The sequence below is a fragment of the uncultured Merdimmobilis sp. genome, assembly GCF_902471145.1.
GTDB classification, from domain to species: Bacteria; Bacillota; Clostridia; order Oscillospirales; family Ruminococcaceae; genus Merdimmobilis; species Merdimmobilis hominis.
Genome location: NZ_CABRJC010000015.1, coordinates 1 through 51,422 on the forward strand (window position 1 = coordinate 1; position 51,422 = coordinate 51,422).

Below are 51,422 nucleotides of genomic sequence, written 5' to 3' on the forward strand. Positions count from 1 at the left end.
TGGCTGACGGTGGCCACCTCTTCGTCGTCCGACTCCCACAAGACGTCGGTGTTGTCGGCATCGGAGGGCATCACCTCTGCGGAAAGCTGGGCGGTCTTGCCCTTTTGCAGGGTGAGGCTGTTTTTATTGAGGCTCACCCCGGTGACCTCCCCGCCCCCGTCGGAGCTGCTGCCCGAGTTGCCCACCGATGAGACATCGCCGTTTGTCTGGGTGCCGGTCCCCGAGCCAGAGCCCATGGACCGGAGATAGGAATCCACTGCGTCGGCGATGCCGCTGGCGATCTGTGCTTGGTACTCCTCGTCGATCAGCTTGCGGTACTCCCGTTCGTTGGAGAGGAAACCGGTCTCAATCAAAGTAGAGGCAAACTGGGGGTCGCGGGTAACATAGTAATACCCAAACTTGCCGCCCCGGTTGGTGGTGCCCAAGGCGCTGCTCACCGCGTTGGCAGCCTGGGAGGCCAGGTTTTTGGAGTAGGGGTTGAAGTAGTATGCCTCACTCCCCTTGGCATCGCTGGGGGCGGAGTTGCCGTGGATGCTCACCAGCACATGGGCGTTGTAGGAGCGGCCCTGCTCCACCCGGTTGGCCAAGGTGACCTTCTGGCTGGCGCTCTGGATCAGGTAAACCGAAGCACCGCGGGACCGGAGCTCATCCGCCACCAGCTCGCCGATGGCGGCATTGATCACCCTCTCTGGGTAGGCAGGCAGGAACCCGAGTGTCCCGGGGTCGGAGGTGTCATGCCCAGGGTCCACCACAATCCGCGCCCCGGAGAGTCCTCCGGGCGGGTTGTTAAATCGGAAGACCAGGTTGCCGTCGTCGTCATAATAGGCCTTGTAGCCGATGAACCGCCCGTTCTGCTTGAGGGGCAGCTGCAAGGTGGCGCCCGACCAGTTGGCCGCGCTGAACAAGGGGTTTTTGTTCAAATTCATCGACCCCGGCACCGAAGTGGTGTAGTTAAAGGCGATGTTGAAGCTGCTTCCCGTATAGGTAGCCCGGTAGGAGACCTTCTGCTGGGTGGCTAAAATCACCTTGGTGTAATTTCCATCGGCGGTGACGGTGATGCCGTTGATGCTGTTGTTCCCCACCCCTTCGCTCTCGGAGATGGCGGTGATATCCTTGGTGTACACCCGCACACCGGAAGCCAGCTTGTAGTAGGAGAAGGTGCGGTCGCCGTCCTTGTAGATGAGCTCATCTCCCACAGTGTAGTCGATGGTTCCCTGGGGCAAGGGGAAATAGCTGGGGTCGGAGTAGTCGTCGATGACCGAGGTGGGGAAGGTCTCCGCCTGGGTGGCGGTGACCCGCACCGGCTTGCCGTCGGCAATGACCGTCTTTTTGTTGACCTTGACCATGGCGCCTTGCTTGCTCTGGGTCGGCACCCCCTGCCACTCGCCGTAAACCACGATGTTGCCGATGGTCTGCACCGCATTGGTGGCTGCCGGGGCGGTATAGGTGCCTTCAAACCGGGCGTAGGAGGTGTCCTTCTCGGTGGAATCGTCCTCAGTTTGGACTTTGCTCATCCCGATAGTTTGACCACCCACCACCGCATAGACATTGGCGTCCTCATAGGCGATAGCCGAGATGGTGATTTTCATGTTGCCATCCACCGTCAAGGTGCCTTCCGGCTTGACCTCTTTGATGATGACCACCTTGCGGGTGATGTTATAAGTGATGGTCCGGCCCTTGTGGACGATGACAAATTTGTTTTCCCCTGGGGCTAAGTCCCGCTGGACAGTGAAGTAACCGTTTTGATCGGTGGAGATCCGCTCCCCATTGATGGTGACCTCCACATTGGGGTCGGAGGCACCCATAAAGGTGACCGTCTTCTCAAAGGTGCTGTAGGTGGTCTGGGCAGGCTTGGTTACTGCCAGCTCGGTCAGCACATGTTTCAGATTGATCTCCTTGCTGTAATACTCCTTGACTTTGGTGAAGCTCCCCTCCGGGTCCTCCAGCATCCGGCCCAGAGAGTTGTAGATACTCCCGTCAAAGCCGACCACATTGTCTGCGGCCACCAGCTGTTTGACCATCTGGTCGTACTGGCCCCAGCCGGGGTTGTCGGTGACAGCCTTGTCTGCTGCGTGAACCACGTAGAAGGGCAGGTCGTAGTCGGACAGCTGCTCCGCCCACCAGGAGACCACTGTGCCAAAAGGGGCGGCAGGGTCGGTTGTGGCGCCAAACGCCTTGACCGCTACAAAATCAACCAGGCCCTTTTGGGCGTAGGAGAGGTTGTCCGCATTGCCGGTGCCCAAGGCGGTGAAGCTGGCGCTGGTCTGGGAGCCATCGGGCTGGGCGGGCCGGTTTTCCCAAACCGCTTCGGTCAGCATGCCCACCTGGACCTGAGGTGCATTCTCCCGCACAGTGCGGGATGCCGCAGAAAACACCATCTCCGACAGGCCGCGCATGTAATTCTCATACCCTATGCCACCGCCGTGTTTCAAGTACTGGGTGTAACTGTCTTCCCCATAGGGGTTGTAGTAGTCGTCCAGCAAGAGGCCGTCCATCTGGTAGCCGGTCACCAGCCGCTTGATGGAATCCTCCAGCAGGTTGACCGTCTGGTTGTCCACCTCCTGGGCGGGGGCGAAACCGCTCTCCCCCGGAAGGGTCAAAACATCATACCGGACATAGGTGTAAAAGCCCATCTCCTTGGCTTTTTTCAGCAGGTAATCCAGGACGTCAAAATCCGTTTCCACCGCGGGGGCTGTGGTGCCAAAATAGATGGCCTTCCCCCCAGTGGTGAGGTTGACAATCACCGAGTTCATCGACAGATCCTTGGCGTTTTGCAGCGCTTTGTCAATGTCCCCCTGCACCTTGTCGGCGGAGAGGTCTCCGTCCGACAGGAAATCCACCCCGGCGGTGAGGTACACTGCCCGCATCTCGGAGGGGCGGTTGAAGTAGATGGGGGTTTCCTCAGACGGGCTGCCGCCCTCGGTGCGGTCGATGGGGGTCTCTTCCCCATTCCCCGGCGGGGTGAGCACCGTCCCCTCCGGCTGGGAGGAACTCCCCCCCTGGGATGGTGCGGTGACCGACGAAGAGCTCTCCTGCTTTTTGGAAAAACCCTCCGCCCACCGGGACAGCGCCCCGGTGCGGACGGCGGCGAACAAGCCGATGGCCGCCGTCAGCGCCAAGAGGACGCCCAAAAGCAGTTTGAGCATTTTTTTTGTGTCCTTGTAGAAATTTGCCACGGTTTTCCCTCTGCTTTCTGCGTCCTTAGTTTAACACATCCATTAGGTTGGAGAGCTCGGCCTCCACCTGGGCTTTCACCCCTGCTGCCGGCGCAAACACCGAATCGTAACGGTACAAAGCAAACCCTTTGTAATGGCCGTTCTTCCGGGCGCTGCCCACCATCCGGGCCAAGATGTTTTCCCCGTTGATCCATTCGTTTTTGCCTTCCCCGGCCCAAGTGTCCTCGGTGCCGATCTTGTAAGGGGCCAGGCCCACGTACAGATCCACCCCCGGGGCGGTGATCATCCCGTTAAACTTCTGTACGGTGGCGTCGTAGGGGTTGGTGCTGTTCTGGAACCCAAAGTACACCTGGGGGCAGATGTAGTCCACATACCCGCTGGTGGAAATCCACTTGGCCACATCGGAATACTGGACGTTGTAGTTGTTGCTCATATTGCCCTGGGGGCTGATGCCGAATTTGACCGAAGGGTTGATGGACTTGATCGCCGCGTAGGTCTGCCGCACCAGGATGTTGACGTTCTCCCGCCGCCAGTCGGCCAGGGAGAGGGTGCCGCCGGAATTCTGGTAAGCGGCGTAGGTGCCGCTGTCAAAGGAGGCGTCGGTGGTGGGGTAGAAATAATCGTCGAAGTGGATGCCGTCCACATTGTAGTTGGCCACGATCTCCTTCACCCCGTCCACGATCAGCTGGCGGGCCTCCTCGCTGCCGGGGTTGTAATAGATGCCCACCGCGGTTTTCACCACTGAATCGCTGCCGGCACTAAGCCATTTCTGAGCCTGGTTGTCGCTGGAAAGGGCCGCCGTGGTGCCGCTGTGGCGCACCCGGTAGGGGTTGATCCACGCCTCGATGGAAAGGCCGCGGGCGTGGGCCTCCTTGACCATGATCGCCAGGGGGTCGTAGCCTGGGTTGACCCCCTCGGTCCCGGTGATGGTGTGAGACCAGGGGAAATAATCCGAATCATAAAGGGCGTCCCCATAAGGGCGCACCTGGACAAAAACGGTGTTGAGGCCCATCTCTTTGATGTTGTCAAAGGCGCCCTGGATGTTGGCGGTGAACTGGGCCTGGGTCCTCCCCTTTAACAGGCTGTTGAAGTCTAAGTAAGAGATCCAGATGGCCCGCACCTCCCCGGAGACCGCCGTGCTCTGGTAATTATTTTGGGGAGGTTCTTTCTCCGGCTCGCTGGAGGAGACCGCCAGAGAACTGACCGTGCTGGAAGAGCTTTCCACCACAGAAGGCGCGGAAGAGGCTGGTCCGGAGGAACTCTCTGCCGGCTGGCTGGAACTGGACACCTCTGGCTGGGAGGAGCTCGCCGCCAAAGAGGAAGGCGACAAGGGCAGATCCTCATTGGCGCTGGGGCTTTCCGGCTCATAATCGACCTCGGGCTCTTCGCTGGGGGAATTCTCCCGCAGCTCCAGCACCCCGGAGGAGGTGACCATCTCTGGCTCCTTGGGTTTTTGGCCGCATCCGGCCAGCGATACCAGTATGGCGCAGGACAACAGCGCCGCTATCATTCGTTTGCCCATCCACAAAACCGCCGTTTCTCCGCACCCAAAATCAGCGCCTGGGCGGGCCTGGTGCGGCAGGACCATCGGTTGGCGCTGGTGGTTTAAATCCAATCTTCCAAGCCCTCATCCGCAGGGCGGCTGGGGCAGCATAGGCTCCTTGGTTTTCCCATTTTATGCCGCAAAAAAGCTCCCAAAGACCTGGGACATTCAATTTGCGATGCAAAAGGGAGGGTTTCCCATTAAAATTTATCCAAACTGCACAATGGAAACTAGATCAATTTTACACTGATTTGGAAATCGGGTCAATAGCTTAGTGGGGAATTCTGCCGCATTTTGTTGCAAGAGATTTCCCCTTCCCCTTGACAAATTCTGTATTTTCTCTACTATAAAATTAGCGGCGTTTGTACCGCCTTACTGTTGCCGGCCACAGCGCCTGCAAGTTCCCTGTTCTCCCGGCAAGCTGGCAAAACCGCTCCCCCTGCCGGGATGCCTAAGGAGGATATGCGATGGGCTTTTGGGTATTTATGACCTCGATGGAACTCCTTCTCCCCCTCATCATGGTGGGGCTTGGGAACTATTTTCTCAAAGGCGGCCCCAGGCAGGTCAACAGCATGTTTGGCTACCGGACCGCCCGGTCAATGAAAAACGAGGACACTTGGAAATTCGCCCACCGGCACTGCGGCCGGATCTGGCGGCGTTGGGGGATCACCTTGGCCTTCTTTTCCCTGGCGGTGATGCTCTCCACCCTGGACAAAGGGGTCCCCGCCGTGGGCAGGACCGGCGCCATCCTCTCGCTGATGCAGTGCGTCATGTTGGTGGCGTCCATCTTCCCCACCGAATGGGCCCTGCGGCGCACTTTTGACGAAGACGGCCGGCGAAGATAAAATAATCCGGCGCCGGGGCATCTCCCCTGCGCCTTCTTTGAATCAAGGAGGAAACTGCCATGTTTTTTGTGGGTCTTGCCGGAATCGATGGCAAGGTGGATTACTGCGGCATCGCCAAGGGCTGTTCCTGCCCGGGCTGCGGCGGCCAATCCCCCTTCCACGTCAGCAAACAATACAATTGCTTCCACCTGTTCTTCCTGCCGCTGAAGAAGTTTCACATCCACTATGCGGCAGTTTGCCCCCAGTGCGCTTCGATCTATGAACTGGGCCCGGAGAAGGGTGCCCAGGCGGAGGCGGAAGGGGTGGTCACCATCTCCCGGATGGATTTGGCCCCCATCCGCCGGTGAAGGAGGAAATCGTATGCTGAAAAAATACCGCTCCACTGCCCTTGCTGTTTCTGTTATCACCGCCATGGCCTGCCTGAAATACGCCCTCTTCCAGGGCGGGGAGCTGCGCCCTGTCTCCCTGGATCCCCAGAGGGCGGCCGTCAAACAAGACGCCGGGGCGGAGTTGGTGTACGCGGACGATTCCTTCCAGCTGTATTTCTTCCCCACTGAAAACGGTCCCGCCCCGCTGGCCTATGTCAAACGCCTGGGCGTCTGGGTCCAGGATTACCCCGGCAACCGGGGCGTCTCCCCCGCCTGCACGGTGAATGGAACCGTCTATTATTTCGGCTTGCCCGAGAGCCTAGAAGGTGCCGGCCTAGCAGTGCTGGTATCGCCGGATGGCCGGTGGATGGACGGCCTGCCCCTCTCGGTGGAGGGGGAAACCCGGTTCCTCTTCCGTCTCCCCGCCGGTGAGGATGCCTGTTACCGGTTTGCCCCGGTGGTGGGGAATGCCCCTCTTCCCCAGGAGGAGGACCCCTTTGCCGTTGGCACCATCCTGGTAGAGGCCCAAAAGGATGGGGCCTTTGCCCACTCCTTGGAGCTCCCCCTTTCAGAACTTTCCCAGGCGCACCCAGAACTGGAATCGCTCTTGCGGCAGGCCTATGCCTCCGCGGACCGGGAAAGCCCAGTGGAAAACGGCCGGACCTATCCCGGCTCTGTCTTAGAGATGGATTTCTGCAACCTCCATCTGACCGCCAAACTGGGGGACTATCTGAAAATCGAGGAGGGATCCCTGCCCCTCACCTTCACCCATTCAGTTTACCTCAACTTTGAATTAGAGGGGTACCACAAGGCTACCATGTCCCTTTCAGAAACCGATTTGCGGAATAAAACGATCGAGGAATCATTGAGATCTAAGCCAGAAGTATACCCTTTCTCCCTTTCGCCTGGGCTCACCGCCCAAGCCCGTACCATCCTGGAGGAATACCCCGCCCGGCAAGAATCTGGAAGTGATCCCTCTCCCACATCATAAGAAACAGCAAACCCCGGGAAGGCGCTTCCCGGGGTTTTTGATTGATTTGAACCGGTTTTTAACCGCCGAAGGAATCCGACCGGGGAATCCGCACCGTCTTCATGGGGACGGGGTTTTCCAGGGGCTTTTCCCGGCCCAGCTTGAGGAGCAGCGCCGACAGAATCGGGGCGATCAAACTGGCCCCCAGCACCAGCAGCCACTGGTTCAGAGTCAGAGGGATCGTCTGGAAGATGGCCCGCATCCAGGTGTTTTCCGACGCCAGGAAGGCGATCCCTCCGGAGACCATCACCGCGCCGATCAGCTTCTTGTTGTTGAAAAAGGGGACGCCGAACAGGCTGTGGGTCTCTGACTTGCATTCAAACACATGGAAAAGCTGGGCGACAATCAAGGTCATCAGGGCGCCGGTGCGGGCGGCTTCCACCCCGCCGTACAGCCGGTAAAAGGCCACAAACATAGAGAGGGTGGTCAGGCCGATGAGCATCCCCCGGAAGACGATGGTGCCCAATAGGCCGCCGGAGAAGATAGATTCCTCCGAGCTGCGGGGGGAGAGCTCCATCACGTCGTCCTGTGCTGGATCCATGCCCAAGGCCATGGCGGGCAGGCCGTCGGTGACCAGGTTGACCAGCAGGATTTGGATGGGGGTCAAAACCACCGGCATGCCCATGAGCATCCCCACAAACATGGTGACCACCTCGCCGATGTTGCAGGACAAAAGGTACCGGATAAACTTGCGGATGTTTTGATAGATCACCCGGCCCTCTTCAATGGCAGCCACCAGGGTGGCGAAGTTGTTGTCCAACAGGATGATGGAGGACGCCTCCTTGGTGACATCGGTGCCGCCTCCCATGGCCACCCCGATGTTGGCCTCCTTGATGGCGGGGGCGTCGTTGACCCCATCGCCGGTCATGGCCACAATATCCCCCCGCTTTTTCAGGGCGCGGACGATCCGCAGTTTGTGGCCAGGGTTCACCCGGGAGAAAACCGAGACCTTGGCCACCACTCGGTCAAGGGCCTCGTCGCTCATCTCATCCAGCTCTTTGCCGGTGAGGGTCAAATCCCCCTCCCGAAGGATGCCCAAATCCTTGGCGATGGCACAGGCGGTGAGGATGTGGTCCCCGGTGATCATCACCGGCCGGATTTTGGCCCGGCGGCACTTCTCCACCGCGGCTTTTGCCTCAGGGCGGGGCGGATCGATCATCCCGGCCAAGCCCACAAAGATCAGGTCCTCCTCCAAGTTGCCCTGGATGGAAGAGGCATCCCGGTAAGCAAATCCCAACACCCGCAGTGCGGTTTCTGCCATCCGGTTGTTCTCTTTGAGGATGCGGGAGCGCACCCCCTCGTTTAAGGGGTGGACCCCCCGCTCATCCTGGTAGCGGGTACAGCGGCCTAGGAGGATGTCCGGCGCACCTTTGGTAAATACCCGGTGCCGGCTGCCCATGCCGCCCACCACCGTCATCATCTTGCGGTCGGAATCAAAGGGGATTTCCCGCTCCCGGAACCAGCGCAGTTCCTGGGGAATAACCCCTGCCTTGGCCGCCAATACCTGGATGGCCGCCTCGGTGGGTTCCCCAGTGGTCTGCCACCGCTCCTTCAGGCCGAAGCCCCCCTTCTCCCGGGAAGCGGTGGCGTTGTTGCAGAAGGCGGCAATTTCCAAAAGGCTCATCAGCCCTTGGTGAGAGACGGCCTCAAACTTCTTGCCGTCCTCAAAAAAAGCGCTGTCGGCGTAGTTCTCACCAGCTACCGTCAACCGCCGGTCTGGGGTGACCACCTCCCGGACGGTCATTTTGTTTTCGGTGAGGGTGCCGGTCTTGTCGGAGCAGATCACATTGGCACAGCCCAGCGTCTCCACCGCATGGAGCTTGCGCACCAAGGCGTTGCGCTTCAGTATCCGCCGCACTGCCAAGGCCAACGAGATGGTGACGATGGCGGGCAGACCCTCCGGCACCGCGGCCACCGCCAGGGAGATCCCGGTGATAATCATATCAAAGAGGTTTTCTCCCCGCAGGATGCCGGCCACCGACACTGCCGCGCAGATGCCCACGCAGCCGATGGCCACAATTTTGCCCAGCTGGTCCAATTTCAGCTGCAAAGGCGTGGGGTCCTCCTCGATGTCGTCCAGCATGCCGGCGATCTTGCCCATTTCACTCTCCATGCCGGTGGCCGCCGCAATGGCCTTACCCCGGCCTTTGGTGATCACCGTACCCATGTAGACTGCCTCCAGTTTGCCGGGTCCGAAGTCGGTCTCCAAGGTCTTGGCCGGGTGTTTTTCCACCGGTTCCGATTCCCCGCTGAGCAGCGATTCATCGGCGTACAGGTTGGTGGAGGAGAGGATGAGAGCATCCGCCGGAACCCGGTCCCCGGCCTTGAGAAGGAATACATCCCCCACCACCATCTGGGAGGCGGGGACCGAGACCACTTCCCCATCCCGGACCACCTGGGCAGCGGGGGCAGCCATCTCCTTGAGGGCTTCCAGGGTTTTTTCGGTGCGGTATTCCTGTACAAACCCCAATACTGCATTTAAAAGAACAATGGCAATAATGGTGATGGCCTCGGTGATCTCCCCCATCATCACCGACAGCACGGTGGAGATCAGCAGGATGATCACCATTAAATCCCGGAACTGCCCCAAGAATATCTTGAGGGGCCCGCTCTTCTTTTTGGCGGACAGGGTGTTTTCCCCATATTCCAGCAGCCGTTTCTGCGCCTCTTTGGAGGTGAGGCCCTCCTGTTCCAACAGTTTTTGCGGCATCCTAACACTTCCTTTATCCAAAACTTTGTTTAGCAATAGGTATGAAGGAAGTGGACAAATTATACCTGCTTGTCTTTTTCGGGGATGCTTTTTTAGGAGGGAGGAGTCAATCGTTTCAGGGAAGGTGCCAGAAATCCCAAGATAAGGAAATGATCTCACCCAAGAGCAGGGGAATCTTTAAGGGGGCACAGTCAGCTAACGCTGACCGTACTGACTTCAACTGTGCCTCGTGTAGTTCGGCCCCTCTTAAACGTGGTTTTTGTCAATCTTTTTTATAATAAAAAAGATTGCGCGAACGTGGGGGGCGTACCCCCACACACCAATTCCAAGATGGAATCTTGTTGGGGTGCTAGGCGCCCTACAAGGAGAGGCTGGGGGATTCCCCGGTTTGGGCATAAAAAAGGCCGGAATTTCTTCCGGCAGCAGGGGTTTTTATCATCGGGTGCCAAAGGTCTCTTCCATTCTCCCCCAGTCGTATGGAAGCAGCCAGGCGGAGAACTGGCGATAGAGGGGCAGCAGGGATTCCCGCTTCTCGGCGGCGATGTCCAGCCCCCGGTCGTCATAAAGATGGTAGAGGATGTTTTCTCGGGTGTTGAGAAAATAAACCGATGAAGCCAGCGGGGCAAATCCCCCCAGGTCGGCAGCGATAATCTCCCCCAGCAGCACTTCCCACTGGATTGGCTGACAGACCAGATCCCAGCAGTAGGTGACTTTTTGAACGGCCTCCTCCCCCTGGAGAATCTGGAACACCTCCTCCTGGGGCGCCGGTGCTCCGGCCCGGCGGCGAAATGCCCGGAGCTGGCGCGCAGCCTGCCCCTCTTGGGGATAGGTGTCCCACACCAGGCGGTCAAAACGCCCCGGCAGCGCCTCAAATAAGGTTTTGGCCCGCAGAAGTGCCCCGGCTGCATAAACAGACGACAGGCGGCCCCCATCATAGGGGCCGAGGGCCGGATCCCCAATTTCAAATCGCAGGGCGACAGGGCACTGGTAAAAGATGGGCGGGGAAAGTCCCTCAAGCCCTACTGCACGGATACACCGGTTGACGTCGTGCATGGCATGTCCCTCCTTTTAGGGCTGCTGGGCCTCCCCTTCCCGGGGATTCCCCCTTCCGGCTCTGGCCATCAGGCGGTTGTGGGCCCAGATTCCCAGCAGGCTGATGCCGCCGATGACCAAGAAAATCAGGACGGTCATCTCCCAGTTGCCCTCCATCATAGTAGAGCCCGCCCAGGTGGAGGAAAACACCGTTGGAACGCGGGCAAAGGTGGCGATCGCCAAAAACTTAAAGGGGGAGATTGGGGTCAGCCCCGCTACATAGGTCAGCACGTCTTTGGGTGTGCCTGGCAGGAAAAAGAGGATAAAGGTCAGCCGTTCCAGCTTTTTGGCGTTGTGCAAAAAGGAATAGCTGGCCAACTTCTCCTCGGGGATAAAGGCGGTGATCAGCGGGCGGCCAAAGGCCCGGACCGCATAGAAGATGGCCACCGATCCCAGGAGGATGCCCAGTTCACAGGTGAGGAATCCCCCCACCGCCCCATACAGCATGCCGGAGACAATCTCCACCGGCTCGCCGGGGATGAATGCGACGATGATCTGCATCATCTGGATGCCCAAGAGAACAAACCAGCCCCAAAAGCCCAGGGAATCAATCCACAGCTGGAATTGCTGCTGGCCGTTGGGCTGGGAGAGCATCCGCATCAGCGGCAGGACTTGTATCGTGATAATTGCCATCAGCACCAAAGCTGCCGCAATACAGGCGATTTTAATGGTTGCAATTTTGGGGTTGGCAGGGGCTGGTTTCTGTTCCATAGTAGGGGCACCTCATGCTTTAAAACATTTGTATTGTGGGGCAGATTGCCTTCTGTTGGCAGGATCTTCCCGTCCTATTTACTATACCAGGCAGTTGTGGCTAAATTGTGACGGCAACCGTACGGATATCTTTCGTTTCACCCTTTTCATTTCTCCGGATTTCGTGTAAAATAAGGGAGAACCATCAACTTGGAAGGAAGGGGTGAACAGATTGCAGAACAACGCCTTTACCGCTGGGATTGACCCAGGCGGACTGACCAATGACTATGAAATCAAAATTCTGGTATGCTACATCTTGGAAAAGATCAAACGGCACATGACCTTCTCTGAGATCAATTATATCCTGCAGAGCGAGGGCTTGGCAAATTATTTTGAATACGCCGAGGCCATCAGCGAACTCCTCTCCTCCGGCCATATTGTAGACATTTCCCAAGGGGAGGGGGAACAGCGGTTCCGCCTCAGCGACTTGGGGGTGAAAACCGCCCGCACCTTTGAAAAGAACATCCCCCTTTCGGTGCGGGAAAAATCCATGCGCGCCGCGGAGGAATACTACCTGCGCCAGCGGATTGAAAAGGAAAACCAGGTCAAGATTGAAAAGGTCTCCGACGGGTACCGGCTCTCCCTGTGCATTTCCGACATCGGAAGCGACCTGCTGAATCTCTCCCTCTTTGTGCCCACCGAAAAAGAATGCGAACAGATCAAAAAGCGGTTCTTGTGCGACCCCACCATCTTTTACCGGGGGATCATCGCCTTGGTCACCGGGGATGAGCACACCGTCCACACCATATTGCAGGAGACGTTGGAAGAATAGCCGGCCTCTCCCGCCGACGTAAAAAAGGTTCCTCTTGAAGTGCGGCGCTTCAATGGGGATCTTTTTTTCTCGCCCTCACCATAAAAAATGCGACAATGGAGGATTTTCTACCCATGGCAAACCAACACGACATCCTAGGCAGCAAAAACCCGGTCCGCACGGTATTCCTTCTCTCCTGGCCCGCCATCTTAGAACAGATCCTGTTCACCGCTGTCCAATATGTGGACACTGCCATGGTGGGCTCCCTGGGGGCCAATGCCACCGCTGCGGTGGGGATCAACACCTCGTCCATCTGGCTGATCGGCGGCCTGCTCAATGCGGTGAGCACCGGTTTCGCCGTCCAGGTGGCCCAGTACACTGGCGCCCAGGACATGGATTCTGCCCGCAAGGTGGTGCGCCAGGCAGTCCGATTCTGCGCCTTTCTCGGCATCCTTTTAATGGGGGCCACCATGCTCATTGCCCCCCTGATCCCCCGGCTGATGGGCGGCGCGCCAGAAATCCTAGGGGATGCCGGGCTCTACCTGCGGATCTTCTGCATGGCCCTCCCCTTCCAGCTGTTCGGCATGGTGTTCTCCGCCATCCTCCGCTGCACCGGGGATATGAAGACCCCCATGGTCCTCAACGCCCTGTCCAACCTGGTCAACATCCTCTTCAACACCCTGTTCATCTTCCCCACCCGCACCGTCGCCCTTTTTGGGCGCACCTTCACCATTTGGGGCGCGGGCATAGGGGTGGCCGGTGCAGCGGTGGGATCGGTCATCGCTGCCATCTTTGTGGGGGTGCTGATGGTCCTAACCCTACTGCACCGCAAAGGCCCCCTGCAGATCCGCCTGCGGGACTGCCGCCAAGACGACCCTTTTATCCTGCGGCGGATGGCTGGCATAGGCATCCCCGTCTTTTTGGAGCGGGGCATCATCACCATGGGGCAGCTGATCTTCACCCGGGTGGTCACCGGCTTGGGGACAGTGGCGTTGGCTGCCCATACCTTGGCCAACACCGCGGAATCCCTCTCTTACCTGCCCAGCGGCGGGTTCTCCTATGCAGCGACCACTTTGGTCGGGCAGTCGGTGGGGGCAAAAAATGCCTCCCGGGCCCGACAGTACGGTAAAATCGCAACCTTTATGGGGATGGGTATGCTCACTTTGACCGGCCTTCTCCTCTTCTTCTTCCCCGACAAGCTGGTGGGGATTTTTTCCGCCGATGCCGCAGTTATCGCCCTGGGCGCCCTCTGCCTAAAAATCGAGTCCCTGGCACAGCCCCTCTCCGCCGCCGGAACCATTGTGGCCGGGGCGCTTCGGGGATCCGGCGACTCCAAATGGCCGTTCTATATCGGCTTTTTAGGGATGTGGGCCGTGCGTATCCCCCTGGCCTTCCTCCTCACCTATGTCTTTGACATGGGCCTTCCAGGCATTTGGATAGCCATGTGTGTCGACATCAACGTGCGGGGCATCATCAGCCTGCACCGGTTCTTCCGCTCCGATTGGGCGGAGCGGGCCGCAGCATAATAATACAATATGAAAAGACCGCGGCCTGGGTTTGTTCCAAGCCGCGGCTTTTTGTTTAAATTTCGGGGGAATCCTGCGTCCCCGCAGATTTTTTTGCCCGCTTGGCTTCGATGGCACGGCGGGTCCGGCGGGGTTTGGGGTCCTGGATGACCACATATTTTCTCCCCTTGAGCACTAGCACCAGCAGCACCAGGTTGAGGAGGACATCCAGGAAGGTGCCACAGACCATGGTCTCTGCTGCGCTCACCGAAACGGGGATCACTGAGAGGACGACGATATTCCACAGGGTCAGCAGGGTATCCAATCCCAGGACGAAAGCCAGCTTCTGGCGGGTGATGTATTTGGCGAAATACCAGACGGTCACCCCCAGTTCCCCTGCGGCCATAGCTATCGTTGGCAGATAGACCGCATAAGGGAGCGCCACCACCCCATCCAACGCTAGAAAGGCAGCGGCGCCCAAACGGACGGCCGACCGGATAATCAGATAATAAATGACAACTTTTTTCTTCAAATGTGTTCCTCCGCTTTTACGGGCGGCCAGAGTTGCCGCAGTGCCGGAATCTGCCGCCCTATCCGCAGGTTTCCAGCTTTCTATCCGCTTAAAATGATTCTCTTCCAGCTTCCACAGCCTCGTTTAAACGTTTCCCCGCTTCCCGCTGGAAGGGGCCCTTCTCCGGCGGAAGCCCCGCCTGCACTCTGCGGCTCAGTGCCCTCTGAGGGCCCGGCCGGGGTTCTCCCCTAAGCTTTTCTAAAGAACTGCGCCGCCACTGGGTAGCGGGAAGGGGTTCGCCCTGACAGCGATTCTTCGAATGCCACAGTTCGCCACCTGTGGCAATTGACAGGGGATTTCTTCCCAATAATCGCTTCGCGATTATTGTAGCACAACTTCCCCCTCCATGCAAACAAAAGGAAGCAGGCGGGGGGTTCCCCGCCTGCTGTGAACGTTGAATCACTGGACAAACTCGGTTTTCTCAATTGCCTGTTTCATACAGTCGTAGTAAAAGAGGCACAGCCCCGACCCCATTTTGGCGTAGAGGCGGCTCCCTTCCCGACCGCAGAGCTTGGCAAACACCCGGCCCACGGCACAGGCGTCCAGGCCCGGCGCACGGGAGGTGAGCATGTACAGGGAGATAGCCGCCGCGTCGTTGATCTCCCCATAGACCACCGGTTTTTCCTTGATCACATCGTAAAATACGCTGACCGCCGTGTCCGCCAGGATGGAATTGGGGGTGAGCTCGTCAATGGCCCGCCCCGCCACAAAGGAAAACAGGATGCGCCGCTGGGCCAGCACCAAAGGGGATTCGCTGCGGTCATACCCCAGGTTGAGAACCTCGTCGCTGCCGAACAGCTCGGTGGCCAGGGTCCGCCCCAGCTGCCGGGCCCGCTCAATGTTGCCGTTCTCCCGCTCCCGAAGGTATTCCTCCGCAACGGCGGTATCCCCGGCATCCTCTTCCAGCATCGGCTCCTGGCCCGCTATTTTGATGTCGCTGTCATCCTCTTCGGCCTCCCAATACAGGAAGCGTTTGCTATCCTCTTTCATTTTGTCTCATTCCTTTCCTTGCGGCACGGCCTTTGAAGCGTCAGGAATTGGCCAGTGCCTCTTCCAGCGCGTAGGTCAGCTGATCCGGGCAGGATGTCCGCTTGTTGCCGCAGGTCACCCCGCGCAGCAGGTGGATCACATCTTCGGCTTTCTGCCCCTGCACCAATTTGCCGATGCCGATCAGATTGCCGGGACAGCCGTTGATAAAGTCTACCCGTTCAATAATGCCTTGTTCATTCAAATCAACAATAATCTCTTTGGAACACACCCCGTGCGGGCGATAGTGATAGGTCATGTAGTCGTACTCTCCCAATCGGTTATTTTGTGGATTTCTTTTTCCGCTGGAAAATCTGGCCCAAAGCCTCTTCCCCGGTGATGGCCGAGGCGATGGGATTGGGCTGCGGGTGGTAATACCCGTGGAAATCGCTCCCCCCAGTGGTGATCAGCCCATACTTTCTGGCACAGGCGGCAATCCGCTCAAAATCCTCCGGCGATGTGCCGGGGTAATAGAGCTCCACCCCGTCCAGGAGGTTCTTCGCCCCCAGTTCGTCCAACAGATCAAAGGAATCGTAGCTGGCCGGATGGGCCAAAACAGCGAGGCCCCCGGCGTCTTTGACGGTGGCGGCAACCTTCTCTACGTCAGGATATTCAAAAGGGACGCGGCAGGTTCCCCCTTTGCCGAATAGCTCCTGGAACAGGTCGCCGTAAATGCGGTCGGTATAGCCCAAATCCATCAGGGCGTGCAGAATATGGGCTTTGTACACCGCTTTGCTCCCGGAGGAGTACCGCCCCACATGGTCTTGTGCCACAGGGTAATAGCGCATCACCTTTTGGATCATCTCCATGCCGGCCCGGTTGCGCGCCTCGGTCGTCCGGGAACAGATCCCTTCCAATCGGTCCGGCTTCTCCGGCTGGTAGCACAGCAGGTGAACCTTCCGGCCCCGGGACGGGTCAAAACAGGAAAATTCCACACCGGGAATAATTCCAATCCCCATCCGGTTGCCAACGATGGCCGCGCGGGTACAGCCCGCCATGGTATCGTGGTCGGTAATCGCTAGAAAATCTAAGCCTGCCCGTTTGGCGTAGAACACCACGTCGTCGATGTTCATCGACCCGTCGGACAGTCTTGTGTGACAGTGTAAGTCTCCAATCATTTCTGCACCTCCTTTGAACAGATCATTGATGCCACCCCATCCTGTCTTGACAGCGGGAGGGCGGCCTCTTGGACTTTACGCCCAAGGCCGGATGGTTTCCCCACCCCGGTCTCAGGGCCGGCCGGCGCCGCTGGATTGCGGCGGCAATGCCGTGCAAAGTACCCAAAAATTATACCATTGTCTGGCCCATTTGTCCACAGGGGGACAGGGTGTGGACCGGCAACTATTGTTTTATTATACAACACTTTTTCCCCTTTGTTCAATGGTTTTTTGTGGTTCGCCCAGCTTCTATCCATAAATTGGAATATTTTCTAATCAGTGGCCAAGGGCCTGCCTGTCTCCTTTCCTTTTTTCCCTAACGTAGGGCAGCACGGGTGGAAATCCTCTACATTCCCGGCCCAGTTTGTGCTATAATAATCCCAGAGCAATTATTCGTGAAAAAACTCTTCCCGCCGCAAGGCGGAGCCCGGCTTTTTCCAGTTTGTGCAAATGCCACGCCAGGAAAGATTGCAAGGTAATTCTTGGCGCGGATTTTTGTGTTGCCAGAATCGCAGGCAACGCGGATGCGGCCCCCCAGACAGAGGTGTTCCCGGAGGCTGCAAGGAAAAACTTGGACCCCGGCGGGCCCACCCTAGAAAGGGATTCATTTGTTTGACCGAATACAGCAAGGAGGCTATCGGCGTGCATTATCAAATTGACCTTGGCCCTTGGGGCGGAATTTTCGCTGTCCCCACCTGTGTGGTGGACAAGCACCTAAAACTTGCCAGTGGCCTCGCCCTCAAGGTGCTGCTCCTGCTGCTGCGCACCCAGATCCCCCTTTCCGCGGAAGAGATCGCCACCCGCCTGGGACAGTCCCAGGGGGATGTGCGGGACGCCCTCGCCTACTGGGAGCAGGCCGGACTTCTCAGCCCGCAGGAAGCGCCGCCTCTGGAGGGGCAGTTGGCCCCAACTCCAGTTCCCTTGGCATCCTCCCAGACAGCGACTCCGGCAGAGCCCTCCCAGGAAGGCCGCAGCCAGGAGGAGCGGCAAAAGGTCATCCGGGTGGGCTCGAAACAAAAACTGGACCGGCGGGAGGTGTTGTCCATTATCAAGCGGGACGAGCGCCTCTCCGGCCTGATCGACGAGGTACAGCAGATCATGGGCAAGCCTTTGACCTCCGCGGAGATGGAAACCATCGCCTCCCTATATTCTTATTATGGTTTGGCCGCGGATTTTATTCTCATGGTCATCCAGTATTGCTGCTCCATTGGCCGGGCCAACATGCGGTATGTGGAAAAAACCGCCGCCTCCTGGGTGGATCTGGGCATCGATACCCACGAAAAGGCGGAGCAGCACATCCTTAAACTGACCGACCTGCACAGCAAGGAAAACCAGGTCCGATCCGCCTTTGGCATCGGAGAGCGGTCGCTGATCCCCAAGGAGGAGAAATTTATCAACACCTGGTTCAATGACTACGGGTTTGACATCGCCATGATCCGTCTGGCCTATGAGCGGACAGTGGAGAAGATCGGCAAGCTCTCCTTCCCCTATATTGACAGCATATTGTCAAGCTGGTATAAAAAAGGCATCAAGACTCCGCGGCAGGCATCAGAGGAATCACGGCCCCAGCAGGCCCCTGCCGATTCCCCTAAGCACGCCCCCAGCCGGTCCACGTCCTATGACCTGGACCAGATTGAAAAGATGATCTACAGCGACTATTTGAGCAAATAACCGGAGGTGTTTGTGTGGCATACCCCAAAGAATTGATGGACAAAGCCCTGTCCATCCTCTCCCAGCGGCGGGCAGACGCAAGGCGCGCCGCCTCCGCCCACCGGGAGGAAATCGCCCAGAAGCTGCCCCAGGTCATCGCCATTGAGCAGGAGCTGGCCCGCACCAGCGTCCAGGTCTCCCGGGCGATTCTATCCGGGGAGAACCTGGAGAAAAAACTGGCTGCCCTGCGGGATGGGAACCTGGCCCTCCAAGCCAAACGGGCAGACCTTCTGGTGGAGAACGGCTACCCTGCCAACTATCTGGAGGTCAATTACCAGTGCGCCCAATGCGGCGACACCGGCTTCTGTGACAACCACATGTGCGACTGCCTGCGCAGCCTTTTAAAACAGCTGGCCTATGCCCGCATGGGGGAGGTTTCAGACATCGGCAACTGCAAGTTTGAAAACTTCTCCCTGGACTACTACCCCGCCCCTGGCCCCCGCAAGGTGATGGGGGAAATCCTCTCCCTGTGCCGGGAGTACGCCGCTGGGTTCTCCTTAAAATCGGAGAGTCTCCTTATGATGGGGGGCACCGGCTTGGGGAAAACCCACCTCTCCCTGGCCATCGCCCGGGCGGTAATCGACCAAGGGTTCGATGTCTTTTACATCCCGGTGCAGAACCTGATGTCCCAGCTGGAACATGAAAAATTCTCCCGCTCTGGGGATGAGAAGGATAGCCTCTCCTTTGTGCTGGAAGCCGACCTTCTCATCTTGGACGACCTGGGGGCGGAATTCCCCACCCAGTTCACCAGCGCCACCATTTACAACATCATCAATTCCCGGATGATCGAGGGGCGGCCCACCATCATCAACTCCAATCTGGATATGAAAACCATCGAAGCCCGCTACTCGGAGCGGACGGTTTCCCGGCTGATTGGCGGATATAAAATCCTGCCCTTTGCCGGCACCGACATCCGGGTGCTGAAAAAACAACAAAGCCGATAATGAAGGAGGTTTCACCCCATGACCACAGAATACCTGCTCTCCAAAGTAGACCACACCCTGCTCAAGCCAGAGGCGACCTTTGAGCAGATCAAAACCCTCTGCGACGAGGCCGTCGCCTACAAGACCGCTTCGGTCTGCATCAACCCAGGCCATGTAAAAGCCGCCGCCCAGTACCTGGCCGGCCGTATCCCGGTTTGCACCGTGGTCGGCTTCCCCTTGGGGGCCACCACCACCGCAGCCAAGGTTTTTGAGGCCAAGGAAGCCATCGAAAACGGCGCGTCGGAGATCGACATGGTCATCAACATCGGCGCCCTGAAAGCGGGGGACACCGACCTGGTCCTCTCGGACATCAAGGCGGTGAAGGAGGCCTGCGGCAGCCACATCCTCAAGGTCATTATCGAGACCTGCCTGCTCACCGACGACGAGAAGCGCAAGATGTGCCAGATTGTGGAGGCTTCCGGAGCCGACTTTATCAAGACCTCCACCGGGTTTTCCACCGGCGGGGCCACCTTTGAAGATGTCAAGCTGTTCCAGGAGTGCCTAGGCGGCCGTGTGAAGATCAAAGCCGCCGGCGGTATCCGCTCGGTGGAGGATATGGAAAAATTCCTCTCCCTGGGGGCGGACCGGCTGGGCACCAGTTCGGCCATCAAGATCCTAAACGCCGCCCGGCAGTAGGCGTCCCATCCGATGGGATGTTTTTGCCAGCTCCCCCCCAAAAGGACAAAAGCGCGGACAGAAAATCTGTCCGCGCTTTTTGCACAAAAATAGATTTAGGGAAACAAAACGCCAAAATTACCCAGCAATTTTCTCAGCCCAGCAAAATTCCCCCTTGACTGTTCCCTTGGGGCATCCCTTACAATCAAACCCAGGAGGTGTATCCCATGAAAATCAATGAAATCTGCCAAAAAACCGGGCTCACCAAAAAAGCGGTGGCCTATTACCAGGAAAAGGGGTTGATCTCCCCGGCATCCCAGGAAAACGGGTACCGGGAATTCACCCAGGAGGAGGCCGGACGCCTTGGAACCATTGCCTTTTTGCGCCGTTTGGGCCTGCCGGTGCAGGAGATCGCCCTATTGCTGGCCTCCCCCGGGGATGCCGGTGCAACCAAGTTGGTACAAGCGCGACAAGAGGACCGGCTCGCCCTCCAGAAAAAACAGCTGGAGCTGCTGAACCGGTATTTGGATGGGGAATCCCCCGAAGCCCTGGAGCGGCAGCTGGAATTCCTGGAACAGAAGCAGACCATCCGGCAGAAGCTGCTGGGGGCCTTCCCTGGGTACTATGGCCGGTATATCAGCATTCACTTTGGAAGATTCCTCCAATCCCCCATCGAGACCCCGGAACAGCGGGACGCCTATGAACAGATCCTCACCTTCTTGGATGGGGTGGAGTTCCCTCCCCTCACCCCTGGCTGCCAAGCCCTGCTAGAGCAGGCGGAAACCCAGGCCGGCGACCGGGAACTGGCCGCCCAACCCCAGCGGATGGAGGAGACTATGGCCGATTTTGATGCCTTTTGGGAGGAAAACCAAAAACCGGTGCTGGAATACCTCCAATGGAAGCAAAGCGAGGAATTCCAACAGTCTGCCATGGGGGAGTGGATGGCCCTCTTCCGGGAATTTGGCAAATCCAGTGGGTATTACGACGTCTTTCTGCCACAGATGCGTCGGCTCAGCCCAGCCTATGAAGCCTACAGCCGCCGGTTGGAGGAAGCCAATCAAAAACTTCTGGAGAAGCTCCCCCCCGACTTGGCCAAAACCCTGCTGGAGGAATAGCCGCTTTCTTCCACCCCAAAACATATCCGCTCATTGGGCAGCACAAAACCCCCGGGGATGACTCCCCGGGGGCAGTTTTGTTTATAAGGGGATTTCCACCGCCAAGGCCCGGCCCAGCAGATCCCTCCGGTCGTAGCGGAACAACAGGGTCCTCGGCTGAGGATGGGCAAAACGCTCTACATGGACCTGTTTGAGGATCTCCTTCGGATCCATCCCCTCATATCCTGGCAGGTACTGCGCCACCCGCTGAGGGGTGAAAAAGGCGATCAGCTCCTCCCTTCGGGGCTGCACAAGGTCCGGTTTGGCCCAATCCGGCAATTTGCGGGGCCGCTCGTGGTAGAGGTTGTCCAGCCGGGTGCGCTGGATGAGCTGGCCGTCCAGCTGGTGGCCTCCCTCTTCATAAAATTCCTTGAGGATGGTGTAGTACTCTTCCCGCCCATGGGCAGCTAGGTGATACCCCTTTTGATGGTAGAATTCCCCCAGTTGGAGGAAGAACTGGAAGGGGGAATCAAAGTCCTCCATCAGCTGTTCCAGCACATGGGAGAACCGGCCGGAGTTGAGGTACAGTTCCACCATCTCCTCCACCTCCTTTAATTTTAAGGCGTCGGCAAAGGGAAGCCAAGGGGTCTCCAGGATCTCATAGGGGGCTTTCGACCGGTAGACAAGGCCGTATTTTTTCCGGTCCCGGTGGAGCCCGGAGCCCTTAAGCACCTTCAAAAACCCCAATTGCAGCTGCTGGGGCGCCAGGAAATACACGTCGTTAAAGGAGCGCTCAAAGGATTCCAGGCCTTCGTAGGGGAGGCCGGCGATCAAATCCAAATGCTGGTGGATATTGCCTGGAGCGTTGATCCGCCGGATGATGGAAAAAAGCTCTGGCAGATCCGTCCTGCGGTCGATGGCCGCAATAGTCTTAGGGTTGGTGGACTGGATGCCGATTTCAAATTGGAAGAGGCCCTTTCGCACCGTGGACAGGAAGTCCAGCATCTCCTCGTCCAGCAGGTCGGCGGAGAGCTCAAAGTGGAAGTTGGTCACCCCGTTGTCGTGGGCGGCCAGATAGGTCCAGATGGCCATAGCGTGGCTTTTTTTACAGTTGAAGGTGCGGTCCACGAACTTGACCTGCTTCACCTTCGCATCCAAAAACCGCTGAAGGTCCCCTAACACCAGATCCACCCGGCGGAAGCGGACCTTTTTATCCAGGGAGGAGAGACAGTACTGGCAGTTGAACGGGCAGCCCCGGCTGCTTTCGTAATAGAGGATCTTCCCGCTGGACAGTTCCTCCTCCCCATAGGGGAAAGGGAGCAGATCCATGTCAAACAGCGGGGGCAGAGGGGTGGATTTTACCCCGTTTTTATCTGTAAAGGTAAATCCCTTTACATTTGAAAAATCGGCATTCTGAGACCATTTAGAGACCAAATCAGCAAAGGAAGCCTCCCCTTCCCCCATCAGCACCCCATCCAAAAAGGGATGGGCTTCCAACAGTTCTTTGGCGTCAAAAGAGACCTCCGGCCCGCCCAGCACGATGGTGGTAGAGGGGGAAACCTTCTTGAAATTCTCCGCGATCTCCAGCACCAGGTCCACGTTCCACAAGTAGGTGGAAAAGCACAGGAGATCCGGTTTTTGGCGGAACAGCTCCTCCAAAATCAGCTCTGGGCGGTGGTTGATGGTAAATTCGGCGATTTGAGTCTTCTGCTGGTTCACTTGGTTGGAATACCCCGCCAGGTACCGCACCGACAAACTTGTGTGAATATATTTGGCGTTGATCGCCACCAAAAGGCAGTTCATATCCACCCTCCCATTTTTGTTTGCGGGCAATCTTCCCAGCCCACATTCTCGAACTATTGTACTATTGTAACATAAAAACCAGCGGATTTCCACTCTCCCCTCGTTGCCATCCCCCTCATTCTGCGGTATAATAGCCACAGCAAAGCTGTGGCATTCGAAGAATTGCTTGCAGGGCGAGGCCCTTTGCGGCAACAGCCGCACCGCAATTCTTGCCGTTTGTGCAGACATTGAGGTACAATAGCCACAGGCAAAGCTGTGGCATTCGAAGAATTGCTTGCAGGGCGAAGCCCTTTGCGGCAACAGCCGCATCGCAATTCTTGCCGTTTGTGCAGACTTTGTGGTATAATGAACCACAGAAAAAGTCGAACGGAGGCCGCCCTATGGACATTCGCCGCAAAAACAAAAAACACCAGCAGCTTTCCATTTTGCTGATGCTGGCCATTGTCGCCGTGGCAGCCGGATGCCTGGCGCTGTTTTTGAGAAGCCCTTCTTCTCCAGAGGCGGCTGTCACCGCCCAGCCAGTTACCGACCCCCAGGCCCTCGACCCCAACCAGGTGGAGATGCAAGATCCGGACTCCTTCTCCCCCAACCAGGAGGGGGAATTCGTCTACACCCTCAACGCCACCCCCTACTTTGCCGCTGGGGACAAGGCGGGGAACCTCCTTCTCCTCAACCACGGCTCCAACGAATACGACATGCAGGTGGATATTGTGCTACCTGGCGAGACGGTGTACCAATCCGGGGTGATCCCAGCAGGGTGCCAGGTGAGCGAGGGGCTATTGAACCGGCCTCTCCCCAAGGGGAAATACCCAGCCACCGCTTTGTTGCACATCCTCGACCCCATGGACGGCGAAATCCTGGGGGAACTGGAACAGCCGGTAACCCTTTACATCGCTACAAATGGATAAAAAAAGCATCCTCCGGGGCATTTCCCGAAGGATGCTTTTTCTGTGCGCGCTTCTAATCGACCACCACATACTGGGTGCTGGCAGTCTCTTTGGTGGCGTATTCGCTGACCTCCAGCACCTTTACCTTGAGGGGCTTGGAGCCCAGGTTGATCTCCAGCACATCCCCGACCTTGACATCATAGGAGGCGCGGGCAGGTTTGCCATTGACCGAGATCCGGCCGGCGTCGCAGGCCTCGTTGGCAATGGTGCGCCGCTTGATCAGCCGGGTCACCTTCAAATATTTATCCAAACGCATATTGTTCCTTCTTTCTATTGGAGATAGGGAATGGTGCCTAAAAGGGCGCCCTCCCCGTTGCGGACCAGCAGGTTTCCCTGGCCGTCCAGCTGGATATCCGGGCTGTAGGGGTAGTTTTTGGAAACATAAGGCGTCCGGATATCGGTGGGGATGTCCCGGATCACCTGGCCGGAAAGGTCATACACCACCAATGAGACCGGGACGGTCTCCTCCGGGAAGTCGTAGCCTGCCTCCCGGCAGAGGGCCAGTGCCAATTGGTGTTTGGCATCCCCTATGCAGGCGATTGCCCACCGGGCCTTGCCGCTTTGATCTGACGGGATGGGGATGTTCTTCTCAATGGGTTGTGCGGTGGCGGCATCATACAGGGACAGAGATTCCAGGTTGTTGACAAAAACCCGCTCCTCCCCGGCAAAAAAGGCAGAAGAAGCTCCCAGAGAGGGTGCCAGATACTCCACTGTTCCCTTTGCGCTGTCATAGAGGGCGTAATTGCCCCACATGGCATCTCCCATGCCGCCCGTTGAGGGGAGATATACCGCCCTTGCACCGCTGGGGGAAGAGCAGACCGGGCCGATCCCTTGCAGGTCAGCGGGGGTGTAAGAGTATTCCACCTGGGCGGTTTGGGCTTCGAAGTCAAAGGCCATGGCCATCCGAAGCTCCCCGGCTTCCAGGCGGAGACGGGGGACGGAAAGTTCCGCCGCATAGCCGGTGATCCATTCTTTACCCCCCTCATAAGCCCCCAAGCTGGGGTCGATGGCCGAGCCATCAAAGAAGAAGCCCAACGTCTTTTCCCCGGGCCTCTCCAAAAGGGCGAGAGCTTCCCCTCCCACCTCCCCCCGGCAGAGGCGAAGATGGCACTCCTCCCCTTCCCAGCGGAAGAAGGTTCCAAAGTTTTCCCGCAATTCTTTGGTGGAGGGATCCCACAGGGCTCTATCCTCCAAAAGCCAGGCCGGCTCCTCCATGGAGATATACTGCATCTGCCCTAGGGGGAGGTATTGGCAGTCGTTTGTCCGGGTCATCCGTTCATATGGGCCAAACAGGGCGCTTTGGGAGCTCTCCGGCTTGGGGATGTGGGTTCTGCCTGTCTCTTTGCCGGAAAGATCCAGGTGGATCAGGGTGTTGGAGTTGGCATCCACCGTCAGCACCAGGTACCCTCCCTGGGGATCATAGGCGGCATCCACCACGGAGCCCTCCTCCGGCGGGATGGAGTACAGCATCTGGGGCTCTTCCTCCAGATGGCTGATGGAGATCAGCTTCACTTGGAAGGCATCTGCCAGCAACAGCTTATCCTCCCCCGCCGGCAGAAAGCCACAGATGGAAATACGCAAATTCTCCCCTGGATCATCGGGGATATCCCCTGGCTTGTAAATCCCGGAGGCAACGAGGGTCGCTTTTTCCCCTTCGGCATTTTGAATGGTCACTGGGCAACGGTATTCCCTTTGGTTTACAAACTCCCCCCGGCCGGCCTGGGCTGTGATGCCAAAGGCGGAAAGGGCTTCCCAATCGCTGCCAGTGGGAAAGGCTGAAGCGATGTTCTCATCCAGCGCTGTCTCCAAAGGGGTGCGGGGCCCCTCGGACGCAGAACCGGCACTTTCCACCTCAGAAGAAGAGGATGGCGCAGGGCCGCTTCGATCCTGGCACCCCGCCAGCAGCAACGCAGCCAGCAAAAGGGCCAACAGCCGGTATTTCATACAGATTTCCTCCTTGTACTGGGTCTTGTTAAGACCAGCATAACAAAAAATCGGGAATGCGTCAACGCACTCCCGATTTTACAGGGTTTTCTCAAATACTATTTGGAAACAGAATCTTTCAGCGCTTTACCAGCTTTGAAGCAAGGCAGCTTGGAAGCGGCAATGGTGATCTCCTCTTTGGTGCGGGGATTGATGCCTTTTCTCTCGCCGCGCTCTTTGACCTCAAAGGTACCAAAGCCAACCAGAGATACTTTATCGCCAGAAGCCAGGGCTTCGGTGATGGCGTCTACAACAGCGGAAACAGCTTTTTCGCTGTCTTTTTTGGAAAGCTCGGTCTTCTGGGCTACAACATTAATCAATTCTGCTTTTGTCATTTTGGATAAACCTCCGTACTTTTTAAATCGATGGATTTGGGGACTTATGCTGTCTCTTGGCTTCCTCCCACAAGGCGATTATCTCTTGGGGGGATGCCTTTTTCATGTCAACCTTGCGGGAGGCGGCTAGCTCTTCCAGCCTCTCAAACCGGGAAATGAATTTGTCGCAGGAGGTGCCGAGGCACTCTTCCGCATCCACATCCAGATACCGGGATAGATTGGCCGCCGAAAGCAACAGGTCGCCCAATTCCTCACTGGCAGCGGATAGGTCGTTCTGCCGCAGCGCCTCCCGAAGTTCCTCCACCTCGCTGGAAAGGGCCTCCATGGCCCAATTCCCGTCGGGGTAAGCAAAGCCGGATTTTGCCGCGCGCTTCTGCACCTTGGCCGCGCGCATGAGAGAAGGGAACACCTTTGGAACACTCTTGAGAGTATCGGTATAGGTCGTCTGCCCTTTGGTTTTCTTTTTGATTTCATCCCAGTTGTCCAGCACCTCGTCTGTGGTGCCGGCGACAACGTCGCCAAAAATATGGGGATGGCGCTGGATCAGCTTCTGGCAGATGCCGTCGGCCACATCCTCAAAGGAAAATCTGCCGGCTTCCCGCTCCATTTCCGCATGGTAGACCACCTGCAACAGCACGTCGCCCAGTTCCTCTTCCAGAAGGACCGGGTCGCTGTTGTCGATGGCCTCCACCGCTTCGTAGGTCTCCTCGATAAAATTGTTGCGGATGGACTGATGGGTCTGTTCCCGATCCCAGGGGCAGCCATTTTCCCCCCGCAGAATGCGCATGATGGCGAGAAGATCTTCGATGGAATATGTTTCTTTAAACGCGAAATCAACAGACAAAGCGGACACCCCAAGTTTTCCAATTATTCCGGGCAAGCACTAATTATATTACCCCAAAAGAGAGTATTTTTCAAGTATTTTCGAAACTTTTTCTCCCCCTGGCAGCATTAAAACGTCTTCTTTGACAAATCCCTTGGAAAACAGCAAAAACATTAGGTAAAATCCCCCTCCAACCGCCACGGCGGCCAGGGTGGAAAGGCGGCTGGAGAACACCCCGCGGGAGAAAAACCCATAGGCGGCCCAGGCGCAGAGGGCGCAGCCAATCCCGGCAAGGAAGGGCTTGCCAAACGTTTTTCCCCACTCCAAAGCGATGCCGGTTTCCCGGCAGAGGATTCTAAGGCTGACCGAAAGGATCAGCCCATAGCACAAAATAGTCCCCACCGGCGCGCCCTTGATGTTGATTTCCGGCACGGCGATGAGCAGGTAGTTGCAGCCCAGCTTCACAAGGCCCCCGGCCAGGATCATCTTCACCGGCACATCGGCCCGGCCCACCGCCTGGAGCATGCTGTTGACCGGGCTGGCCATGGCCACCAAAATCACCGCCAAGCCCATCCACCGCAGCACTGGGGCGGCGATGGCCGCCTCCGCCGCCCGGGAGGAAAACAAAAGGTTTAAAATCGGCCCGGAAAGGGCGAAAATCCCCAGGCCCGCCGGGATGGCCACCAAGGCGGTGATCCGCAAAATGGACTGGATATTCCGTTTGGTGGCCTGGTAGTTCTTCACCGCCCAAGAGGAGGAGACCGCCGGCAGGGCACTGGTGCCGAAGGTGACGGTCAGTGCCGGCACCAGGTTGAACACCGTCACCGCCAAACCGGTGTAAGAACCATACAGGTAGTTGGGGATCTCAGAAAGGGTCATCCCCTCAGGCAGTAGCCCCCCATACATATTCAAAATTGCCTGGGGGTTTTCTTCTAAGGCAGTGGAAAGCCGGTTCATGATGGAGCCCAGGTCAATGAGAGAGGTCAGATTGACCGCCGCGGAGGCCAGACAAACCGGCAATGCCACCGTGAGGAGCATCCGCCCCAGCTCCCTCCGGGAACGGGCCCTGGGGGAAGAGGCCAGCTGCTCCCGAGTGATGCCATCCCGGCAGAAGAACTGCCGCAGCAGCAAAAAGAGACTCCCGCAGGCGGTGCTCACCGAGATGCCTGCCACCGCCCCTGCCGAAGCCACCGGCAGCACCAACCGCTGGGCGTCCTCCAGGGAAGCTGCCGCCTGGCCGTACACTGTGCCATAGGAGGCATATTCCGCCATGCCGTGATGCAGCAGATAGGTGGCAAAGGCAATGCCGAACACCAGCCGGGCCACCGCTTCCACCACCTGGGAAAGGGCGGTTGGGGTCATGTTGCGAAGGCCCTCATTGTATCCCCGGAAAGCGGAGGTGAAGCACCCGAAGAAGACCGCCGGGCCCATCACCGCCACCGCCAAGGCAGCACCAGGGTTGCCCACCGCCTGGGAGAAGGACCTTGCCCCCAGCACCATGGCGATGCAGCCCAAGGTACCCGTAGCTAGGAAGAGACACAGGGAAAGCCGGAACACCCGTTTGGCGTCCTGGCAGCGGCCCCGTGCCACGCTCTCCGACACCAGTTTGGACACTGCCACCGGCAGGCCCGCCGTAGCTAGGGCATACAGTGGGTTGAACAGGCTGTATGCCGTCATAAAGTACCCCATTCCCCCGCCGCCTAAAATATTGGCCAAGGGGATTTTAAACAGCGCGCCAATCACCTTGACCACCACAGTGGCGGCCATCAAAATCAGCGCTCCCTCCAAGACCGACTGCCGGTTTTGTTTTTTCAGGGCTTTCTCCCCCTTTGTTCCATTCTTCATCCTATCCTATTGGAAAAGCCGCTGGGATAGTACCGTTTTCCCCGGTGAGGGAGCGCATACCGCTCCCTTTCCCCAGCCGAGAAATTCCATAGAATTTAGTATAAAGGAAAAGGTGGCCTATATGCCACCTTTTCCCAAATAATTCATGGAATTTTTACCAGATGCCCGATTTCTCCCCTAGACGTTGAAGAGGATTTCGCTGTAGGTGGGGATGGGCCAGAACCGGCTGTCTACCATCGACTCCAGGCGGTCGGTGACCACCCGCAGGTCGTTCATGGCGGGCAAGATCTCCCCGGCGCAGAAGGCGGCACAGGCTTCGTGGTCCTTCTTCATACCATCCGCCCGTCCGATCTTGTCGGTGAGCAGTACGATGTCCTCATCCATCGAATCCAGGAGGGAGATGAGGCAGTCCAGCTTATCCTGTTGGGAGCGGGAGGCCTTGCCAATATCCCCCAGGGCCTTCACCGCCTGGGCGGCCTCGGTCAGGTACCGGCTGATGGCTGGGTACAGCTGGGTGCGGGCCATCTCCGCCATGGTGCGGGCCTCAATGAGGATGCGGCGGGTGTAGATGTCCAGCATGATGTCATAACGGGCGGCCATCTCCTGGCGGTCATAGACATCGTATTTGTCAAATAACTCTACCACTTCGGGGCGGATCAGCTCCTTGGCGGCCTCCACAGTGTTTTTCAGGTTGGGCAGGCCCCGGCGGGCCGCCTCCTCCATCCACTCCTGGGAGTAGCCGTTGCCGTTGAAGATTACCCGGCTGTGGTTCTCATATACGTCGGCAATGATCCGCTGAATCTCCCCGTCAAAGTCCTCCGCCCCTTCCAGGCGGGTGGCGAACTCATCCAGGGTCTCGGCCACAATAGTGTTGAGGATGGTGTTGGCCCAGGAGATGGTCTGGGAGGAACCCAGCATCCGGAATTCAAACTTATTGCCGGTGAAGGCAAAGGGGCTGGTGCGGTTGCGGTCGCAGGAGTCGGCGTACATCTGGGGCATGGTGGGAACGCCAAAGTCCAGCATCCGCTTGGATTCCTCCCCGTGTTCCGCCTGGCAGGCGATGTTTTTCAGGATGTCGGACAGCGGCTCGCCCAGGCAGATGGAGATCACCGCAGGAGGGGCCTCGTACCCACCCAGCCGGTGGTCGTTGCTGGCACTGGCAGCGGACACCCGCAACAGGCCGGCATGCTTATCGATGGCCTGGATCACCGCGCAGAGGAATACCACGAATTTAGCGTTGTCATAGGGGTTGTCTCCGGGCTCTAACAGATTTTGGCCGTTGTCGGTGGTGATAGACCAGTTGTTGTGCTTGCCTGAGCCGTTGATGTATTCAAAAGGTTTTTCATGGAGAAGGCAGGCCAGGTTGTGTTTGAGGGCTACCCGCTGTAGGGTCTCCATGATTAGCTGGTTCTGGTCAGCAGAGATGTTTTCCACCGAGAAAATGGGGGCCAGCTCATGCTGGCAGGGGGCGGCTTCGTTGTGCTTTGTCTTGGCCGAGACGCCCATCTTCCACAGGGCCTCGTCGATCTCCTTCATAAAGCCGGCCACCTGCTCATTTAAGCCGGCGTAGTAGTGGTCGCTCATCTCCTGGGTCTTGCTGGGCTTGGCGCCGAACAAGGTGCGCCCGGTGAGGACCAAATCCTTGCGCTGGCGGTAGTGGTCCAGGTCGATGAGGAAATACTCCTGCTCCGCGCCCACGGAAGTATGTACCTGTTTGACATCGTGGTCGCCAAACAGCCGGCAGAGGCGCAGCGCATGCTTATTGAGGGCCTTGACCGACCGCAGCAGCGGGGTCTTCTCGTCCAGGGCCTCGCCGCTCCAGGCGCAGAAGGCGGTGGGGATGCACAGGGTTACCCCGGCCCGGTCCTCCTTCAAAAAGGCGGGAGAGGTGGGGTCCCACATGGTATAGCCCCGGGCTTCAAACACCGCCCGCAATCCGCCGGAGGGGAAGCTGGAGGCGTCCGACTCGCCTTTGATCAGCATTTTGCCGGAGAACTCCATAATAGCGCCGCCGTTGTCGATGGGCGAGATAAAGGATTCGTGCTTCTCCGCGGTGAACCCGTTGAGAGGCTGGAACCAATGGGTGTAATGGGTCGCCCCTTTGGAGATGGCCCAATCCTTCATGGCGTTGGCCACCACTTCAGCGATTTTGGCAGTGAGGGGCAGGCCCTCCCCTACGCACTGTTTCAAGGCGCGGTAGGTCTCCTTGGGCAGGCGCTCCCGCATCACCCGGTCGTCAAACACATTTTCGCCGAAATACTCCACAGGGTTTCTGGTTTTTGTCTCAAGACTCATGCTATGCACCTCACAAAAATAGAAAAAAGGGGGCTTTTGCACCCCCTTTTTTTAAAATTACTGGTTGTCCTCCTGGGTACCGGACAGCTCCTCCTCGGTCGCCTTTGCCGGGGAAGCAGGCTCTTTTGCAGCTTCCTCCACAGGTGCCTGCACCGTCACCGGCGAGGTGTACTCCACCTGGTTCAGGGCGCTGCCGCATCTGGCGCAGTAGAGTGACCCCTCCGGGTTCTCCGCGCCACAGCTCATGCATTTGACGGTGTTTTTGGCCTCGTTGATCTTGGCGTTAAGGTCGGAAAGCTCGACCAGCAGGCCGTCAATCTCCGAGACGCACAGGGCGATGAGGTCGTTGTTGTCCGCACCGGTTTTCTCCTGTTCATATACCACGCTGCCCAGGCGCTCATAGGCCTTCTGGATGTCGGAATTGATCTGAACAGCTTCCAGTTTCAGCTTGGACACTTCCACCAGCTCGCCGGTTTTTTTGCCAGCCGCGTTGGCGACTGTCTTTGCCTTGAGTAACAGGTCGTCGAATCTGCTCATGGGATGCTCCTTTCCGCCGGTCAGGCCGGCGCGGCCTTATTGTATCCGCGGCCACCGCGGGTGCATTGCTTTAGCCCCCTAGGGGAGCGGGTCGTGCAGCGGGGATTTCTTCTCCAATCATCGCTCTGCGATTATGATACCCCAAAGTCTGCATAAATGGGAAAAATCCTGATGCCGCTTTGCGGCGGGCCTATGGCCCGAGAAGGATTTCTTCCCCAATAATCGCTCTGCGATTATTGTAGCACGTTTTCCCTCATTTGTAATGGTGGCATTTTGTCAGAAATTCTTAGCCCGCAAACTCGCGGAATAGTGAATCCTGTGGAATCAGGTCGGTATCCAGCTGGGGAAACTGCTCCAACGCCTCACACAGCTCGCTGATGGGCTCGTAGAAGGGGCTGTCGCACCCCACTTCCCGCAAAATGGGAAGCAGGTAGTGGCGGAAAGCAGCAGGTTCATACTCCAGTGCGCTGTCCACAAACCCATCGGCAAACTCCCGATAAGGCTCCAGGCTTTCCCGCTCCTCCGAAAGGACATGGTCCCAGCGGCCCAATGTGTTGAAGATGGAATAGTTGCGGAAGTTCCGGTCCCGCAGCATCCGGCGCATCAGGCGGATGTTCTTTGGAGTCAACAGGGTCTGCCCTTTGTCATCCACAAACTGGGAATCCACATGGACATACAGCCGGAAAAGATTCTCCGATGGCAAGTTGATGGACACCCGGGGATTCATTGTGTGGATGCCCTCCACCACCACGACCCCACCTTCCGGCAAGATGGATTCTTCCTTATTCATTGAGCGGGTTACAGTGACAAAATCGAACTTGGGCAGGCGGGTTTTCCCTTCCCCCAGCAGCTGGGCCATACAATGGTCAAATAGTTCGATATCCAGGGCTTCAAAGGATTCAAAATTCTCGGTTCCGTCGGGGAGCAGCGGGTAATGGCCCAGGTAAAAATCATCCATGGAGACGGTCAGGGCCGGGGTGCCCAGCTCGGTGATCATCTGGGAGAGATCCCGGGCGACAGTAGTCTTGCCAGAGGCCGAGGGACCGGCCAGCAACACTACCCGGCGCTGGGCAGGACGCTGTAAAATGGCCTGGGCCACTGTGCGCAGCTGGTCCTGGTACCGCTGGTGGGTGCGCTCCACCAACTGCTGGGGAGCGGTTTGTGCCAGCTGGTTTACCGAGGCGATGGAGAGGGCTGCCGGTTGATTAGAATGGGTATGTTTCATAGAATTTGGTCACCTCGTCCTTTCTTGCAATGACTTGATCAAAGCGGCTGAGATATTCGTATGGGAATTTAAAATTGAATACCCGCTGGATTTTGGAGCCGCCGGGTTCCCGCAGTTTGGTCACCCCGCCGGCCCCCACCGCAAGGATGGAATGGGTCTCATCCATGATGTAAACGTTGTACAGCCCCTCCTGCCCCGGGCGGCAGTAGCCCACGTTTTCCAGATTGTCCATCGTGTTCTTCTGCCGGTAGAGGTAGTAGGGATGGTAGTCGTGCTGGGCCAGTACCCGCTGGGAGTAGTCCACCATATCGCTGACCAGGCTGCCATGGCGCAAGAACTCGGGGTCCACTTTGGCCAGGTCCGCCGCCCGCTTCACCGAAAGGCTGTGGACGGTGATGTTTTCCGGCCCAAGGGCGATGAGGCCGTCTACACTGCGCCGGAAGCTGTCCAGGGTGTCCCCAGGCAGGCCGGCGATCAAATCCATGTTGATGCAGTCGATGCCCACCTCCCGGGCCATGTGGAATTTGTCGATGACGTCCTTCGCCGTGTGGCGGCGGCCCACTGCCTCCAGCACCTGGTCGTTGAGGGTCTGGGGGTTGATGCTGATGCGGGTGACATCGGAATTCTTGATCACCTGGAGCTTTTCCAGGGTGATGGTGTCCGGCCGGCCCGCTTCGATGGTGTACTCCTCCAGGTGGGAGAAATCGAACTCCTCTTTGATCACGTCGATGAGCAGCTGTAGCTGTTCCGCCGTCAGGGTGGTGGGGGTACCCCCGCCGAAATACACCGTCTTGAGCTTGATCCCGATTTGATCCACCAGCTTGGCGGTGTACCGCAGCTCCTCCACCAGGCGGGAGACATATTCGGGCATCAATTTTTTGGCCCGGTCGATGGAATGGGAGACAAAGGAACAGTAATGGCACCGGCTGGGGCAGAACGGGATGGATATGTACAGGCTGAAGCTGTCCCTGGTGGAGCGGGACAGCACCTTCTGCTCGTTTTTCTGGGTCTGTATGGCAAGGTCCAGCTTGCCGGGGCTCAGGAGCATTTCCTGGGTGAACAGCTGGCGGATCTCCTCCTCGGTCATGCCGTCGGCCACGCACTGGTGGAACAGCTTGATTGGCCGGATCCCGGTTAGGATCCCCCATTTGGGCGCCCGGCCGGTGGCGGCAGACAGGAGGCGGTACACCATCCGCCCAAAGCCCCGTTCGCACTGGCGGTCATAATCCGGGGCATCCAAGGGGATCTCCATCCCTTCCTCCGCCGAGGTCCCCCCCACCGAGGCGCGGACAAACAGCTGCCCTATTCCCTCCCCTTCCCGCAGGCGGGTGTACAGATAGTCCCCATCCTGCTGGGAAAGGTCGGTTGTGGTGGTGATTTTCTCCCCTGGGAAGAACATCATGGTCAGGCACTCCATCTCATAATGGTGCTTGTGCCCATCTACTAGTACGATCAAGGTAAGACCCCCCGTTGATTGATTCAAAAGGCTATTTGCCGATGTAGGGATTGGTTTGGCGCTCCTCTTCCAGAGTGGTCAGCTTGCTGTGGCCAGGAAAGACCGAGTAATCCCCAGGGAGGGCAGCCAGCCGGTTGACCGAATCCACAATAGCTTCGTAACTGCCACCGTACAGGTCGGTGCGGCCCACGGTGCCACAGAAGAGGGTGTCCCCGGTGAAGAGAGCGTCGCCGCACACGAGGGAGATGCCGCCTTTGGTGTGGCCGGGGGTGGCGATCACCTGGAAGGTGAGCTCGTCCAGGGCGATAGTGTCCCCGTCCTTGAGGAGGACATCCGCCGCCAGGCCGTCGTAATTGCCGGACTTGGCATAGCTGGGCGGGGCCATGCACTTTTTAAAGTCGTGGAACATCTCCTCGTCTTCCCCGCTGATGCAGACCTTGGCCTGGGGGAATTTCTCCTTCACCGCCTTGACGGCGCCAGTGTGGTCGTAATGCCCATGGGTGAGGACGATGTACTGGGGGGTGAGGCCGTATTCCTCAATCTCGCCCAAAATCTTCTCCCCGTTTGCGCCGGGGTCGATGACTGCGCAGTTCTTCTTCTCCGATGCGGCTAGGTAACAGTTGGTTTCAATGGTCCCGACGACGACGACATAAACATCCATTGGCTTTCTCTCCATTTCTGCTGTTTTCCAAACTCCCGATGATTTTGTCCCGGGGGAGGGTTACTTTTTCGGCATGATTTCGGCGGTGTCCAGAATCAAAGTGACCGGCCCGTCGTTGACGAGGGCCACCTTCATATCCGCCCCAAACCGGCCGGTGGCCACCTTGGGTACTCCGGCGTCCTGGATGCAACGGACAAAATACTGATACAGCGGGTCGGCGATCTCCGGCCGGGCGGCGTCGGTGTAGGAGGGGCGCCGCCCTTTTTTGCAGTCCCCATATAAGGTGAACTGAGAGACCACCAGCATCTCCCCGCCCACGTCCATGAGGGAGAGGTTCATCTTGTCCTCGTTGTCGGTAAAGATCCGCAGGTTGACCACCTTGTCGGCCAGCCAGGCGGCCTCTTTCTCCCCATCCTGGGGGCAGACCCCCAAAAGGAGCAGGATGCCGTGGCCAATCTCGCCCACAACCTGCCCGTCGATGGTCACCGAGGCCTCGGTGACCCGCTGAATCACTGCTTTCATTGCGTACCTCCTGCTGTTATTGATAGGACCGCTGCACCGAAACTACCCCGTTGATCTTGCACAGGTTCGCCACGATGGTGCGAAGCTGGTCCAGATCGCTGATGCCCAGGGTAATTTGGATGCTGGTCTGGTTGTCTTTCAATTCCTTGGCCATCAAAGCGTGGATGGGCACATGCATGTTGCTCAGAGTGATGCTCACGTCCGCCAAAAGGCTGTTGCGGTCACTGGCCAAGATGTCGATAGTGGACTTAAAGCTCTCCTTGGTGGCGTTCTGGGCCCATTCTGCGCTGACCCAACGCTCCCGCTGGGAGGTGTCCTCCAAGGCCTTCTCCACGTTGATGCAATCCCGCTTGTGGATGGAAACCCCATAGCCCCGGGTGACAAAGCCGATGATCTCGTCCCCGGGCAGAGGGTTGCAGCACTTGGCAAACTTGACCAAGCAGCCGTCCAGCCCCTCCACGATGACCCCGCTGGAAGCCTTCTGCTTTTTGGGCTTCTGAAGGATCTTCTCCGGGCTGACCGGTTCCTGGGGCCGGTACTGCCGGTTGTAATCATCCTTGATGCGGGGCATGATCCGGGAAAGAGAGATCCCCCCATACCCCACCGCCGCCATAAAGTCGTCCAAGGTGTAGAAGTGCTGACGCTTGGCAATGTCAGTGAGGAACTCCTGCATCTTGTCGTCGGGGAGGCTGATGAAATTGCGCTTGAATTCCCGCTCAATCTCCTCACGGCCTTCCAGGATGTTCTCCTCCCGCCGCTCTTTTTTAAACCAGCTGCGGATCTTGGTCTTGGCTTCGCTGGTCTTGACCATCTTAAGCCAGTCCCGGCTGGGGCCGTTGCCCTTGGCATTGGAGGTGATGACCTCCACAATCATGCCGGTTTTCACCTCAAAATCCAGGGAGACCATCCGGCCATCCACCTTGGCGCCCACCATCCGGTTGCCCACCTCGCTGTGGATAGCGTAGGCGAAATCGATGACGGTGGAGCCGGTTGGAAGGCGGATGACATCCCCTTTGGGGGTGAAGACAAACACCTCTTCAGGGGCGATGTCGGTCTTGATGGACCGGACAATCTCCTCCACGTCCTCGCTCTCCTTCTGGGCTTCCAGCAGCTGCCGCACCCAGGAGAGGCGCTCCTCCAGCTTATCCTTGCCACTCAGGCCCGCCTTGTACTTCCAGTGGGCTGCGATGCCGTATTCCGCGGTGTGGTGCATATCCCAGGTGCGGATCTGGATTTCAAAGGGGATGCCCTCTTTGTCCAGCACGGTGGTGTGCAACGACTGGTACATGTTGTTTTTAGGGGTGGAGATGTAGTCCTTAAACCGGTTGGGGATGGGCCGGAACATATCGTGCATGATGCCCAAGAGGTTGTAGCACTCAATGACCGTGTCCACAATGAGCCGCACCGCGTAGATGTCGTAGATCTCGTCAAAGGCCCGGCCCTGCATATACACCTTGCGGTAGATGCCGTAGATGCTCTTGACCCGGCCTTCCAAGTGGATGCCCTCCAGCCCTTCCTCCTGTAGGCGCCTGGTGATCTTTTCCTGGATGTGTTCCAAGAACTTCTGCCGCTCATCTTTGCGCAGCTCCAGTTGGTTTTCAATCTCATTGTAAGCCACTGGGTCCAGGAATTTCAGCGCCCGATCCTCCAGCTCCTCCTTGACCGCCTTGATGCCCAGACGGTGGGCCAAGGGAGCGTACACCTCCATGGTCTCCAGGGCCTTATCCCGCTGTTTTTGGGGGCGCATGGCCGAAAGGGTCCGCATATTGTGGAGCCGGTCGGCCAATTTTATGATGATGACCCGCACATCCTGGGCCATAGCCAGCAGCATTTTGCGGACGTTCTCCGCCTGCTGTTCCTCCCGGGAGGAGAAGGGGATCTTGCCCAGCTTGGTGACCCCACCCACCAAAAGGCCGACATCTTTCCCAAACTGCTTTTCAATCTGCTCCATAGGCACCTGGGTGTCCTCCACCACGTCGTGGAGCAGGGCGGCCACGATGCTGTCGGTATCCATGCCCAATTCTACAAGGATGATGGCCACCGCCAGCGGGTGGGTGATGTACGGTTCCCCAGAGACCCGCTTTTGATCGGCGTGGGCTGTGTCGGCCAGTTCAAAGGCCGCCGTGATCTTGGGCACATCGTAAGCTTTACCGCTTTCTTTAATTTTTGCGAGCAGATCATCCATGGTATAGATCGTCATGTTATCACCAGCTATCCTTGTAGGTTCTTGAGAATTGCCGAGGAACCAAGGTCCACCTTCCCGCTGGCAGGCGCCAGGGAGAGGGTGCCGTCTCCCCGCCGGTCGACGAGGCCCAGTTCCTCCAATATATCCAAAATAATCCGCATTTTACAGTAGTTGATCTCCTTGGAGACCAACCGGCTGTACAGCAGGTCATAATCCAAAATCAAGTTCCGCTGTCCCCGCACATAGCGGTAGACTACCGCCACATCCTCCCGGGATGGGGTGACATGGCGCTTCTCAATGGGCAGTTCCTCCCCCCGGCGGTAGGCGTCATAAAAGGCCCTGCCGTTGCAGAGTTTCTTCTGGTTGAGGGAGGAGAGCCGGATATCCTTGATCTTCACCGACAAACGGCACTCTCCATTATAGTAGTTTCTGTCAATGGTTGCAACAAAATCCAACACATCCCCCACTTGGTAGGGGAATTTTTCCGGCGCCATGCCAAAGTACACCGCAAACACCCCATTCCCATCCTTGGAGAGCCGCAGGCGCAGGTGTTTGCCGCCCCCCATGGGGATGACCTGCTCCAGCCGCAGACGGGAAAGGGCGAACAGGGGGTACTCGTTGCCCGAACCGAAGGGCTCCAGGCAGGAGAGGCCGGCGAACTCCCCCACTGTTAGACGGGAGGGGTCCAGTACCCGGTCCACATGGAGGGCGTAGGGGGGCATCAAGGGGCACATCTCCCTTGCCTGCTCCTCGATGGCCGCGGCAAAGGCGGGGATGTCCTTTGCCGCCAGGGAAAGGCCCGCCGCCATGGTGTGGCCGCCGTACCGCAATAGGTGTTCCTTACACCCGGCGATGGCGCCGATGAGGGAGAACCCCTCCACGCTGCGGCCGGAGCCCCGTGCCTCCTCCCCTTCCTCAGCGATGAGGATGCAGGGCTTGCCGTGCTTTTCCACCAGCCGGGCGCAGACGATGCCGATCACCCCGTGGTGCCAGCCTTTGCCGCTCAGCACCAGCACCCGCCGGTAGAGAAGCTGGGGATTGCGGGCGAGGAGGCTTTCCGCCTCCCGCAAAATGCCCTGCTCAATTTCCTTGCGGGTGCGGTTGTCTTCCTCCAGCTGCTGGGCCAGGGCCGCTGCCTCTTCCGGGTCGTCAGTGAGCAAAAGGCGCAGAGCCGCTTCGGTCTCCCCCAACCGTCCCGCCGCATTGATGCGGGGCACCAAGCCAAAGGCCACCGAGGTTGCGGTGATGGTCCGGGGGGCGATGCCCGCCACCTCCAGCAGCGCCTGAATCCCGGGGCGCTCGCTCTCCCCCAGCCGGGAAAGCCCTCGTTTTACCAGGGCGCGGCATTGGCCGGTCAGCTCCATCACGTCGCCGATGAGGCCGATGGTCACCAGGTCGCCGTAATAGTCCAGCATCTCGCCGCCGTCGTCCCCTTCCAGGGCGCAGATCAGCTGGAAGGCCACTCCCACCCCGGACAGGTTGTGGGCTCCGCTGGGGCAGTCCGCCCGGTGGGGGTCCACAACGGCAACGGCGGGGGGAAGCTCCTCTGGGGGCTGGTGGTGATCGGTGACCACCACGTCAATGCCCAAAGAGGCGGCGTAGGCGATCTCCTCTTTTGCGGAGATGCCGTTGTCCACCGTGATGATCAGCGAGACATCTTGTTCTGCCAAGCGGTCCACCGCCCCGCAGTTCATGCCGTAGCCCTCCCCTTCCCGGTCGGGGATGTAATAGAGGACATCCGCCCCCACCGTCTCCAAATAGCTGTAGAGAAGGGCGGTGGAGGTGACCCCGTCGCAGTCGTAGTCCCCGTAGACGGCGATCCGCTCAAAGTTTTCGATAGCGGCCGAGACCCGCTCCACCGCTTTGTCCATATCCCGGAAGGAAAAAGGGTCGCCAAAGGCGGCGTCCTCCTGCAAAAATGCCTGGGCTTTTTCCGGGGTGTCATATCCCCGGGCACAGAGCACCTCCCCCGCCAGGGCAGGCAGGCCCAGCTCCTCACACAGCCGCTGGGGAGCCGCTGGATCGATGGTTCGAATGTCCCAGTACTTGATTGCCACAGTTTCCTCCCACGCCCTTGGGGGCGGTTTCTTCTAAATTCGCTCAATCCCAAGTAAAACTTGGTGTTTATCTATTTATTTTACCATTTTTGCCGAAAAAACACAATCTTTCCTAATAGGAAAGATGCAGGGCCTGGAACAGCCAAGGCAAAGCCCCCATTCCCAGGAAGCTCAATAAGAAATACCGCAGCCCCACCACGGCGGCCACATCGGGCAGAAGGAACTTCATGCCAAATTCCACCGCGCCGAGGATGGCCAGGCCCAAAAGGTACCGCGCCCACTTGATGACGGGCCGCCCCTCAGTGGAAAAGCTCACCAGCCGGTCTTCCAGCAGAGAGCCGAAAGCAAACCCGCAGAAAAGGGCCATCCCCTTGATGTAGTCCCGGGAATCCCCCACCAGCACGGTTGGCAGCAAAAGGGCAAAGGTCAAAAGGATAAGCAGCTGTTTATCCCGGGTTTTCAGGTAGATCCGGTGGAGCGCCAGGGGGATGCACACCCCTAAGAGGGCGCCCGCTAGGACATCCTTGGGGTAATGGACCCCCAGATACAGCCGGGAAAGCCCCACCAACAGGATGGCAAAGGGGGTCAGCACCGCCAGTACCCGGCTGGAAAAAGCCAGGGCCAAACTGGTAAACACTGCGGCGGTGTTCTGGGTGTGGCCGCTGGGGAAGGAGTGGCCGGTGGCTGTCTCCACCCGCTGGCTCACAATCCCCTCCTGGCCGATGGGCCGGGGCAGTTTGAAGAAGTCCTTGACCGCGTTGTTGATCACCAGGGAAGTGAATACCCCATAGGCGATAAAACGTCCCCTCCCCTTGTCCACATTCCAATAAATCCAGGTGAGGGCGGCCGCTGCAAAGTAGGGCTCCCCCACCATGGTGACCGCAGTGAAAATAGCATCCAGCACTGGGCTCCTGAACTGCTGGATGAATCGGATGAGTTCCAGTTCCATAGCCGCCTCCTTACTCCCACATAGGTTTGTAGACTGCAATGATCTGCTGGGCGACCCGCAGGCCGTCCACCGCTGCCGAGACGATCCCCCCGGCGTAGCCCGCCCCCTCCCCGCAGGGATACAGGCCCAAGATCCCTTCCGCTTCCAAGGATTCCCCTCGGGGAATCCGCACCGGGGAGGAGGTCCGGGTCTCCGGGCCGGTGAGCACCACATCCGCCGCCCCAAAACCGGGGAGTTTGCGCTGGAAGAGGGCGAGCCCTTCCCGCAGCATGGCGGTCACCACCGGGGGGAACAGACGGTCGAAATCTGCCCCCTCCACCCCGATGGCGTAGGAGGGTTCCACCGCCCCCAGTTCCAAACCCGGCTTCCCCGCCAGGAACCGGCCAGCAGTCTGGGCGGGGGCCCGGTAACTGCCGGTTATGGCATAGGCTTTTTGCTCCAGCTCCCGCTGGAACCGGATGCCCGCGTCCCACTCCCGGCCAAAATCCGCCCCGTCCACCGATACAACCAGCGCCGCATTGGCGTTCTGCCGGTCCCGGGCGTATTCGCTCATCCCGTTGGTGACGATACCCCCTTCCTCGGAAGAGGAGGGCACCACCAGGCCGCCGGGGCACATGCAGAAAGTGTACACCCCCCGTTCCCCCCTGCGGTGGGAGAGCTGGTATTCCCCCACCGGCAAAGCGGGATGGCCGGCCAGGTCGCCGTACAGCCCCTGGTCGATCACCGACTGGAGCTGCTCTGCCCGCACCCCCACCGAAAAGGCCTTGGGGATCAGCGTCACCCCTTTTTGATGGAGGGATGCAAAGGTATCCCTGGCGCTGTGACCCAAGGCCAGCACCACAGCCTGGGTCGGGATGGTTTCCCGGGAGGTGACCACCCCTTTGAGGGCACCCTTTTCTAAAATAAAGTCGGTGGCCTGCTCCCGGAAGCGGATCTCCCCGCCCAGCCGGAGGATCTCCTCCCGGATGGACCGGACCACCAGCCGCAGCTTGTCGGTGCCGATGTGGGGCTTGGCCTGTTTTAAAATCTCCTCCGGCGCGCCATGGGCAGCCAGTTCCCGGAGGATAAACTCGCACCGGGGGTCGCCGATGCGGGTGGTCAATTTGCCGTCGGAGAAGGTGCCGGCACCCCCTTCTCCAAACTGGACGTTGCTCACCGGGTCCAAAAGGCCGCCTGCCCAGAATCCCTCCACTGCTGGAACCCGTTCCTCCACGCTGCCGCCCCGCTCCAAGACGATGGGGCGAAAGCCCTCCCGGGCCAGGAGAAGGGCGGCGAACATCCCCGCTGGGCCGAAGCCCACCACCACCGGCCGGGAGAAGAGGGGTTTGTCCCCATGGTGGACCTCCAGCCGGAAGCTCTCCCGGTAGGTGACCTGGGGGTTGTGAAGCCGCTCCACCAGGGATTTTTCCCGGCCTGGATCATAAAGGTCCACCAATACCGAGGAGACAAAGTGGATCTCCCCCCGCTTGCGGGCGTCCACCGACACTTTGTGGATATGGGCTTCGGCCTCCCCCCTGCCCAGCTTCAATCGGCGCAGGGCCTCCTGTAGGGCGGCGTCCTTGGGGTCGCCGATGCCTGTTTTGATTCCTGTGACAACAATGGCCATACCAATCATCCATTCCGCCGCTCCGCGCCGGCACATATTGAGGTAAGGGTAGGGATCTTATCACGCGAAGCCGAGAAATGATAAGATGATTCCGCCCGTTTAAGGGCTGGGCAAAGCGGGCGGAGCCGCCATCCCCCCACATACAAGGACGAGCCTGCCAAAATTGTTCTGACAGGCTCGCGGATGTTTATTTTTCTTTGATGGTGATGATCGCCTCGTAGCTTCCGCTGGCCCAGACAAGCCCTTTGGTGGGGGCGTAGATGCGCACTGGGACTTTGATCTGCCCGCTGGTGATCTCCCGGTCGGAGACGTCGATCTCCGCCACAATGTCCTGGGCGGACATGGAGCCGAGGACGCTCTTGCGGCCCACCATCTTCACCCCGCTGATGCTGCGGGTGGCGACGGTGATATCGTAGTTGACCGGTTCGTTGATCACGGTGATGTTGCGGATGATAAAGTTCTTGGTGGTCAGGTTGTGGTCCTCAAACTCCACCACCACCGTCTCGATGTTCTCCACATTGATGAACCCGGAGGGCAGCTCCACATCAAAGGGATACGCCCCCGATTCCCCCAGCTCCTTCATATCGATGTAGCCCAGGTGGATTTCCGACAGATTGTCGATGTCCTCCTCGGGCCCGGCGATCTCAATGGTCTCCTGGGAATAGGTGTATTGCAGTTCATCCAAGGGGAACTCCGGCGGGACGTTGAGGAATTCCACCTTCACCGGCACTTCCTTCTTTTTCAGCACCGGGATGGTGACCTCCGCCGTGGAGGTGTCCAGGTTGATGTACTTGGATTCCACCACCTTGCCATCCTGGTCCTGGAGCTCGATTTTCGTCCGGATGGTCTCGGTTTTGCTCAGTTCCCGATTTACCTCGGCCTTGACTACGCACCGGTACACCCGGAGCATATCCGCTTCCGGCCCGGTGACGGTGACCTCCCTGGGGTTGACCGATTCGCTTTCCAGCAGGTATCCGTCGGGGATGGATACCCCGGTGAGTTCCACCTGCACCGGCAGTTTTTTAGTGACCAGCCGGTCAAACTGCATCTTGACAGTGTTCGGCTCCACCGATTTGATGGTGAACCCCATGCCGTTGCGGTCCCGGGCCTCTAGGCGGATATCGTAGTTGCCTGGGCCCGATAGGTTGGAGAGGACTGCGTACACCTGGATGTCCTCCGGCTCCACCCCGCCGATGACGTTGCGCTCGCCCCGGATGGTGACATTGGCCTTGTAATCCCGGCCATTGATGGTGTCAAGCCCCATGCTTCCCAGGGCGCTCTCCTCCACATTAACCTCCACTGGGACATTGTGGACCGTCAAGGTAGAGTCAGAATCCACCGCGTTGACGGTGAACATCCACAGAAAAACTGCCACCACCAGGGATAAAATGCGGACAAACTGGTCGTTATCAAACAATTTTTTTAAATTGATGTTTTTGAAGTTGAATTTCATGATTTTTTCACCTTCCAGAAGATGGGCTTGCGGGGAGAGGAATCCTCAGAAGAATCGCGGAGTATCCCATCGCAGAGCACCTTTTCCAGACGGTCAATGGTGAAGTTGCGCTCCAGCCTGCCGTTCTGGGCCACGGTGATGACGCCGGTCTCCTCCGAGACCACAACTACCATTGCATCGGAATTCTCGCTCATGCCAAGGGCCGCCCGGTGGCGGGTGCCCATCTCCCGGCTGATCTCATAATTTTGGGAGAGGGGCAAGAAGCACCCGGCCGCATACACCCTGCCGCCCCGCATCACCACTGCTCCATCGTGGAGGGGGGAATTGGTGAAAAACAGGTTCCCAAAGAGTTCCGCCGATGGGGCGGCATCCACGATGGTGCCGGTTTTGATGATCTCCCCCAAGCGGGTCTCCCGCTCCAGGACGATCAGAGCACCCACCTTCTGGCGGGAAAGGGAGGCACACCCTTCGCAGATGGCCATGATGGCAGTCTTCCACCGGGACTGTTCATCCTCCTGGTCCGACGGGCCGCCGAAGAGGCTCAGGCCGTGGATTTTGGTGCGGCCCACCTGTTCCAGCGCCCGCCGGAGTTCCGGCTGAAACACCACCAAAAGGGCAACCGCACCGATCTGCAGCACGTTGCCCATCAAAAAGCTGAGGGTTTTCAGTTTCAGCTGGCTGGCCACAAAGTACAAAAGGAGCAGCGCCCCCAAACCTTTGATCAACTGGTTGGCCCGGGTCTCCCGCACTAGTTTGATGCCCTGGTATACAAGGAAGGCCACCACCAAAATATCCACCAAGTCCATGGGGGTGGACGCTTTGATAAAATTCGGAACATATTCCCAAAGATTCATTGATCTACTTCCTCTATTGTCCATCCTGCCCCGATTTACGGGCACGGGATGCAGTTTTGTTTTGGATCCGCCGGGAACCCCCTCTAAAAACGCACACAGTCCCCCCACTTCCCGGCGGGCGCGATGGGAGGCTGCTTTTTTACCATGGGCCGGAGGCTTCTTCCCCAATCATCGCCCTGCAAGCAATTCTTCGAATGGCACAGCTTCGCTGTGGCCGGTATACCATAGCTTCTGCACAAACTGGAAAAATCCCGGTGCGGCTCTGCCGCAGGAAGGCGCACCGCCTGACAGGGATTTCTTCCTCAATAATCGCCCTGCGATTATTGTACCATAACTGCGGTTGATTGCAACCGGGAAACGGTAAACTTTTTCTTTCGGTTTCCCATTTCCCGGGTGCAGTACCCATCCCGCTACAGCTTTTTGATCTCGCTTGCCAGGCCAGCGGCCTGGGCCAGGTTGTTGAACGCCCCAATGCTGATCCGGGCGGCGCCGGTATCCAGGGTGCCGAACTTCTTGTGAGCCAAGGGAGCGCAGTGGTAGCCGCCCCGCAGGCAGTACCCTTTTTCATCCAGGAGCTGGGCGGTCTCCTCCCCTGCCCGGCCGATGATGTTGAAAGAGATCACCGGCAGGTGGACCCCATCCACTGGGTAAGGGGTGTAGAGCTGTACGTTCTTTTCACAGGCGATGCGGGAGTAAATCTCCCGGGCGATTTTCATCTCATGGTTGTAGATGGCCGGGATGCCCATGGATTTGACAAAGTTGATCCCCGCCTTGAGGCCCACAATGCCGATGGCGTTGAGGGTGCCGCTCTCCAGCTTATCGGGCATAAAGTCCGGCTGGTTGTAGTCCAGGGAGGCGCTGCCGGATCCGCCTTCTATAATGGTGCACAAATCCTCCCCTTTTGCTGCGATCAGGATGCCGGTTCCCATAGGGCCGTAGAGGCTCTTGTGGCCGGCTGCACATAGAAAGTCAATGCCGGTCTTCTCCATGTCGATCTCCACCACGCCGGCGGTCTGGGCGGCGTCCACCAAAAAGTAGCAGCCGTTTTCATGGGCCAGTTTGGCCAGCTTCTCGATGGGGGAGCGGATGCCAAACACATTGCTTCCGTGGGAGACGGCGATCAGCTTGGTGTTCGGCTTGATCAAGCGGCGGAAGTTTTCCACCGTTACGTCGTCGCTTAAATCGATAGGGGCGATGTCGTAGGCGATGGCTCCCCGTTCCTTTAAGGTGTGGATGGGCCGCAGCACCGAGTTGTGCTCAATGTCCGAGATGATGGCGTGGTCCCCCACCCGAAGTATCCCCTTGATGGCCAGGTTGAGGGCGTGGGTGCAGTTCTGGGTGAAAACCACCTGTTCCGGGTTTTTGCAGCCGAAGAAATCCGCCACCAGCTCCCGGCATTCGTAGACCTGGCGGGCGGTGTCCACCGAGAGCTTATGGCCGCTGCGGCCAGGGTTGGCCCCATAATGTACAAAAGCGTTGTTCACCGCCTTGATGACCTCATTGGGTTTGGGGTAGGTGGTGGCGGCGTTATCAAAGTAAACCATGAAATCCCTCCTGTTTGTGTTTGGTGTTGTATGTCTTGGCAGCTGCTTTTGAGGACGGGCAGCCCGGCGGAAAGAATAAAAGAAGGACGTATCAATTTCAAAAAAACTGATACGTCCCTTATGACTAAAAGGAGCCTTTCGGCAGTTAATCAATGACAGCCAATACCCTGATGCCGCCTTTGGTCAAAATATCCTTGGCCGTTTGATCGCTTCCGACGCTGACCCGGAGGCCATAGCCGCAGCCATATTTGGCCAGCGCTTTGATATCCCGTTCAATGCTGGATGGAATTCCGTGATTTTCCAAGATTTTTTGACCTCTCATGGCATAGGTAATGGAGCTCACCACTAACATCGGCTTGCCCATATTATTCACCCTTCCTGTTTTTTACCATCCTATGCGGGAAGGGGGCTGTTTGACAGCAACCAGCCTATCCGCCTATTCCAGGAGGCAGACCGCGTGGGCGCTGATTCCCTCCAAAGATCCGGTAAACCCCAGCCCTTCTTCGGTGGTCGCTTTGACATTGACCTGATTTGCAGAAATGTTGCAGGCTGCGGCAAGCCTCTCCGCCATCTGGGGTAGATGGGGGGAGAGCTTGGGCTTTTGGGCGATAAGGGTGGCGTCGATGTTCCCCACCCGGTATCCTTTCCCCTCCAGCAGGCGGATCACTTCCCGGAGGAGGGCCATGCTGTCCGCCCCCAGATAAGCGGGGTCGGTGTCGGGGAAATGCTGGCCAATATCCCCCAAGGCTGCCGCCCCCAGGAGGGCGTCCATCACCGCATGGGTGAGGACGTCAGCATCGGAGTGGCCGTCCAGCCCCCATCCATAGGGGATCTCCACCCCGCCCAAAATCAATTTCCGGCCTTGTTTGAGCCGGTGTACGTCATATCCGTGTCCTATTCTCATGCTATGCGCTTCCTTTCAAAGGGTTACTCCCCAGCGTATTCCAAAAGGGCTTCGGCAACGATCTGGTCCTCCGGCGTGGTCAGTTTGATGTTGGCATAATCCCCTCCCGCCAGGTAGACCCGCCGGCCGATGGCCTCCACCAATTGGCAGTCGTCGGTGTACTCCTTTCCGGCGGCGAGGGCGGCCTCCATGGCCTCCCGGTACAGGGAGGCTTCAAACACCTGAGGGGTCTGGGTCAGGTAAAGGCTGTCCCGGTCTGGGGTGGAAAGGATGAACCCATCGGGCCCCGCGATCTTGATGGTGTCTTTCGCCTTGACGGCGGCAGTGGCGGCCCCTTCCCGCTGGGCGGCTTCCAAAACCCCGGCGATCACCTGGCGGGAGGCCAGCGGCCGCGCCCCGTCGTGGATGCAGTAGTAAGCCGCGTCTTCGCTGGCGGCCCGAACCCCTGCAAACACCGACTGTTGGCGGGTCTTCCCCCCTACGGCGATAGTCTTGATCTTCTGGATGGAATAATCTTCGGTGAGGGCCAGGTAATCCCCCATGTCCTCCTCCCGGCAGACCAGGATGATTTCATCAATCTCCCGGCAGCCGTCCAAGGTCAAAAGGGTGCGGGCCAGCACCGGGATGCCGTAAAGCTCCATCAGGAGCTTGTTCTCCCCCATCCGCTGGGAGCTCCCTCCCGCCGCCACAATGGCGCTGACCATTCCCCGTTGTTTTTTCCTTTGAAAGAGCATAAACCGATACCTCCGATTGTTTTATTTCACGGGGGTTGTCCCCCCTTTCTCCAGGGAGTTCCCATGGAATCTTGACTTCTCGGGGCTTCCAGACCCCGCACTCCCAGTTCAGGGCAAGATTCCATCTTTCGTTGGCTATGTAGGGCGCTCTCGCCCCTACGACCTCGAGCAAGGCTTTTTCTTCGAAATAAAGCCCTAGCCCAACTCCGTTGGGCTTCAGAGAATTGCTTTGCAATTCTCACGCTGGAAAGCTTTGCTTTCCTTGCGGCCACAAAGCGCATTTAAGGGGGAATGCAACCCTAGCGACACAGGAAAATCCCGAACGGCCAACGCCAGTTGGCTGTGCCCCTTTAAAAATCCCCCTCGGCCTAGGTGAGGTTATTTCGAAAAGTGGGCTTCTTGCAGCCCCGCGAGGGAATCCGCGGCAGCGGAAAAATCTTTTGCTCGAGGTGGGGAAACCTTTAAGAAAGATTTTCCGAGCGCACCCATTGTGGCGCACAAATAGGGGGACCGGGGTCTCCCCGGCGAGCTTTGGTTCCTTTCTCTCGTCAGAAAGGGACCACGGGGGTTTGGGGGTGTGCAGCGCCCCATAAAACCTGCTGTAAAATGCAATCTTGATAAACCGCCTAGCCGGGTGCGGGGGAGCTGGACTTCCCCGCAAGAATGGCTTCTGCCAGTATTGTAGCACAGATTCCCCTGGTGTGGCAGACTTTTCCTGTCGCAGTTGTCCAAAAATCCGGCAGAAAGGAAATTCCAGTTGAATTCGTGAGCCCCCTTCCGTATACTGAGAATTGGTTTCCCCCTTCCATCTCAAAGGGGAATAGACAGTAAAAAAGGAGCGCACTTTCATGAATAAAAAAATCCTATTGATCACCACCGGCGGCACCATTGCCTCCAAACAGACGGAAAACGGCCTCTCCCCGGGTACCAACTGCCAGGAGCTTTTGGAATACATCCCCGGTGTGGCAGCCATCTGCCAGGTGGACGCGGTACAGATTTTGAGCATTGACAGTACCAATATCCAGCCGGAATACTGGCTGTTAATGGCTAAAACCATCCGGGAAAACTACGACCAGTACGATGGGTTTGTCCTCTCCCACGGGACCGACACCATGGCTTATACGGCAGCTGCCCTCTCCTACCTCATCCAGGATGCGGACAAGCCCATCATCCTCACCGGCGCCCAGAAGCCCATCAGCGACCCCATCACCGACGCAGCCAAAAACCTGCTGGATAGCTTCCGTTTTGCCTGTGAAGAAGGGGTGCGGGGGGTGTACCTGGTGTTCTCCGGCCTAGCTATTGTGGGAACTCGGGCCAAAAAGACCAAATCCAAAAGCTACGGTGCTTTTGAGAGCATCAACTTCCCCTCTGCAGCCTTTATCGACGACCGGCGGATTGTCCGCTATGTCCGCCCGGAGGAACAAAAGGGTCCCGTGCGGTTTTACGACGCCATCAATCCCCGCGTGTTCCTGCTCAAACTCATCCCCGGCATGGAGCCGGATATTCTGGATTACATCGGTGACCACTACGATGCGGTGGTCATCGAGAGCTATGGAGTAGGCGGCCTCCCCTTTGCCGATCAGCGAAATTTTCTTTCCAAACTGGAGACCTTGACCCAGAAGGGCAGGATTGTGGTGGTGGCAACCCAGGTGGTCTCCGAGGGGAGCGACATGAGCATCTACGAGGTGGGCTTTAAAGCGCTGAACCAGTATAATGTGCTCCAGGCGTATGACATGACAGTGGAGGCAGCAGTGACCAAGTTGATGTGGATTTTGGCCAAGACCAAGGACTATGCCCAGGTCAAGGAGCTTTTGTACACCCGCATCAACGACGATCTTCTACTGTAACCCATTTGGGTATACGGCCATGAAATGCAGGGTGAAATGGCGAAAACCGCTGAAAATCTGGATGCCATCTTTTCAGAAATTATCCAAACAAAAAGAAAGCTGCACCGCCCTAAATTTTATAAAAATGCATCCGATAGCTCTGAAAAAGTGTGGTGCAACCCGTGGTGCAAACCACTCTACAAAAAGAAAAACCCGCATTCTAATGCGGGTTTAAGTGGTGGAGGCGGGGGGAATTGAACCCCCGTCCGAAAACCGATTCATGCAAGCATCTCCGAGTGCAGTTTGTCTTTTAAGTTTCCCGCAGCCAATCGCCGGCAAACAGGCTAAAGGCTTTGGTATCCCCTAATACAATCCTGTCTTACGAGGAGCTCAGACGGATCGTTCACCACTCATCGACGCCTTGTTCCCAGCCGTGGTACTCCGGGGCAAGACGGCTGCTTAATTAAGCAGCAAATGCAACGTTATCGTTAGCGTTTATTTTTAAAAAGTCACGTTTTATAGAGGTCGTGCGCCTCTACTCGCTTCTCACACTGCACAATCCCCGTCGAAACCTTTACGCCCCCAAATATGAGGGGAAACCCTTGTCTCCCCGGAATTGAATGTTTGGTCAGCGCCGCTGTTTCAGAGCCCGGTCAATATCCCGTTTGGCATCCCGCTTGGCGGCGTCTTCCCGTTTGTCGTAGAGTTTTTTACCCTTGCACAAGCCCAGCTGCAATTTCACCCGGGAGCCTTTGAAATACAAGGAGAGGGGGATCAAGGTATACCCCTCCTGTTTGAGCAGCCCCAGGAGCCGGTGGATTTCCCGCCGGTGCATCAGCAGTTTGCGGGTGCGCATAGGATCTTTATTGAAAATATTCCCTTTTTCATAAGGGCTGATGTGCATCTGTTTGACAAAGATCTCGCCATTTTCGATATCGCACCAGCTGTCTTTCAGGTTGACCGTGCCGGCCCGCAGGGATTTCACCTCGGTGCCAGCTAAGACAATCCCGGTTTCAAAGCTCTCCTCGACGAAATAGTCGTGGCGGGCTTTTTTGTTGACGGCAATGGTTTTGGTTTCCAATTTGGCCATGAAGCCAGCCACTCCTTTCCAAAGATCGCCTCAAATATGGGGTGGAAATCCCTTTTGTGAGTATACCACAAAGCCCCTTCCCCATGCAAGGGGCCTTTTCAGAGCTTGGGTTTATTTCCCACTGCGGAAGACCCACAGCTTGCTCAAGAGGAAATTGACCACCAAAACAAGGCCGGTGGTCAACAGCTTGGCGGCCATCCCAGAAAGGCCCCAGCCGGTGAACAGGTAGAGCAAGCCGGTGCTCAAAGCGAGCATCAACCCGCCCAAGGCCAAAAACCGGACCATTTGGGCGCTAAAGAACTTCTCCTTGGAGCGGAAGGTCCAGCTGCGGTTGACCACGTAGCTGTTGAGCATCCCCGCCGAATAGCTGCACACCTGGGAGAGATAGATGTTCACCCCCAAATAGGTATAGAGCACCCGAAAAAGGATCAAATCCACTAAGGTGTTTCCCACGCCGGTGAGGGCAAACTTCAAAAACTTTTTCAGATTGTCCCCCTGGAGGAGGGCCTTGATCTGTTCCATGCTGGTATCGCCTCGCCTTCGCCCTTCCCCTGCCCAAAAGCCGAAGGAGAAAGGGCTTTTTTCTTGTAAGAGGCTCTCCTGCCGAGCTCAAGATTGCATCTTGGAATTGATTTGTGGGGGCCCGCGCCCCCACACCCGCGCTCCCTTTTTTATGTGAAAGAAAGCCCAGCCCAACAAAGTTGGGCTACCAAAAAGCACATTTAAGAGGGGCCGAACAGCACGCGGCACAGTTGAAGTCAGTACGGTCAGCGTTAGCTGACTGTGCCCCCTTAAAAATCTCCCTGTTCCTGGGTGGGCTACCAAGAAAAATAGACCTTTTGCAGCCCCGCGAGGGCATCCG

General features: G+C 57.9%; 45 protein-coding genes and 1 other RNA gene. 12 read left to right on the forward strand and 34 right to left on the reverse strand.

What is annotated here, in order from left to right; all coding sequences use genetic code 11:
* On the reverse strand, positions 1-3,146 hold a 3,146-nt coding region (locus RDQ42_RS07765), incomplete at its 3' end, for an N-acetylmuramoyl-L-alanine amidase (RefSeq protein WP_308588521.1).
* A gap of 55 nt (positions 3,147-3,201) precedes the next feature.
* Positions 3,202-4,698 (reverse strand): family 10 glycosylhydrolase, encoded by a 1,497-nt coding sequence (locus RDQ42_RS07770; protein WP_231358350.1) that lies wholly within the window; start codon positions 4,696-4,698, stop codon positions 3,202-3,204.
* 488 nt (positions 4,699-5,186) lie between these two features.
* Between RDQ42_RS07770 and RDQ42_RS07775 the strand changes: the two genes are divergently transcribed.
* Genes RDQ42_RS07775 through RDQ42_RS07785 form a run of 3 tightly spaced genes read left to right on the forward strand, consistent with a single transcriptional unit; the run spans position 5,187 to position 6,923 of the window.
* Positions 5,187-5,564, forward strand: coding sequence for an SdpI family protein (locus RDQ42_RS07775; protein WP_054332385.1), 378 nt, complete (start codon positions 5,187-5,189; stop codon positions 5,562-5,564).
* Positions 5,565-5,623: 59 nt separating this feature from the next.
* Complete coding sequence (locus RDQ42_RS07780; RefSeq protein WP_071428358.1) at positions 5,624-5,911, forward strand: zinc-ribbon domain-containing protein; 288 nt, start codon at positions 5,624-5,626, stop codon at positions 5,909-5,911.
* Positions 5,912-5,924: 13 nt separating this feature from the next.
* Entirely contained in the window at positions 5,925-6,923 is a 999-nt protein-coding gene (locus RDQ42_RS07785; protein WP_231358348.1) for a hypothetical protein, read from the forward strand.
* A gap of 58 nt (positions 6,924-6,981) precedes the next feature.
* Here RDQ42_RS07785 and RDQ42_RS07790 read toward each other — a convergent pair whose 3' ends face one another.
* From RDQ42_RS07790 to RDQ42_RS07800, 3 genes are all read right to left on the reverse strand, one after another.
* Positions 6,982-9,672 (reverse strand): cation-translocating P-type ATPase, encoded by a 2,691-nt coding sequence (locus RDQ42_RS07790; protein ID WP_308588522.1) that lies wholly within the window; start codon positions 9,670-9,672, stop codon positions 6,982-6,984.
* Positions 9,673-10,107: 435 nt separating this feature from the next.
* Positions 10,108-10,725, reverse strand: a complete 618-nt coding sequence (locus tag RDQ42_RS07795; RefSeq protein WP_308588523.1) for a DUF3885 domain-containing protein — start codon at positions 10,723-10,725, stop codon at positions 10,108-10,110.
* Positions 10,726-10,740: 15 nt separating this feature from the next.
* The gene (locus RDQ42_RS07800; protein ID WP_308588524.1) at positions 10,741-11,475 is read right to left on the reverse strand and encodes a VTT domain-containing protein; all 735 of its coding nucleotides are present in this window, start codon (positions 11,473-11,475) and stop codon (positions 10,741-10,743) included.
* Between the two features lie 202 nt (positions 11,476-11,677).
* Here RDQ42_RS07800 and RDQ42_RS07805 point away from each other — a divergent pair, with 202 nt between their 5' ends.
* Together RDQ42_RS07805 and RDQ42_RS07810 are read left to right on the forward strand one after the other, a co-directional pair.
* Complete coding sequence (locus tag RDQ42_RS07805) at positions 11,678-12,286, forward strand: DUF4364 family protein (protein ID WP_143117242.1); 609 nt, start codon at positions 11,678-11,680, stop codon at positions 12,284-12,286.
* 113 nt (positions 12,287-12,399) lie between these two features.
* Positions 12,400-13,791 (forward strand): MATE family efflux transporter, encoded by a 1,392-nt coding sequence (locus RDQ42_RS07810; protein WP_231358344.1) that lies wholly within the window; start codon positions 12,400-12,402, stop codon positions 13,789-13,791.
* Positions 13,792-13,846: 55 nt separating this feature from the next.
* On the opposite strand, the gene RDQ42_RS07815 is transcribed toward RDQ42_RS07810, so the two are convergent.
* The 4 genes from RDQ42_RS07815 to RDQ42_RS07830 all read right to left on the reverse strand — a co-directional run bounded on the left by RDQ42_RS07815 (position 13,847) and on the right by RDQ42_RS07830 (position 16,485).
* Positions 13,847-14,302: a hypothetical protein gene (locus tag RDQ42_RS07815; protein WP_054332376.1), complete on the reverse strand. Its 456-nt coding sequence runs from the start codon at positions 14,300-14,302 to the stop codon at positions 13,847-13,849.
* A 438-nt stretch (positions 14,303-14,740) separates the two neighbouring features.
* A complete protein-coding gene (locus RDQ42_RS07820; RefSeq protein WP_054332375.1) occupies positions 14,741-15,331 on the reverse strand; it encodes a hypothetical protein in 591 nt (196 codons plus the stop codon).
* A 40-nt stretch (positions 15,332-15,371) separates the two neighbouring features.
* A complete protein-coding gene (locus RDQ42_RS07825; RefSeq protein ID WP_054332374.1) occupies positions 15,372-15,626 on the reverse strand; it encodes a TIGR03905 family TSCPD domain-containing protein in 255 nt (84 codons plus the stop codon).
* 22 nt (positions 15,627-15,648) lie between these two features.
* Positions 15,649-16,485 (reverse strand): PHP domain-containing protein, encoded by an 837-nt coding sequence (locus RDQ42_RS07830; protein WP_054332373.1) that lies wholly within the window; start codon positions 16,483-16,485, stop codon positions 15,649-15,651.
* Between the two features lie 681 nt (positions 16,486-17,166).
* On the opposite strand from RDQ42_RS07830, the gene RDQ42_RS07835 reads away from it, so the two are divergent.
* The 4 genes from RDQ42_RS07835 (at position 17,167) to RDQ42_RS07850 (ending at position 20,947) form a co-directional block, all read left to right on the forward strand.
* Positions 17,167-18,195, forward strand: coding sequence for a DnaD domain protein (locus tag RDQ42_RS07835; protein WP_308588526.1), 1,029 nt, complete (start codon positions 17,167-17,169; stop codon positions 18,193-18,195).
* A gap of 14 nt (positions 18,196-18,209) precedes the next feature.
* On the forward strand, positions 18,210-19,178 hold the full coding sequence (locus tag RDQ42_RS07840) for an ATP-binding protein (protein WP_071428350.1): 969 nt from the start codon (positions 18,210-18,212) through the stop codon (positions 19,176-19,178).
* An 18-nt stretch (positions 19,179-19,196) separates the two neighbouring features.
* Positions 19,197-19,853 (forward strand): deoxyribose-phosphate aldolase, encoded by a 657-nt coding sequence (gene deoC / locus RDQ42_RS07845; protein ID WP_231358343.1) that lies wholly within the window; start codon positions 19,197-19,199, stop codon positions 19,851-19,853.
* A 206-nt stretch (positions 19,854-20,059) separates the two neighbouring features.
* On the forward strand, positions 20,060-20,947 hold the full coding sequence (locus RDQ42_RS07850; RefSeq protein ID WP_054332368.1) for a MerR family transcriptional regulator: 888 nt from the start codon (positions 20,060-20,062) through the stop codon (positions 20,945-20,947).
* A gap of 81 nt (positions 20,948-21,028) precedes the next feature.
* Here the strand turns inward: RDQ42_RS07850 and RDQ42_RS07855 are convergent, their stop codons facing one another.
* Positions 21,029-22,729: a B12-binding domain-containing radical SAM protein gene (locus tag RDQ42_RS07855; protein WP_071428349.1), complete on the reverse strand. Its 1,701-nt coding sequence runs from the start codon at positions 22,727-22,729 to the stop codon at positions 21,029-21,031.
* Positions 22,730-23,109: 380 nt separating this feature from the next.
* Here RDQ42_RS07855 and RDQ42_RS07860 point away from each other — a divergent pair, with 380 nt between their 5' ends.
* The gene (locus tag RDQ42_RS07860; protein WP_071428348.1) at positions 23,110-23,637 is read left to right on the forward strand and encodes a hypothetical protein; all 528 of its coding nucleotides are present in this window, start codon (positions 23,110-23,112) and stop codon (positions 23,635-23,637) included.
* Between the two features lie 52 nt (positions 23,638-23,689).
* On the opposite strand, the gene RDQ42_RS07865 is transcribed toward RDQ42_RS07860, so the two are convergent.
* The 21 genes from RDQ42_RS07865 to ispD form a co-directional block, all read right to left on the reverse strand.
* The gene (locus RDQ42_RS07865; RefSeq protein ID WP_054332318.1) at positions 23,690-23,932 is read right to left on the reverse strand and encodes an RNA-binding S4 domain-containing protein; all 243 of its coding nucleotides are present in this window, start codon (positions 23,930-23,932) and stop codon (positions 23,690-23,692) included.
* A gap of 14 nt (positions 23,933-23,946) precedes the next feature.
* Positions 23,947-25,620, reverse strand: a complete 1,674-nt coding sequence (locus RDQ42_RS07870) for a hypothetical protein (RefSeq protein ID WP_231358342.1) — start codon at positions 25,618-25,620, stop codon at positions 23,947-23,949.
* A 98-nt stretch (positions 25,621-25,718) separates the two neighbouring features.
* Positions 25,719-25,994, reverse strand: coding sequence for an HU family DNA-binding protein (locus RDQ42_RS07875; protein WP_054332316.1), 276 nt, complete (start codon positions 25,992-25,994; stop codon positions 25,719-25,721).
* 22 nt (positions 25,995-26,016) lie between these two features.
* Positions 26,017-26,838, reverse strand: a complete 822-nt coding sequence (gene mazG / locus RDQ42_RS07880) for a nucleoside triphosphate pyrophosphohydrolase (RefSeq protein WP_267888289.1) — start codon at positions 26,836-26,838, stop codon at positions 26,017-26,019.
* Between the two features lie 48 nt (positions 26,839-26,886).
* The gene (locus tag RDQ42_RS07885) at positions 26,887-28,662 is read right to left on the reverse strand and encodes a polysaccharide biosynthesis protein (RefSeq protein ID WP_071428347.1); all 1,776 of its coding nucleotides are present in this window, start codon (positions 28,660-28,662) and stop codon (positions 26,887-26,889) included.
* A gap of 177 nt (positions 28,663-28,839) precedes the next feature.
* The gene (locus RDQ42_RS07890) at positions 28,840-30,957 is read right to left on the reverse strand and encodes a glutamine synthetase III (protein WP_054332314.1); all 2,118 of its coding nucleotides are present in this window, start codon (positions 30,955-30,957) and stop codon (positions 28,840-28,842) included.
* 57 nt (positions 30,958-31,014) lie between these two features.
* Positions 31,015-31,494 carry a zinc ribbon domain-containing protein gene (locus RDQ42_RS07895; protein ID WP_195254544.1) on the reverse strand — a complete coding sequence of 160 codons (480 nt, stop codon included), beginning with the start codon at positions 31,492-31,494 and terminating at the stop codon, positions 31,015-31,017.
* Between the two features lie 286 nt (positions 31,495-31,780).
* Positions 31,781-32,719 (reverse strand): uridine kinase, encoded by a 939-nt coding sequence (locus RDQ42_RS07900; RefSeq protein ID WP_071428345.1) that lies wholly within the window; start codon positions 32,717-32,719, stop codon positions 31,781-31,783.
* The gene (hemZ, locus tag RDQ42_RS07905; protein ID WP_231358341.1) at positions 32,700-34,175 is read right to left on the reverse strand and encodes a coproporphyrinogen dehydrogenase HemZ; all 1,476 of its coding nucleotides are present in this window, start codon (positions 34,173-34,175) and stop codon (positions 32,700-32,702) included. The genes RDQ42_RS07900 and hemZ overlap by 20 nt, the downstream gene beginning before the upstream one ends.
* 31 nt (positions 34,176-34,206) lie before the next feature.
* Complete coding sequence (locus tag RDQ42_RS07910) at positions 34,207-34,836, reverse strand: MBL fold metallo-hydrolase (RefSeq protein WP_231358340.1); 630 nt, start codon at positions 34,834-34,836, stop codon at positions 34,207-34,209.
* Between the two features lie 60 nt (positions 34,837-34,896).
* Positions 34,897-35,358 (reverse strand): D-aminoacyl-tRNA deacylase, encoded by a 462-nt coding sequence (gene dtd, locus RDQ42_RS07915; RefSeq protein ID WP_231358339.1) that lies wholly within the window; start codon positions 35,356-35,358, stop codon positions 34,897-34,899.
* Between the two features lie 16 nt (positions 35,359-35,374).
* On the reverse strand, positions 35,375-37,558 hold the full coding sequence (locus tag RDQ42_RS07920) for a bifunctional (p)ppGpp synthetase/guanosine-3',5'-bis(diphosphate) 3'-pyrophosphohydrolase (RefSeq protein WP_071428342.1): 2,184 nt from the start codon (positions 37,556-37,558) through the stop codon (positions 35,375-35,377).
* Positions 37,559-37,569: 11 nt separating this feature from the next.
* Complete coding sequence (gene recJ, locus RDQ42_RS07925) at positions 37,570-39,600, reverse strand: single-stranded-DNA-specific exonuclease RecJ (protein WP_071428341.1); 2,031 nt, start codon at positions 39,598-39,600, stop codon at positions 37,570-37,572.
* Positions 39,601-39,712: 112 nt separating this feature from the next.
* Complete coding sequence (locus RDQ42_RS07930) at positions 39,713-40,549, reverse strand: phosphatase PAP2 family protein (protein WP_308588527.1); 837 nt, start codon at positions 40,547-40,549, stop codon at positions 39,713-39,715.
* Positions 40,550-40,559: 10 nt separating this feature from the next.
* Positions 40,560-42,155, reverse strand: coding sequence for an NAD(P)/FAD-dependent oxidoreductase (locus RDQ42_RS07935; RefSeq protein WP_054332306.1), 1,596 nt, complete (start codon positions 42,153-42,155; stop codon positions 40,560-40,562).
* 187 nt (positions 42,156-42,342) lie between these two features.
* Positions 42,343-43,608 carry a YbbR-like domain-containing protein gene (locus RDQ42_RS07940; protein ID WP_054332305.1) on the reverse strand — a complete coding sequence of 422 codons (1,266 nt, stop codon included), beginning with the start codon at positions 43,606-43,608 and terminating at the stop codon, positions 42,343-42,345.
* The gene (gene cdaA, locus RDQ42_RS07945) at positions 43,605-44,462 is read right to left on the reverse strand and encodes a diadenylate cyclase CdaA (protein WP_054332304.1); all 858 of its coding nucleotides are present in this window, start codon (positions 44,460-44,462) and stop codon (positions 43,605-43,607) included. Before cdaA ends, RDQ42_RS07940 begins: the two co-directional genes overlap by 4 nt.
* A gap of 410 nt (positions 44,463-44,872) precedes the next feature.
* Positions 44,873-46,006, reverse strand: coding sequence for an aminotransferase class V-fold PLP-dependent enzyme (locus RDQ42_RS07950; protein ID WP_054332303.1), 1,134 nt, complete (start codon positions 46,004-46,006; stop codon positions 44,873-44,875).
* Between the two features lie 145 nt (positions 46,007-46,151).
* A complete protein-coding gene (locus RDQ42_RS07955) occupies positions 46,152-46,370 on the reverse strand; it encodes a putative Se/S carrier-like protein (protein ID WP_054332302.1) in 219 nt (72 codons plus the stop codon).
* Positions 46,371-46,442: 72 nt separating this feature from the next.
* Positions 46,443-46,910 carry a 2-C-methyl-D-erythritol 2,4-cyclodiphosphate synthase gene (gene ispF, locus RDQ42_RS07960; protein WP_054332301.1) on the reverse strand — a complete coding sequence of 156 codons (468 nt, stop codon included), beginning with the start codon at positions 46,908-46,910 and terminating at the stop codon, positions 46,443-46,445.
* Positions 46,911-46,933: 23 nt separating this feature from the next.
* The gene (ispD, locus tag RDQ42_RS07965) at positions 46,934-47,644 is read right to left on the reverse strand and encodes a 2-C-methyl-D-erythritol 4-phosphate cytidylyltransferase (protein ID WP_054332300.1); all 711 of its coding nucleotides are present in this window, start codon (positions 47,642-47,644) and stop codon (positions 46,934-46,936) included.
* Between the two features lie 848 nt (positions 47,645-48,492).
* Between ispD and RDQ42_RS07970 the strand changes: the two genes are divergently transcribed.
* Positions 48,493-49,491: an asparaginase gene (locus RDQ42_RS07970; protein ID WP_054332299.1), complete on the forward strand. Its 999-nt coding sequence runs from the start codon at positions 48,493-48,495 to the stop codon at positions 49,489-49,491.
* Positions 49,492-49,527: 36 nt separating this feature from the next.
* The gene (locus RDQ42_RS07975) at positions 49,528-49,728 is read left to right on the forward strand and encodes a hypothetical protein (RefSeq protein ID WP_231358337.1); all 201 of its coding nucleotides are present in this window, start codon (positions 49,528-49,530) and stop codon (positions 49,726-49,728) included.
* On the opposite strand, the gene ssrA is transcribed toward RDQ42_RS07975, so the two are convergent.
* From ssrA to RDQ42_RS07990, 3 genes are all read right to left on the reverse strand, one after another.
* Positions 49,707-50,054, reverse strand: a transfer-messenger RNA (tmRNA) gene (gene ssrA / locus RDQ42_RS07980). The two genes, RDQ42_RS07975 and ssrA, sit on opposite strands and share 22 nt — an antisense overlap.
* A 44-nt stretch (positions 50,055-50,098) precedes the next feature.
* Positions 50,099-50,560, reverse strand: coding sequence for an SsrA-binding protein SmpB (gene smpB / locus RDQ42_RS07985; RefSeq protein ID WP_054332292.1), 462 nt, complete (start codon positions 50,558-50,560; stop codon positions 50,099-50,101).
* Positions 50,561-50,671: 111 nt separating this feature from the next.
* Positions 50,672-51,082, reverse strand: coding sequence for a GtrA family protein (locus tag RDQ42_RS07990; RefSeq protein ID WP_054332291.1), 411 nt, complete (start codon positions 51,080-51,082; stop codon positions 50,672-50,674).
* Between the last annotated feature and the right edge of the window lie 340 nt (positions 51,083-51,422).

What these genes read in the sequence shown, in the direction of transcription:
- RDQ42_RS07870 (WP_231358342.1), bottom strand. Translation starts at nt 25,620, where the DNA reads ATGAAATACCGGCTGTTGGCCCTTTTGCTGGCTGCGTTGCTGCTGGCG.
- RDQ42_RS07975 (WP_231358337.1), top strand. Translation starts at nt 49,528, where the DNA reads ATGGCGAAAACCGCTGAAAATCTGGATGCCATCTTTTCAGAAATTATC.
- RDQ42_RS07910 (WP_231358340.1), bottom strand. Translation starts at nt 34,836, where the DNA reads ATGGATGTTTATGTCGTCGTCGTCGGGACCATTGAAACCAACTGTTAC.
- RDQ42_RS07795 (WP_308588523.1), bottom strand. Translation starts at nt 10,725, where the DNA reads ATGCACGACGTCAACCGGTGTATCCGTGCAGTAGGGCTTGAGGGACTT.
- RDQ42_RS07780 (WP_071428358.1), top strand. Translation starts at nt 5,624, where the DNA reads ATGTTTTTTGTGGGTCTTGCCGGAATCGATGGCAAGGTGGATTACTGC.
- RDQ42_RS07860 (WP_071428348.1), top strand. Translation starts at nt 23,110, where the DNA reads ATGGACATTCGCCGCAAAAACAAAAAACACCAGCAGCTTTCCATTTTG.
- ispF (WP_054332301.1), bottom strand. Translation starts at nt 46,910, where the DNA reads ATGAGAATAGGACACGGATATGACGTACACCGGCTCAAACAAGGCCGG.
- RDQ42_RS07895 (WP_195254544.1), bottom strand. Translation starts at nt 31,494, where the DNA reads ATGAGCAGATTCGACGACCTGTTACTCAAGGCAAAGACAGTCGCCAAC.
- RDQ42_RS07890 (WP_054332314.1), bottom strand. Translation starts at nt 30,957, where the DNA reads ATGAGTCTTGAGACAAAAACCAGAAACCCTGTGGAGTATTTCGGCGAA.
- RDQ42_RS07900 (WP_071428345.1), bottom strand. Translation starts at nt 32,719, where the DNA reads ATGAAACATACCCATTCTAATCAACCGGCAGCCCTCTCCATCGCCTCG.
- RDQ42_RS07950 (WP_054332303.1), bottom strand. Translation starts at nt 46,006, where the DNA reads ATGGTTTACTTTGATAACGCCGCCACCACCTACCCCAAACCCAATGAG.
- ispD (WP_054332300.1), bottom strand. Translation starts at nt 47,644, where the DNA reads ATGCTCTTTCAAAGGAAAAAACAACGGGGAATGGTCAGCGCCATTGTG.
- RDQ42_RS07930 (WP_308588527.1), bottom strand. Translation starts at nt 40,549, where the DNA reads ATGGAACTGGAACTCATCCGATTCATCCAGCAGTTCAGGAGCCCAGTG.
- RDQ42_RS07785 (WP_231358348.1), top strand. Translation starts at nt 5,925, where the DNA reads ATGCTGAAAAAATACCGCTCCACTGCCCTTGCTGTTTCTGTTATCACC.
- RDQ42_RS07940 (WP_054332305.1), bottom strand. Translation starts at nt 43,608, where the DNA reads ATGAAATTCAACTTCAAAAACATCAATTTAAAAAAATTGTTTGATAAC.
- RDQ42_RS07955 (WP_054332302.1), bottom strand. Translation starts at nt 46,370, where the DNA reads ATGGGCAAGCCGATGTTAGTGGTGAGCTCCATTACCTATGCCATGAGA.
- RDQ42_RS07800 (WP_308588524.1), bottom strand. Translation starts at nt 11,475, where the DNA reads ATGGAACAGAAACCAGCCCCTGCCAACCCCAAAATTGCAACCATTAAA.
- deoC (WP_231358343.1), top strand. Translation starts at nt 19,197, where the DNA reads ATGACCACAGAATACCTGCTCTCCAAAGTAGACCACACCCTGCTCAAG.
- RDQ42_RS07850 (WP_054332368.1), top strand. Translation starts at nt 20,060, where the DNA reads ATGAAAATCAATGAAATCTGCCAAAAAACCGGGCTCACCAAAAAAGCG.
- dtd (WP_231358339.1), bottom strand. Translation starts at nt 35,358, where the DNA reads ATGAAAGCAGTGATTCAGCGGGTCACCGAGGCCTCGGTGACCATCGAC.
- RDQ42_RS07855 (WP_071428349.1), bottom strand. Translation starts at nt 22,729, where the DNA reads ATGAACTGCCTTTTGGTGGCGATCAACGCCAAATATATTCACACAAGT.
- RDQ42_RS07825 (WP_054332374.1), bottom strand. Translation starts at nt 15,626, where the DNA reads ATGACCTATCACTATCGCCCGCACGGGGTGTGTTCCAAAGAGATTATT.
- RDQ42_RS07970 (WP_054332299.1), top strand. Translation starts at nt 48,493, where the DNA reads ATGAATAAAAAAATCCTATTGATCACCACCGGCGGCACCATTGCCTCC.
- RDQ42_RS07830 (WP_054332373.1), bottom strand. Translation starts at nt 16,485, where the DNA reads ATGATTGGAGACTTACACTGTCACACAAGACTGTCCGACGGGTCGATG.
- RDQ42_RS07770 (WP_231358350.1), bottom strand. Translation starts at nt 4,698, where the DNA reads ATGGGCAAACGAATGATAGCGGCGCTGTTGTCCTGCGCCATACTGGTA.
- RDQ42_RS07820 (WP_054332375.1), bottom strand. Translation starts at nt 15,331, where the DNA reads ATGAAAGAGGATAGCAAACGCTTCCTGTATTGGGAGGCCGAAGAGGAT.
- cdaA (WP_054332304.1), bottom strand. Translation starts at nt 44,462, where the DNA reads ATGAATCTTTGGGAATATGTTCCGAATTTTATCAAAGCGTCCACCCCC.
- RDQ42_RS07990 (WP_054332291.1), bottom strand. Translation starts at nt 51,082, where the DNA reads ATGGAACAGATCAAGGCCCTCCTCCAGGGGGACAATCTGAAAAAGTTT.
- RDQ42_RS07865 (WP_054332318.1), bottom strand. Translation starts at nt 23,932, where the DNA reads ATGCGTTTGGATAAATATTTGAAGGTGACCCGGCTGATCAAGCGGCGC.
- RDQ42_RS07775 (WP_054332385.1), top strand. Translation starts at nt 5,187, where the DNA reads ATGGGCTTTTGGGTATTTATGACCTCGATGGAACTCCTTCTCCCCCTC.
- RDQ42_RS07875 (WP_054332316.1), bottom strand. Translation starts at nt 25,994, where the DNA reads ATGACAAAAGCAGAATTGATTAATGTTGTAGCCCAGAAGACCGAGCTT.
- RDQ42_RS07920 (WP_071428342.1), bottom strand. Translation starts at nt 37,558, where the DNA reads ATGACGATCTATACCATGGATGATCTGCTCGCAAAAATTAAAGAAAGC.
- smpB (WP_054332292.1), bottom strand. Translation starts at nt 50,560, where the DNA reads ATGGCCAAATTGGAAACCAAAACCATTGCCGTCAACAAAAAAGCCCGC.
- RDQ42_RS07885 (WP_071428347.1), bottom strand. Translation starts at nt 28,662, where the DNA reads ATGAAGAATGGAACAAAGGGGGAGAAAGCCCTGAAAAAACAAAACCGG.
- RDQ42_RS07935 (WP_054332306.1), bottom strand. Translation starts at nt 42,155, where the DNA reads ATGGCCATTGTTGTCACAGGAATCAAAACAGGCATCGGCGACCCCAAG.
- RDQ42_RS07810 (WP_231358344.1), top strand. Translation starts at nt 12,400, where the DNA reads ATGGCAAACCAACACGACATCCTAGGCAGCAAAAACCCGGTCCGCACG.
- RDQ42_RS07790 (WP_308588522.1), bottom strand. Translation starts at nt 9,672, where the DNA reads ATGCCGCAAAAACTGTTGGAACAGGAGGGCCTCACCTCCAAAGAGGCG.